General features: G+C 70.1%; 46 protein-coding genes, 4 pseudogenes and 1 riboswitch (1 of these 51 cut by a window edge). Of the genes and pseudogenes, 30 read left to right on the top strand and 20 right to left on the bottom strand.

The features are described 5' to 3' along the window. Both ACWGE1_RS07500 and ACWGE1_RS07495 read left to right on the top strand, forming a co-directional pair. Nucleotides 1-303, top strand: partial view of a hypothetical protein gene (locus ACWGE1_RS07500; RefSeq protein WP_453419611.1) — the 3' portion only. 135 nt of this gene lie to the left of the window's left edge; the window shows 303 of its 438 coding nt (coding positions 136-438); the start codon falls outside the window, past its left edge; it ends in the stop codon at nt 301-303. Nucleotides 304-411: 108 nt separating this feature from the next. Further along, on the top strand, nt 412-1965 hold the full coding sequence (locus tag ACWGE1_RS07495) for a carboxylesterase/lipase family protein (protein ID WP_453419610.1): 1554 nt from the start codon (nt 412-414) through the stop codon (nt 1963-1965). A 35-nt stretch (nt 1966-2000) separates the two neighbouring features. Here the strand turns inward: ACWGE1_RS07495 and ACWGE1_RS07490 are convergent, their stop codons facing one another. Both ACWGE1_RS07490 and ACWGE1_RS07485 read right to left on the bottom strand, forming a co-directional pair. After that, nucleotides 2001-2366, bottom strand: a complete 366-nt coding sequence (locus ACWGE1_RS07490) for a darcynin family protein (RefSeq protein WP_453419609.1) — start codon at nt 2364-2366, stop codon at nt 2001-2003. An 81-nt stretch (nt 2367-2447) separates the two neighbouring features. Then, nucleotides 2448-3339: pseudogene (locus ACWGE1_RS07485) on the bottom strand (NAD(P)H-binding protein). Nucleotides 3340-3446: 107 nt separating this feature from the next. On the opposite strand from ACWGE1_RS07485, the gene ACWGE1_RS07480 reads away from it, so the two are divergent. The 3 genes and pseudogenes from ACWGE1_RS07480 to ACWGE1_RS07470 all read left to right on the top strand — a co-directional run bounded on the left by ACWGE1_RS07480 (nt 3447) and on the right by ACWGE1_RS07470 (nt 5355). Further along, entirely contained in the window at nt 3447-4397 is a 951-nt protein-coding gene (locus ACWGE1_RS07480; RefSeq protein WP_453419608.1) for a LysR family transcriptional regulator, read from the top strand. A 56-nt stretch (nt 4398-4453) separates the two neighbouring features. Further along, nucleotides 4454-4902 (top strand): annotated as a pseudogene (locus ACWGE1_RS07475) (DUF6924 domain-containing protein). Between the two features lie 99 nt (nt 4903-5001). After that, nucleotides 5002-5355, top strand: a complete 354-nt coding sequence (locus tag ACWGE1_RS07470) for a VOC family protein (protein WP_453419607.1) — start codon at nt 5002-5004, stop codon at nt 5353-5355. Between the two features lie 85 nt (nt 5356-5440). Here ACWGE1_RS07470 and ACWGE1_RS07465 read toward each other — a convergent pair whose 3' ends face one another. From ACWGE1_RS07465 to ACWGE1_RS07450, 4 genes are all read right to left on the bottom strand, one after another. After that, complete coding sequence (locus tag ACWGE1_RS07465; RefSeq protein ID WP_453419606.1) at nt 5441-6076, bottom strand: carbonic anhydrase; 636 nt, start codon at nt 6074-6076, stop codon at nt 5441-5443. A 123-nt stretch (nt 6077-6199) separates the two neighbouring features. Then, nucleotides 6200-6844: an L-threonylcarbamoyladenylate synthase gene (locus tag ACWGE1_RS07460; RefSeq protein ID WP_453419605.1), complete on the bottom strand. Its 645-nt coding sequence runs from the start codon at nt 6842-6844 to the stop codon at nt 6200-6202. Between the two features lie 157 nt (nt 6845-7001). Beyond that, nucleotides 7002-7232 (bottom strand): DUF5133 domain-containing protein, encoded by a 231-nt coding sequence (locus ACWGE1_RS07455; RefSeq protein ID WP_453419604.1) that lies wholly within the window; start codon nt 7230-7232, stop codon nt 7002-7004. A gap of 379 nt (nt 7233-7611) precedes the next feature. Next, nucleotides 7612-8157 carry a hypothetical protein gene (locus ACWGE1_RS07450; RefSeq protein WP_453419603.1) on the bottom strand — a complete coding sequence of 182 codons (546 nt, stop codon included), beginning with the start codon at nt 8155-8157 and terminating at the stop codon, nt 7612-7614. 367 nt (nt 8158-8524) lie between these two features. Here ACWGE1_RS07450 and ACWGE1_RS07445 point away from each other — a divergent pair, with 367 nt between their 5' ends. Both ACWGE1_RS07445 and ACWGE1_RS07440 read left to right on the top strand, forming a co-directional pair. Then, entirely contained in the window at nt 8525-8896 is a 372-nt protein-coding gene (locus tag ACWGE1_RS07445) for a hypothetical protein (RefSeq protein WP_453419602.1), read from the top strand. A gap of 185 nt (nt 8897-9081) precedes the next feature. After that, on the top strand, nt 9082-10152 hold the full coding sequence (locus ACWGE1_RS07440) for a hypothetical protein (RefSeq protein ID WP_453419601.1): 1071 nt from the start codon (nt 9082-9084) through the stop codon (nt 10150-10152). 105 nt (nt 10153-10257) lie between these two features. On the opposite strand, the gene ACWGE1_RS07435 is transcribed toward ACWGE1_RS07440, so the two are convergent. Next, entirely contained in the window at nt 10258-11007 is a 750-nt protein-coding gene (locus ACWGE1_RS07435) for a hypothetical protein (protein ID WP_453419600.1), read from the bottom strand. 221 nt (nt 11008-11228) lie between these two features. Between ACWGE1_RS07435 and ACWGE1_RS07430 the strand changes: the two genes are divergently transcribed. Together ACWGE1_RS07430 and ACWGE1_RS07425 are read left to right on the top strand one after the other, a co-directional pair. Further along, nucleotides 11229-11471: a protealysin inhibitor emfourin gene (locus ACWGE1_RS07430; protein WP_453419599.1), complete on the top strand. Its 243-nt coding sequence runs from the start codon at nt 11229-11231 to the stop codon at nt 11469-11471. Nucleotides 11472-11659: 188 nt separating this feature from the next. Beyond that, nucleotides 11660-12028 (top strand): hypothetical protein, encoded by a 369-nt coding sequence (locus tag ACWGE1_RS07425; protein ID WP_453419598.1) that lies wholly within the window; start codon nt 11660-11662, stop codon nt 12026-12028. 140 nt (nt 12029-12168) lie between these two features. Here the strand turns inward: ACWGE1_RS07425 and ACWGE1_RS07420 are convergent, their stop codons facing one another. Beyond that, nucleotides 12169-13395 (bottom strand): DUF418 domain-containing protein, encoded by a 1227-nt coding sequence (locus ACWGE1_RS07420; RefSeq protein ID WP_453419597.1) that lies wholly within the window; start codon nt 13393-13395, stop codon nt 12169-12171. Nucleotides 13396-13635: 240 nt separating this feature from the next. On the opposite strand from ACWGE1_RS07420, the gene ACWGE1_RS07415 reads away from it, so the two are divergent. The 6 genes from ACWGE1_RS07415 to ACWGE1_RS07390 all read left to right on the top strand — a co-directional run bounded on the left by ACWGE1_RS07415 (nt 13636) and on the right by ACWGE1_RS07390 (nt 20382). After that, a complete protein-coding gene (locus ACWGE1_RS07415; protein WP_453419596.1) occupies nt 13636-13926 on the top strand; it encodes a hypothetical protein in 291 nt (96 codons plus the stop codon). A gap of 299 nt (nt 13927-14225) precedes the next feature. Continuing rightward, a complete protein-coding gene (locus ACWGE1_RS07410; RefSeq protein WP_453419595.1) occupies nt 14226-14606 on the top strand; it encodes a hypothetical protein in 381 nt (126 codons plus the stop codon). 197 nt (nt 14607-14803) lie between these two features. Next, nucleotides 14804-16636: a WG repeat-containing protein gene (locus tag ACWGE1_RS07405; RefSeq protein ID WP_453419594.1), complete on the top strand. Its 1833-nt coding sequence runs from the start codon at nt 14804-14806 to the stop codon at nt 16634-16636. Between the two features lie 108 nt (nt 16637-16744). Then, nucleotides 16745-16981 (top strand): hypothetical protein, encoded by a 237-nt coding sequence (locus ACWGE1_RS07400; RefSeq protein WP_453419593.1) that lies wholly within the window; start codon nt 16745-16747, stop codon nt 16979-16981. A gap of 508 nt (nt 16982-17489) precedes the next feature. Next, nucleotides 17490-19631 (top strand): tetratricopeptide repeat protein, encoded by a 2142-nt coding sequence (locus tag ACWGE1_RS07395; RefSeq protein ID WP_453419592.1) that lies wholly within the window; start codon nt 17490-17492, stop codon nt 19629-19631. Nucleotides 19632-19758: 127 nt separating this feature from the next. Next, nucleotides 19759-20382: a hypothetical protein gene (locus tag ACWGE1_RS07390; protein WP_453419591.1), complete on the top strand. Its 624-nt coding sequence runs from the start codon at nt 19759-19761 to the stop codon at nt 20380-20382. A gap of 300 nt (nt 20383-20682) precedes the next feature. Here the strand turns inward: ACWGE1_RS07390 and ACWGE1_RS07385 are convergent, their stop codons facing one another. The 3 genes from ACWGE1_RS07385 to ACWGE1_RS07375 all read right to left on the bottom strand — a co-directional run bounded on the left by ACWGE1_RS07385 (nt 20683) and on the right by ACWGE1_RS07375 (nt 22690). Continuing rightward, nucleotides 20683-21561, bottom strand: a complete 879-nt coding sequence (locus ACWGE1_RS07385) for an MBL fold metallo-hydrolase (RefSeq protein WP_453419590.1) — start codon at nt 21559-21561, stop codon at nt 20683-20685. Nucleotides 21562-21572: 11 nt separating this feature from the next. Continuing rightward, a riboswitch (guanidine-III (ykkC-III) riboswitch) is annotated at nt 21573-21640 on the bottom strand. 365 nt (nt 21641-22005) lie between these two features. Then, on the bottom strand, nt 22006-22209 hold the full coding sequence (locus tag ACWGE1_RS07380; protein WP_453419589.1) for a hypothetical protein: 204 nt from the start codon (nt 22207-22209) through the stop codon (nt 22006-22008). A gap of 214 nt (nt 22210-22423) precedes the next feature. Beyond that, on the bottom strand, nt 22424-22690 hold the full coding sequence (locus ACWGE1_RS07375) for a hypothetical protein (RefSeq protein WP_453419588.1): 267 nt from the start codon (nt 22688-22690) through the stop codon (nt 22424-22426). Between the two features lie 344 nt (nt 22691-23034). On the opposite strand from ACWGE1_RS07375, the gene ACWGE1_RS07370 reads away from it, so the two are divergent. Further along, nucleotides 23035-24519, top strand: coding sequence for a HEAT repeat domain-containing protein (locus ACWGE1_RS07370; protein ID WP_453419587.1), 1485 nt, complete (start codon nt 23035-23037; stop codon nt 24517-24519). A 140-nt stretch (nt 24520-24659) separates the two neighbouring features. Here ACWGE1_RS07370 and ACWGE1_RS07365 read toward each other — a convergent pair whose 3' ends face one another. From ACWGE1_RS07365 to ACWGE1_RS07355, 3 genes and pseudogenes are all read right to left on the bottom strand, one after another. Further along, on the bottom strand, nt 24660-26279 hold the full coding sequence (locus tag ACWGE1_RS07365; protein ID WP_453419586.1) for a hypothetical protein: 1620 nt from the start codon (nt 26277-26279) through the stop codon (nt 24660-24662). 262 nt (nt 26280-26541) lie between these two features. Further along, nucleotides 26542-27116, bottom strand: a pseudogene (locus tag ACWGE1_RS07360) (adenosylcobinamide amidohydrolase). An 81-nt stretch (nt 27117-27197) separates the two neighbouring features. Next, nucleotides 27198-27851 carry a TetR/AcrR family transcriptional regulator gene (locus ACWGE1_RS07355; RefSeq protein WP_453419585.1) on the bottom strand — a complete coding sequence of 218 codons (654 nt, stop codon included), beginning with the start codon at nt 27849-27851 and terminating at the stop codon, nt 27198-27200. 127 nt (nt 27852-27978) lie between these two features. Here ACWGE1_RS07355 and ACWGE1_RS07350 point away from each other — a divergent pair, with 127 nt between their 5' ends. The 6 genes and pseudogenes from ACWGE1_RS07350 (at nt 27979) to ACWGE1_RS07325 (ending at nt 36949) form a co-directional block, all read left to right on the top strand. Beyond that, entirely contained in the window at nt 27979-28935 is a 957-nt protein-coding gene (locus ACWGE1_RS07350; protein ID WP_453419584.1) for an oxidoreductase, read from the top strand. Continuing rightward, nucleotides 28913-29065 (top strand): hypothetical protein, encoded by a 153-nt coding sequence (locus ACWGE1_RS07345; RefSeq protein ID WP_453419583.1) that lies wholly within the window; start codon nt 28913-28915, stop codon nt 29063-29065. The genes ACWGE1_RS07350 and ACWGE1_RS07345 overlap by 23 nt, the downstream gene beginning before the upstream one ends. 670 nt (nt 29066-29735) lie before the next feature. Continuing rightward, complete coding sequence (locus ACWGE1_RS07340; RefSeq protein WP_453419582.1) at nt 29736-30077, top strand: CU044_2847 family protein; 342 nt, start codon at nt 29736-29738, stop codon at nt 30075-30077. A 12-nt stretch (nt 30078-30089) separates the two neighbouring features. After that, complete coding sequence (locus ACWGE1_RS07335) at nt 30090-34238, top strand: nSTAND1 domain-containing NTPase (RefSeq protein WP_453419581.1); 4149 nt, start codon at nt 30090-30092, stop codon at nt 34236-34238. Nucleotides 34239-34671: 433 nt separating this feature from the next. Beyond that, nucleotides 34672-36395, top strand: a pseudogene (locus ACWGE1_RS07330) (BCCT family transporter). 164 nt (nt 36396-36559) lie between these two features. Beyond that, nucleotides 36560-36949 carry a hypothetical protein gene (locus ACWGE1_RS07325; protein ID WP_453419580.1) on the top strand — a complete coding sequence of 130 codons (390 nt, stop codon included), beginning with the start codon at nt 36560-36562 and terminating at the stop codon, nt 36947-36949. Nucleotides 36950-37507: 558 nt separating this feature from the next. Here ACWGE1_RS07325 and ACWGE1_RS07320 read toward each other — a convergent pair. Continuing rightward, entirely contained in the window at nt 37508-38599 is a 1092-nt protein-coding gene (locus ACWGE1_RS07320) for a serine hydrolase domain-containing protein (protein ID WP_453419579.1), read from the bottom strand. A gap of 335 nt (nt 38600-38934) precedes the next feature. On the opposite strand from ACWGE1_RS07320, the gene ACWGE1_RS07315 reads away from it, so the two are divergent. Then, nucleotides 38935-40911: an eCIS core domain-containing protein gene (locus ACWGE1_RS07315; RefSeq protein WP_453419578.1), complete on the top strand. Its 1977-nt coding sequence runs from the start codon at nt 38935-38937 to the stop codon at nt 40909-40911. 111 nt (nt 40912-41022) lie between these two features. Here ACWGE1_RS07315 and ACWGE1_RS07310 read toward each other — a convergent pair whose 3' ends face one another. Continuing rightward, nucleotides 41023-42672 (bottom strand): purine-cytosine permease family protein, encoded by a 1650-nt coding sequence (locus ACWGE1_RS07310; RefSeq protein ID WP_453419577.1) that lies wholly within the window; start codon nt 42670-42672, stop codon nt 41023-41025. 331 nt (nt 42673-43003) lie between these two features. On the opposite strand from ACWGE1_RS07310, the gene ACWGE1_RS07305 reads away from it, so the two are divergent. After that, nucleotides 43004-44887: a hypothetical protein gene (locus tag ACWGE1_RS07305; RefSeq protein ID WP_453419576.1), complete on the top strand. Its 1884-nt coding sequence runs from the start codon at nt 43004-43006 to the stop codon at nt 44885-44887. A gap of 106 nt (nt 44888-44993) precedes the next feature. Here ACWGE1_RS07305 and ACWGE1_RS07300 read toward each other — a convergent pair whose 3' ends face one another. Continuing rightward, a complete protein-coding gene (locus ACWGE1_RS07300; RefSeq protein ID WP_453419575.1) occupies nt 44994-45428 on the bottom strand; it encodes a hypothetical protein in 435 nt (144 codons plus the stop codon). A gap of 319 nt (nt 45429-45747) precedes the next feature. After that, nucleotides 45748-46746, bottom strand: coding sequence for a phage baseplate protein (locus tag ACWGE1_RS07295; RefSeq protein WP_453419574.1), 999 nt, complete (start codon nt 46744-46746; stop codon nt 45748-45750). A gap of 233 nt (nt 46747-46979) precedes the next feature. On the opposite strand from ACWGE1_RS07295, the gene ACWGE1_RS07290 reads away from it, so the two are divergent. Next, on the top strand, nt 46980-47588 hold the full coding sequence (locus ACWGE1_RS07290) for a response regulator transcription factor (RefSeq protein ID WP_453419573.1): 609 nt from the start codon (nt 46980-46982) through the stop codon (nt 47586-47588). Nucleotides 47589-47595: 7 nt separating this feature from the next. Here ACWGE1_RS07290 and ACWGE1_RS07285 read toward each other — a convergent pair whose 3' ends face one another. After that, nucleotides 47596-49551, bottom strand: coding sequence for a sensor histidine kinase (locus ACWGE1_RS07285; RefSeq protein WP_453419572.1), 1956 nt, complete (start codon nt 49549-49551; stop codon nt 47596-47598). A gap of 115 nt (nt 49552-49666) precedes the next feature. On the opposite strand from ACWGE1_RS07285, the gene ACWGE1_RS07280 reads away from it, so the two are divergent. Further along, nucleotides 49667-51592, top strand: a complete 1926-nt coding sequence (locus tag ACWGE1_RS07280; protein ID WP_453419571.1) for a serine hydrolase domain-containing protein — start codon at nt 49667-49669, stop codon at nt 51590-51592. A gap of 152 nt (nt 51593-51744) precedes the next feature. Continuing rightward, complete coding sequence (locus ACWGE1_RS07275; RefSeq protein WP_453419570.1) at nt 51745-52647, top strand: hypothetical protein; 903 nt, start codon at nt 51745-51747, stop codon at nt 52645-52647. 55 nt (nt 52648-52702) lie between these two features. Here ACWGE1_RS07275 and ACWGE1_RS07270 read toward each other — a convergent pair whose 3' ends face one another. Continuing rightward, a complete protein-coding gene (locus tag ACWGE1_RS07270; RefSeq protein WP_453419569.1) occupies nt 52703-53194 on the bottom strand; it encodes a hypothetical protein in 492 nt (163 codons plus the stop codon). A gap of 287 nt (nt 53195-53481) precedes the next feature. Here ACWGE1_RS07270 and ACWGE1_RS07265 point away from each other — a divergent pair, with 287 nt between their 5' ends. From ACWGE1_RS07265 to gdhA, 3 genes are all read left to right on the top strand, one after another. Then, the gene (locus ACWGE1_RS07265) at nt 53482-54432 is read left to right on the top strand and encodes an RNA-binding protein (protein ID WP_453419568.1); all 951 of its coding nucleotides are present in this window, start codon (nt 53482-53484) and stop codon (nt 54430-54432) included. A 208-nt stretch (nt 54433-54640) separates the two neighbouring features. Next, nucleotides 54641-55102, top strand: coding sequence for an RICIN domain-containing protein (locus tag ACWGE1_RS07260; protein WP_453419567.1), 462 nt, complete (start codon nt 54641-54643; stop codon nt 55100-55102). Between the two features lie 450 nt (nt 55103-55552). Then, the gene (gene gdhA, locus ACWGE1_RS07255; protein ID WP_453419566.1) at nt 55553-56908 is read left to right on the top strand and encodes an NADP-specific glutamate dehydrogenase; all 1356 of its coding nucleotides are present in this window, start codon (nt 55553-55555) and stop codon (nt 56906-56908) included. The last annotated feature ends 75 nt before the right edge of the window (nt 56909-56983 follow it).

Raw genomic sequence — 56983 nt, 5'->3', positions numbered from 1 at the left:
GTGCTGCACCGAATCTGCCGCGGCTACGCCGTCTTCGGCGTCGCCGTACCCGTCTTCGGCGTCGCCACCGGCGCGCAGCTCGGGGTCCTGACCGATGCGTGGCTACTGGCCTCGATCGTGCTCACCGCCGCCGCGGCAGCCGTGCTGGCCCTGGCGATCCTCCCCGGACAGCAGCGGCTGATCGGCAGTCCGGAGAAGCCGGGGGCGGCCCGGCTGGCCATGGTCACCGGCGTGTTCAACCTGCTCTGGGCGATCGTCGTCGTGCTGATGATCGTCCGTCCCGGCTCCACCACGGGAGCGTGACCAGGCCGTCTCTCCCGGATCCTGCCGTGCCCTCCCTAAATGACTGGCACGCATCGTGCGGCAGCGGGATGATCCGGGAACGTCCAGGCCGCCCGAGGAAGAGCCGTGATGACCGTTACCGCGTCCGAGCCGTCCGAGCCGTCCGAATCCCAGCCCGAGGTCCGCGTGGCGGGTGGGGTGCTGCGCGGCAGCCGCGAGGAGGGTGTGGCGGTCTTCCGCGGCATCCCGTTCGCCGAGCCGCCGGTCGGCCCGCTGCGTTTCGCCGCACCGAGGCCCGTACGGGGATGGAACGGGCTGCGGCAGGCGGTGGCGTACGGCCCGCCGCCCCCTCAAGGCGGCCACTTCGGCATGGACGCGCTGGCGCGGGACGCGGCGGGCGACGACTGGCTGACGGTCAACGTCTGGTCGCCGGAACCGGGCCCGGGCCCGGGCGCAGCGCTGCCGGTGATGGTGTGGATCCAGGGCGGTGCCTACTCGATCGGCATGTCCGGTCTTCCCGAGTACGACGGCGGCCGCCTCGCGCGTGACGGCGGTGTCGTCGTGGTGACGTTCAACTACCGGGTGGGCCTGGAGGGTTTCGGGCAGATCGAGGGGGCGCCCGCCAACCGGGGCCTGCTGGACCAGGTCGCCGCCCTGGAATGGGTGCGCGACAACATTCGGGCCTTCGGCGGTGACCCGGACCGTGTCACGGTCTTCGGCCAGTCGGCGGGCGCCGGGTCGGTCGCCGCGCTGCTGGCGATGCCGCGCGCGGCCGGGCTCTTCGGCCGGGCCGTGGCACAGAGCGTGCAGGGCACGTTCTTCTCACCGGAGCTCGCCGCCGACATCGCCGCCGCCTGTGCCGCCGAGCTGGGGACGGGGCCCACGGTGGGCGACCTGTCCGCGGTCGACCCCGCCCGGCTGGCCGCCGCCGGTGACGCGGTCGGTGCCAAGATGGACCGGTGGGCGGACAGTTGGGGTCCGGTCGGGCACCGGGCGATCCCGTTCTCGCCGGTCGTCGACGGGGACGTCCTGCCGGTCACGCCCTGGCAGGCCCTGGCCGACGGCGCCGCCCGGGACGTCGAACTCCTCGTCGGCCACACCCGCGACGAAACGCGGCTGCTCGCCGCGCTCGACGGACTGCTCGGCCAGGTCACCCCGGAGCAGGCGGAGACCGCCCTGCGCGTCTTCGGCCCCGGCCGGGACGCCGCACACCGCTACCGCGACGCGTTTCCGACCGCGGGCCCGGACGAGCTGTACGAACTGGTCAACTCCGACTGGCTGTTCCGGATGCCGTCCCTCCACCTCGCGCGGGCCCAGACCGCCGCGGGCGGCCTCGCCCACGTCTACGAGCTGACCTGGTCCGCCCCGGGCATGGGCGGCGCCCTCGGCGCCTGCCACGGCCTCGACGTACCTCTCGTCTTCGGCAACCTGGACCGTGGCCAGCCCGCCGTGCTGATCGGCGAGAGCCCGACCCCGGAAGCGGAAGAGCTGTCCGCACGGATGCGGGCCGCCTGGACGGCGTTCGCCGCCCACGGCGACCCCGGCTGGCCCGCGTACGACACGGAGCAGCGTCTCGTACGGCTCTTCGACACCCGGCCGGCCCTCGCCGCCTACCCGGAGGAGGCCTCCCGCCTGATCTGGCAGGACCACATGTTCCCGGCCCTGCCGCTGCTCGGCAGGTAGCAGCTCGAAGGCGCGGTGGACCGCGGCGGCTTCCTTCAGGTGGTGATGGAGGCGACCGGTTCGAGGCCATAGGTGCGGGCGTAGCCGTTCTCGGTGCCGACGAGGAGGTCGACCACCTCGAAGTAGCCGTCCCAGAACGGGGTTTCGCGCAGTGCGTCGATAAGGAGCCGGTAGGCGTGGTGGTCCACGGCTTCCCACATCCAGACGTCGGTGACGCGCGCGGAGTAGAACTCCGTGTCGTAGAAGCGTGACCGGACGCCGGCGGTCCTGGCCTCGATCGCCGGCAGGACCCGGGTGGTGAAGGCCTCGACACGTTGCTGGACGGTCAGGGCGAGCCACTCGGGTGTGGTCTTGACGAGCATGAACGCCGTGACCGGCGGTTCGGTTTCCTCAGCGGGCATCAGTGCGCCTCCAAAGGCGTAGGTGGTCCTGGTGGGCCGGGCACCATGTGCTGCGGCGGCGGGTGGTGGACCGGTGGATCCTCAGGAGCGGATCGCGGGCTTCAGGGTCCGGGCGCACCACTGCTCGAAGCCGGTGGGGGACGCGGTGTCCGGGGTGCGGGCCACGCCGGCGTCCAGGCCCCGCTCCTTGGCGCGCTTCATGTCGACGACGCCCCGGACGAATGCCTCGTCGAGGCCGTGGCCGACGAGGGTGGTGTGCAGCTCGTCGAGCGCCTGGCGTTCGTAGCGGACGGGGCGGCCCAGCTGTGCGGTCATGATGCGGGCCAGGTCGTTGGGGGACAGGTCCTGCGGCCCGAGGACCGGGACGCTGTCGACGCCGGTCCATGAGCGGTCCAGCAGCAGGCCGGCGGCGACGGCCGCGATGTCGGCTGTCGCGACGAGGGGGGCCTTGCGGTCGGCGTCGGCGGTGTCGGTGAAGACGCCCTTGTCGCGGATCGAGTCGACCTCCTCCAGAAGGTTCTCGAAGAAGGACGGGTTGGCCAGGGCCCGGTAGGCGACGCCGCTGCCGGCGATGAGGTCGTCCATGGCGAGGGAGGCGGTGACGAGGCCGGCCCGGTCGGCGAGCGGGGTGCCGCGGCCGAGCGCGGAGACGCCGACGATGGCCGACGCCGTGGGTGGCGAGCGCTTTCACGGCGGGGCGGGTGAAACCGCTGAAGGCGTCCTGCGGGGGCAGGGAGGCGTCCGGGGGGACGAGCCAGAAGACGGCGTCCGCACCCTCGAAGGCAAGGTCGAGGACCTCGGCGTCCCCGTGCGAGCCGGTGATCACCTCGACGCGTCCGCGCGCCGCGTCCGGCAGCCGGGCGGGATCGCGCACGATCACGCGCAGTTCCTCGCCCGCGGCGGGGGCGGATTCCAGGAGCCGCGAGAGCAGGGGGCGGCCGATGTTCCCGGTGGGAGCGGTAATGACGATCATGAAAAACCTCGCTGGTCGTGCCGGTCGGTACGCCCCTCATCCTGCTGAGGACTCCAGTGCTGCCACAATGGGAACTTCGGCATGGAATCATTGACTGAAATGGAATAATGCTGGTGAACAGCCCGGATTCGGCCCTCGACGCCAATCTCGCCATCGCATTGGACGCCCTGCTGACCGAGCACAGCGTCACCCGGGCCGCCGCCCGCCTGCACACCTCGCCCGCCGCCATGAGCCGCACGCTCGCGCGCCTGCGCCGTACCCTGCAGGATCCGCTGCTGGTCCGGGCCGGCCAGGCGATGGTTCCCACTCCGCGCGCCCTGGCTCTGCGTGAGGAAGCCGCGGCCGTGGTGGAGCGCCTCGGGGCCCTGCTCAGCCCTGATACCGGCGTCGACCCCGCCACCCTGCGCAGCACCTTCACCCTGCAGACCGCCGACCTGGTCGGCGCGGCACTGGCCCCCGGACTGCTGCGCCTGGCCGAGCAGGAGGCGCCGGGGGTCTCGTTCCGGCTCCGCGCCGAGGAGTTGGAGGCCGGGCCCGCCCTGCGCGACGGCCGGATCGACCTGGAGGTCGGGTCCATCGACCACGTGGACCCCGAAACCAGGGTCGAGGAACTGGTCAGCCTCCGCATGGTGGCGGCCGTCCGGCCCGGTCACCCGCTGACCGAAGGACCCGTGACCGCGGCCCGGCTCGCGGCCGCCCAACACGTCGCGGTCAGCCGCCGAGGCCGGTTCACCGGCCCGCTCGACGCCGCCCTGGCCGAACAGAACCTCCAACGGCGGGTCGGCATCGTCCTCCCCAGCCACCTGGCCGCGATCACCCTCGCCGCTCGCAGCGACATCGTCTGCCTCGTACCCGCCGCACTCCCCGGCGCCGCCCCCTCACCCCTCACCGGCGACGCCATCGCCCTCGGACTGCACCTACTGGACATCCCCCTGGCCCTGCCGCCCGTCACCGTCGGCATGGCCTGGCACCCCCGCCACGCAGCCGACAGGGCCCACCACTGGCTCCGCAACGCCATCCGCCGGACCCTCTGTCCCCCCGAAATGCCCACCGCATGACGTGACCGTGGCACAGCAGGGAGACCATCCGGGCAGAGCCCCGGGACCGGGCCTCGATGTCGGTGCCGGGTGAGAGGATCACGTTCATGCCCCTGCACCCCGATGATCTGACTTCGCTGGTCCTGCGTACCCACTTCGGCGGCCAGGGAGCCTGGGATGCGGTTCGGACGGCACTCGATGCTGCCGACGAGTATTCCCATGCCACCTATGTCAGCGACCTGCGCTTCGCCGACGTGGATGTCCAGGCACTGCTGGACGAGGAAGCTGCCGCGGAGGAAGACGACCAGATCGTCCATGTGTTCCTGGCGGACGCGGCCACGATGGAGGATCCGGCCCACCCGTCATGGCCGTGGACCTCTCGGACGAACCCGGGCGAACGTTCAGGGTTCCGGCTCGCTGGTTTCCCGACGTGGCTGCCAACCTCAGCATCGCCAACATGGACTTTGCGGACTTCGCCGATGCCGCTGATGAATCAGGGACCTTCCGCGGCTTCGGCGGGAGCTGACGCCTCCCCGTCGAGTTGCGGCCGGGCCGGGCCGGTCCGGGCCATGGGTCGATGGTGTGGTGTCGGCCCGCCCGTTCGGCGTCCTGGCAAGCTGGGGGCATGGAACGTGTACGTGGAATCGGTGGACACTTCATGCGGGCCGCCAACCCCGCAGCGCTGAGCGCGTGGTACCGCGACTGCCTGGGACTGGACGCCGATGAAAACGGCCTCTGGCAGCAGGACGCCGGGCCGACGGTGTTCGCGGCGTTCGAGTCCGAGACCGACTACTTCGGGTCCCGCTCCCAGCAAACCATGCTGAACTTCCGGGTCCGCGACCTGGACGCGATGCTCGCGCAGCTGCGTGCCGAGGGAGCGGACGTGGCCGAAGAAACGCAGGACATGGAGGGCGTCGGCCGATTCGGCTGGGTCACCGACCCCGAGGGCAATCGGATCGAACTGTGGCAACCCGCCTGACCGCACGTCCCTCCACACGGCGTGACCTGCCCGGTGACTCACCGGACGGTCGAGACGGGAACCCGCGGTCGGTCCAGCCCGTACCTCACGCCACCGCATCCTCGGGCAGACCGCGGGCGGTGATGACCCGGGCGCTGCCGTCGGCCAGCCGGTAGGACAGACCGACCACGGCCGTCCTACCGGCGCCGATCTGGTCGGCGAGCACGCGGGAGCGGTCCAGCAGGAGGCCGACGGTGTGGCGTATGTGCTCGGCGATGATGTCGTCGTCCTCGCTGAGTCCGGCGGCTCGGGCGGCCAGGACACTGGGCGTGACGCGCTCGATGACGTCGCGTACGTACCCGGTGGCCATGACACCGTCGGCCAGGGCGGCGCGGGTGGCCGCGACCGCACCGCACGTGTCGTGGCCCAGGACCACGACCAGAGGACAGTCCAGCACGCTGACTGCGTATTCGATGCTGCCCAGCACCTCCGGACCGGCCACGTGACCTGCGGTGCGGACCACGAACAGGTCGCCCAGGCCGCGATCGAAGATGATCTCGGCGGCCAGTCGGGAGTCGGAGCAGCCGAACAGGACGGCGAACGGGCGCTGAGCGGGTGCGGTCTCGGTGCGCCGCGCCGCGTCCTGGTTCGGGTGCAGAGGCGCACCCGCGGTGAACCGCTGGTTGCCGGCCAGCAGCAGCTCGAAGGCTTCGGACGGAGTCAGGGAGGGTGCGTCACTCATGGCCGCAGGTTACGACTTCGCCCGGCTCGCCACAGTGCGGGGTCCGCCGAAGGAGCGCATGTACCGGCCGGGGCCGGGAACCTCCCACCGAGGCGGGCCGGGCCCTGCCTCCCGAGCCGGGGGTCACGCCTCCTGCAGGTCGGGTACGACCTTGCGCAGGCTCTCGGCGCTGATCGCGCCCGCACGCCGCAGGACCGGCACCGCAGTGGTGAGGTCCACGATCGACGAGGCGACGGCGGCTTCGGTGGGCCCGCCGTCGAGGTAGACGGCGACCGAGTCGCCGAGCATGCCCTGCGCGGCATCGCAGTCCTGTGGGGACGGGTGCCCGGTGAGGTTGGCGCTGGAGACCGCCATCGGTCCGGTCTCGGCGAGCAGCTCGAGCGCCACCGGATGGGACGGCATCCGGACCGCGACCGTGCCGCCGGTCTCCCCGAGATCCCAGGTCAGCGAGGTCCGGTGGCGGGCGATCACCGTCAGACCGCCCGGCCAGAACGCCTCCACCAGGGCCCAACCCCGATCGGGGAAGTCCGTGACCAGGTCGTGCAGGGCGTCCGGGGAGGCGACCAGTACCGGTGAGGGCATGGCCCGATCCCGGCCCTTGGCCCCCAGCAGCCTTTCCACCGCGTCGCCGTCGAAGGCGTCCGCGCCGATGCCGTAGACGGTGTCCGTCGGCAGCACCACCAGATCACCGCTGCGCACCGCCAGAGCGGCCGTGCGCAGCCCGTCGATCCGGCCCGACTCCGTCGAGCAGTCGAAACGAACGGCCATGGCCGCCCTCCATCCCCATAGACGCCCGGCCCGCACGGGCTGGTTCACCCCGGCAGGCTAGCGGAACGGCCACTCCGTCACCGTCCACGCGTACACGTCATCCCGGGGTGCCTGAGGCAACCGGCTGCGGCAACCGCCTGCGGCGCGACAGAGGACGTCAGCGGGAGGAGAGCACGGAGTCGTCGAATGTACGTGCCCCGGGCAGGCGGTAGCGGGCCGCGACCAGGGCGGCGTCCGGGTTTCCCGTTCCGGTGGCGGTGCACAGCAGGGAGCCGACCTCGTCCATGCGACGGCGTGTGGCCGGACTGCCGTCCCGTGCGTTGAGCAGGCGCAGGGTCTCGTACTCGCTTATGGCGGCGGGCAGCAGGGCGGGGTGAGCCATCAGCATGAAGTGGTCTCCTCTTCCTTGACGGTGTGTCTGCCGCGCCGCCTACCCGGCGCGACCTCGGCTACACGGCCCATCGAAAAGTTGTCTCCTCTTGTACAAACCGGTGAGCGCGAGGCCTGGGCCGTGCCTCTGTCCGAGGGGCGCGTGATCCGCTGACGCGAGCCGCTCCTGCGGCGCGGTGACGGGAACTTCGAACTGTTGCACCTCCAGCAGTGCGTCCACTACTACGGCCGGAGCCCCTTCAACGACCACTTCACCACGCGCCGCGACGGCTCCCGCGCACCAAGGCCCTTTCCCGGACCCGGCATACGACCCGACCCGACTCGAGTCGATCCCAATGCCCCCCGGCCCGGGACGGGGTGGGGGGCATTGGCGAGGATCAGCAGGGGCGGATGTGGAAGACAGGGGTCCAGGAGGCCGTGCCGGTGGACTTCGCCACGTTCGACCAGCGCTCGCTGCCGTTCGAGTTGTAGAAGCGGGCCCGGGTGCCCGACGTCTGGTTGTTGTTGAAGGTGCCGTCGCCGACGCCGTTGAAGTCGTAGTAGCCGCACCGGTAGTAGTCGTAGTTGTAGCCGCGCCCGTCCACGATGCACAGGTGACCGTGGCCGCAGGCCAGGGCCGTGTCCGGGGCGGCCAGGTCGCGGGTTTCGGCCCGGCCCGGGACGGCGAGGACCACGCTGCCGCCGGCGGTGGTGAGCTTGTTCGCGGAGACCTGGCGGGCCTGCGGGTCCGCGGCGAGGACGGCGTCGACCTCCCGCTGGAGTTGTCCTGCCTGGCGGTCTGTGAGTCCGGCGGCTCGCGCCTGCACGGTGTAGGCGCTCTGCCGGACGGTCGGGGTGGCGGTCGAGGCGTGGGCGGACAGGACGGGCCCCGCGATCAGGACCGCGGTTACGGCCGTGATCGCCAGGGTCTTACGCGCTGACATGGTGGTTCCCCTCTGCTTCGGCGACCGGAGGGCCGCCCGTTCGTGGCGGGCGACCGACTGTCGCGGCCCATCCTTTCGAAGGCTCCGCCGCCCATGAAGGGCGGAATCGGTCGCGATACTGCTTTGTTGTGCCTACCAACCATGCCGCCGGGCCTCATGCGCCTCAGGCGTCTCGCACGCACGTACGCGCATCTCGCTGTAAGGGGCAACGGTTCTTCGGGCCGTGGCGTGCGCGTTCACCGAGCCCCGATCCCGCCGTGGCGGCCGCCCCGGGCGGGTGGCGCGAAACGGGCAGCGCGAACCGCGTGCCGGGGTGTCCCCGTTCGCCCGAAGGAGGTACCCATCGACCATGGGGGATGATTCCCTCGTGGACAGAGTTGTCGATCTTGATGAGGCCGCTGTCGTTCTGGCGGAGCGCACCGTGGGCTGGACATCGGCCGGCCTTGACGTGGGCCGGGTGACGTGGAGGGATGCGGAGGCGTCCTGGCCTCAGCCGCTGGAGACCGACAGGGCGCGGGCTCATGATCCGGACTCGATCGGCGTGGTCGTATCCGGTCCGGGGGAGGCCGTACTGGAGGTCGTGCTGTTCCGTGGTGGCTGGGCCGATGTGGACTTCATCGCCGACCTTGACGACGCCGGTTGTCTGCCGGCCTCGGGGATCACCTCCGCGTCGGACTTCGCCACCCGGTTGGACGGGTGGGTCACTCGTGTCTTCGGGAGCCTTCGCGGCGGTCGATGAGGGCTGCTGCGCCGCCCCCGACCGACGGCCGCAGCCCTACCCGGCCATCTCCCGGACGGTGACCCGGGGTTCCACCCCCGATGCCCCGCGCCACCTGCGGAAACGTATTTGCGAGGGATCGAGCTCCCAGGACATACTCCCGTGGTCCCCACCGTCTCGATCACTCCTCATCGGGGGCTCCCACCTTGGAAGTTGCACGCATCGTCGTCATCGGGCTCGCCATCGCCGTGGCGGTCATCTACTACCGCCGCACCACCGCCGATGTCCCGGCCGGGGGTTCGTCCCGTGCCGCCCGGAAGGCCGGACTCCTTCCCCAGTCCAGGCAGAACACCGGGCGGGCGGCCGCCAACCCCGAGCTGGAGTCGGCGGCCGCCGCGGCCGCCCGGGGCAGCTGGGAGCAGGCCGCGCGGCTGATGGCCGAGACCAGGGAGAACCGCGACTGGGCACGCCGCTCCTCCTGCGCCGCCACCCTCGGCTCCCATCGAGCGGCCCTCCCCGACAGCTGGCTGCACGCGTGGGCGGCAGCTGTCGGGCCCGACGATGCCGACGTCGCACTGGTGCGGGCCAAGGCGATGGTCAACCTGGCCTGGCACCAGCGCGGCGGCGGCTGGGCGAAACACACCAGCCGTGAGCAGTTCGCCGGATTCCACGCCACCCTGGCCCGGGTACCGGAGGAGAACGCACGCGCGGCCGAGCTGAACCCGGACGACCCCACGCCCTACATCAACGAGATATGGGCGGCCCTGGGCCTCGGCTACTCCGAAGATGACATGCACCGGATCTGGAAGGAGATCGTCACCCGCGACCCGCACCACTACGACGCGCACTACGCGGCTCTCCAGTACTGGTGCGCGAAGTGGCGAGGCTCGGAAGAACGCGCCAAGTCCTTCGCCCAGCGGGCGGCCGCCGACGCACCGCTCGGCAGCCTGCTCACCGTCCTGCCGCTGATCGCTTGGTACGAGCACGGTGACACGGACGCGAGCAACGCCGACTTCCGGTCACCCCACCTGATCTCCCTGGTCGACGCCGCCCTGGCCGACGTTGCCGCCGCGCCCTCGAACCATCCGAACACCGCAGAAGTGCGCCACCTGCTGGCCTACTTCCTGACCCGCCAGAAGCGGTACGACGCGGCGCTGGCACAGTTCCGCCTGGTCGACGGCTACGTGGACGCCCTCCCGTGGAGGTACTGGACCGATCCGGCGGCGGCGTACTGCCACTGGCGCGACCGCGCGGCCCACCGAGCCCGCCGAAGCTGAGCCGGTCGCGCCGGCGGGGTGCTGACCGAACGCCGGGGCCGATCGGCTGCGTGGCCGGCCGGGCGCACCCGGGACCGCGTGGGTGGGCGCCCACGGGTCCGGGGGTCAGCGGACGCCGGCGCCCTGCAGGGCGGTGCCGGCGAACTCCTTGGTCCGTTCGACCGCCTGCTTCATGGAGAAGTGCCGGTCGCCGCCGGGCGGGAAGTAGTCGATCGCGCCCACCGCGCCGTAGTCGGCCCAGAAGCAACTGGCCATGGGGAAGCCGTCGGCGAGGTTGTGCCGGCAGGCGAGTGCCAGGGTTCCGGCGACCACCACGGTCGGCTCGCCCACTGTCTTCCGCTCTCCGCCGGGCGGTAGGGAAGCGGCCATTGCCTTCTGTACGGCGGCCATCGGGTCCGGCACGGCGTGGAACAGTTCCGTACGGGCGATGAGGTCCGGCGCGGTCACCGTCATACCGGACTTGGTCAGCCTGATGGGCGGGAAGCCGCGGCAGGTGGTCACGGTCTCGTTGGTGCCGCTCGAACGCGGGGACAGATCGTCCACCCCGGAGAGGCCAAGGTCCCAGCCGCTGCCGAAGCGGAAGGTGGAGCTTCCCTCTTCGCACTCCAGCTGTTCCATCACGGGAAGTCCGACGGTGGTGGGACGGGTGCCCGGATCCGGTGCGACCTTGCCGGCGGCCGGCCCGGGAGCCGCACTGCCCGGCTCGCCGACCCCGCCCGCCGCCCTCGCGGACGCGGATGAGGATGCGGCCGGTGTGCCCGGGGTGGCGGATGAGGCGGTGGGTGACGCCGTTCCGTCGGCCGTCGGCCCGCATCCTGCGCCGAGGATGCTCAGCACCCCGAGCGCCGCCGCCATACGCCTCGCGCCTTGCCTGCCCATGCCCCATGTCCCCCCGACACCGAAAACGATCAAGACAATCCTAGCCAGTGCCCGCCGACAGGCCATGCATCGGCGTTTTCCGGACGTTCGTACCGCCACAGCCCCGTTCTGCGACAGCGGGCCGGTGTCGCGGGCATTCGCAGGAGTGGCTGCAACGTGCAGACCGAGTGACACCGTGAGGACAGGGAGAAACAGCCATGCTGATTACGGTCACCCGCTCCGGAGGCTTCGCCGGTTCCGAGAAGCTCCGCGCACTCGACACCTCGGGCCGCGCGGACGCGGCGGAGCTCGAGGAACTCGCGCAACGGGCCGTCGCCCCCGTGGCCGACGGCTACCACTACCGGATCACCGTCGACGACGAGGTGCTCGATCTCCAGGACCCTTTCCTGTCCGACACCCAGCGGGCGCTGATCCGTACCGTCCTCGGCGAAGGCGCCTGACAGGCAACAGGCAACGGGCAACCGGCCACCGGGCAGCAGACACCTCCCACCGGCTCTAAAGTGCTGCAGGCTTATGCCCAAAAGGTGACTGTCTGCATACTGCACCGATCGGATAGCAATGAGGCGGCGCCTGGCACGGCCCGCCGACGGTCGGCGGCGAGCCCAGCGCGCCGAGGAAGGAACGTCTCGTGATCCGCACCCGATACGCCGCCGCTCTGGCCACCATGGCGGCCGTCACCGCCCTCGCAGTCACCACGAGCCCCGCGTCGGCGGCACCCGGCGACACGCTGACCATGTGCTCCAGCACGCTCACCCCGGACGGCTGGGTGGACACCCAGTGGTGGAACAGCGGCGGGTGCGGCTCCGGCTTCACGCCCAACACCAAGCAGATCAAGGACCTCAGAGGCTACCCGGTCGGTACCCAGGTCAACGCCTGCGCGTCGACCTGGCCGCCCGCAGGGTGGACCATCACCAACACCTACTACTCGAGCGGCTGTCGCTACTCCGCCGTCCCCAGCTTCAACCCCAACACCTGGACCCTGAAGCGCACTTCCTGACGCATGCGGGCGAATCCGCCCGCGGGAACGGACCCGACGCCCCCGGAGGCAGCACCTCCGGGGGCGTCGCGCCCTGCCTCCGGCCCCGGCCCGGATGCTTGCTCCGGATCACGTCGGCTCGAAGGGCGGCGAAGCGTGCGTCACCGTGTGGCCGCCGACCGGTCACGGTCGTGGTGCTGTGGGAGTCGTGCGAGGGTGACCGTGCGGAGCAGCCATTCCACCGGTCCGTACCGGAATCGCGTCATGAGCCATGTGCTGAGGGCGAGTTGACCGGCGTACAGCGCGAGGGCGCCGAGTACGACGACGGCCGGGCCGAGGCGGTCGTACTGGGCCAGGCCGTAGCCGGTGAAGAGGAGGGCCATGACCAGGGACTGGCTCAGGTAGTTCGTCAGGGCCATCCGGCCGGCAGGCGCGAAGAGCGCGGCGATCCGCGCGCCGTGGGCGGTCTTCATGAGCAGGAGCATCCCGCAGACGTATGCGGCGGTGAGGGCGGGGGCGGTGACGGCTCCGACCATCTGGCCGAAGGTCGACCACCGGGGACCGAGCGGGCCGCTGACGGCCAGGGCCATGAAGACACTGCCGGGCAGGCCCACGGCGGTACCGACCAGGATGATGCGGCGCATCCGTGCATGGTGGTTGCCCGTGTCGGTCAGCAGGCGCCGCTTGCCGCAGTGCAGTCCGATCAGGAAGGCCGCCATGACGAAGCCGCTCAGCAGCAGTGCGGCGAGGAGTTGATCGGGCAGCTGGCCGAGGTTGGCCTGCACGACGGACGAGGCGTCGCCGCGGTAGTCGGCGATCAGTGCGGCGAAACCGTCAGCGAGTTCGGCGTCCAGTTCGGCCGCCTCGGCGTTCGACATGAGCAGGGACGCCAGCCCGACGAGGAGCAGGAGGGCGCAGAGGCACCCGTACAGGATCCGGGCGGCGCTGAGTGCGGTGTCCGGTGTGCAGTTGCGTGCTGCGATCAGGATCAGGCCGAGCACCGCGTACGTCATGAGGATGTCGCCGGTGTAGAGGAGTACGGCGTGCAGGATTCCCAGGACGAGCAGGCCGAGCGAGCGGCGCAGCAGGCGGGGAACGGCGCTGGTGCCGTCGCGTTCGGCGGAGGCCAGCTGGAGGGTGAAGCTGTAGCCGAAGAGGAACGAGAACATCAGGTAGAACTTGCCGACCGCGAAGGTCTGGACGACACCCTCGACGGTCCGGTCGAGTACGGAGGCACCCGGGTCGGTGACGCTTCCGAGGCCGTATGGATCAGCCATCATCAACGCGTTGACCAGCAGGATTCCCATGAGTGCGAACCCGCGCAGAGCATCGACCTCCGGTATGCGCGCCAGCCGGTCTCCCCGTGTGTGCGCAGCTGTTTCGGGCACACCTTCCCCCTCAGTAGTCGTGTGTGTCGGCTCCTGCCCGTGCCGTACAGGCGGCCGGCATGGTCGAACCGTGCTCGGGCGGAACATGGCAGAACTGACGGGCGGAAGCATCGATCTTGATGCGGTGACGGTAGCCCAGCGCAATCACCGGGATGCCGAGGGGGCCACCCGGGGCCCGGACGGGGCGGTCGTCGCACGGCCGCACAGGGGGCTGCCACCTTTCATGAAAGGCCATCAGACATGAACAACCCATCCACCGCCGAGCACGCCAACGACACGCGGCAGAAGCCATCGTGGGGCTTGGCGGTGGTGCTCACCGGCCTGGTGTGCACCGTGCTCCGCTTCGGCGACGTCTGGTCCTGGTGGTTTCTGCTCTGGGCGCCGCTGCTCGCGGCCGCCGTCGGAGACATCGTTCACGAGTGGAGGGTGCTCATGCGCAATGACTGGCGCATGGGAATCATCGAATGGCTGATGCTCACCGTCGCCCACCTGGGCTTCGGCGCCGTGGCGGCGGTGATCTCCGGGCTGTAGCGGACAGGGCACCCGGCCTCCCGTGTCGGGGTCCGTTGCCCCGAGCCAAGGTGAGATCGTGCCGCACGGGCGGGAGCGAAGGCATGGCGTTGAGCGCTGTCCCGACCACCACCGGACGGAAATGTCGCCGAGCGCTCGGCAGCGCGCTTGCGGTGCTGCTGCCGGCCTGCGCACCTGGCCGCCTGCGGCAGTCCCTGCCTGTGCTGCAGCCGGGCGCCGAGGCAACAAAGAGGAGCACGGAGGGTGCGACCTCGACCGCGCCCCGGACCTCGCCCACGACCTCGACCTCGACTCCGGCGGTGCCGCTGGAACTGCGGCGCTACTACGAACAGTCGCCTGCGCCGACGGCCATCCGTAAGCCGGGGACGGAAACGGCAATCAGCGCGGTCGCGATGGATCCGCGCGGCATCGACGACAGCACCCCGGTGGACTGCGGCCCCGACTCCGCCCCTGCCGACGATCCTGCGGACATCGACGACAGCGCGGCGGCGTCCGGACGCGGCCCGGGACATGGACGTGCTGCCCGCTCCCGGCCCGCCGGCTTTCCTCCGGCCACCTGCTCACCGACGACAACACCATCCACATCGCCACCCTCGCCGACAGCCGCCTGCATCGACAGCGCAATCGACCGCCACCTGACCGGCGGTCGGCTCCCTCCTGCGCGCAAGGTCTGCACCTGACGGCGACGGTGCACCGGTGTGGTGGCGTCCTCCCGGACGGTGTGCGCCGGGCCCCGTCGCCGCCCGCCGCCCGCTGCCCACCCCGGCACCGGCGCGGGATCCACTGTCGGACGTGCCCTTTAGCATGAGCCACTCCTGATCATCCCCGGGCCGGGCAGTCGGTGACACTGCGTGGGCCCCGTGCGAGGAGCCGCACCATGCCGTCCAGCACCACCGCCACCGCCGAGCCGCCGTACGTCGTCCCCTGCGGGGGGCCGCCGAGCGGCCCCGGAGCGCGGTACGCCCTCGTCGGAGCCGACGGGCGACTGGTGCGGGCGCCGGAGCTGAGCGCGGTCGGGTCGTTCCACCCGGACGGACGGGGCGGGTTCGTCGCTCCCGCCGTCGACCAGGAGGGCCGGTGCGGCTACCTCGACCACCGCGGTGAGTGGCTGGCCGAACCGGCGCTGTCCTACACCGAGGGGTTCGAGGACGACGGACTCTCCCGGTTCCAGGCTAAGGACGGGCGGTGGGGCTACGCTGGGACGGACGGCCTACCCGTCATACCGGCGGCCCTGACCGAGGCCCACGTATTCCGCCAGGGCCTGGCCGCCGCCCGCACCGAGGACGGGGCGGGATACATCGACGCCACGGGCCGCTTCGTCATCCGCCCGCAGTACGCCGCGGCGGGCCGGTTCGCGCCGAACGGGTTCGCCGGAGTGCGGATGGCCGAGAGCGGGCGCTGCGGCTACATCGACCGTACGGGCCGCACGGTCATCGAGGCGCGGTTCGACGGCTTGCGCCCGTTCGGCCCCGACGGCGCGGCGCCCGTCCGGGTGGGTGACCTGTGGGGCCTGATCGACGAGAAGGGGGAGTGGGTCGTCGAGCCGTCCTTCCCGATGCTCAACGCCTTCCACGCGAACGGCCTCGCGTACGTCCTCGGCGGCAGCATCGGCAGCCACTTCCGGGGCTTCCTGAACGCCCGCGGCGAGGTGGTCATCAAGGCGGACAGCAACCGGCTGTCCGAGGACTTCCGGTGCGGTCTGGTCCGCTTCGACAACGGCTATGCGCACGGATACCTCGATGCCACCGGAGAGGAGGTCATCGAGCGGGAGTACGAGTGGGCGGAGGACTTCAACGACGCCGGGGCGGCAGTGGCCCACTACCTGGAACCGCTGGACGAGGAGGACTCCGACGAGGTCCGTGCCACCGCCACCGCCACCGCCACCGCCACCGCCACCGACGGCCGTCCCTCCGGGCGGGCGTGGGGCGTCCTGCGCTCCGACGGGCGGTTCATCCCCGTCCACCACCTGGAGCCCCTCACCGACGCCGGGGGCTGGGTTCTCGGATTCGGCTTCGGGACCGGACTCGCCGCGTTCGTCACCCGCGACGGCGGCGTGGCCCACGTGGACCGCGACGGCCTGGACGTCTGCCGGGTCGAGGCCACCGCGGACGGTGCGGCCCTGCGCCTGATGAACGGGGCCGGGACGACCCTGTGGGAGACCACCGCGGCCGAGGGCACCTTCGAACGCGTCGAGCCCGAGCACTGCCGCGAGGCGCACTCCTACCTGGTGTACCCGGGTGCCCCGGAGCGGGACATCGCCGACCTCGCGGACGAGCTGCTCGCCGCCGAGCCCCGCCGCTTCGAGCCCTGCTCGCTGATCTGCGATTCCAGGGAGGATCCGTACGAGCCCGCGGAGGAAGAGGACGACCCGGACGAGGACGGCACCTCGCTGGGAGCCATGAGCGTGGTCGCGGAGACCTTCCTCTACGCCGAGCACCAGCACGACTTCTCCTTCCTCGAGGACTGGGCGAACGAACGGTTCAGTGAGATAGGGGCCGACGCGATCGGTCGGCTCACCGCCCGCTTCGGCGAGCCGCTCCCGGGAGTCGAGCTGTGCCTGCGCTCCGGCGACGGCGAGTCGTCCACGGTGTGGCAGGTCGGTGAGCGGCAGCTCGTCCTGCAGTCCTACTGCCTGGTCGGCGACGGGGACATGGAGATCCAACTCTGGCTCGCCGCCGTCGCACCGTCCGACGAGGACGCCCAGCCGTAGCCTCCGACCGACGGCCTTCCAACACCCCCCTTCTCGTGAGGAGCGGACATCAACCCGTCTCAAGCCACCCCGAGTGACTTCCCGATCGAATCGTGGCTCAATTGCACGGTGTGCAACTCCGGCGAACTCACCTTTGTGATGCGTGTGGACTTGAATCGCCCTTACCTGGAGTGCGACGAATGTCTGTCCGGATTTGAAGACATTTCCATCGAAGGTGTGGGTGGCCATTTCTGGACCGATCTCACAGAATGGGAAGATCGTCCGGCGAGTCATTCCGATGTCGTAGGTGCCGGACTCGGCTGGAGCATCAGGAGCGAGAACCAGAGGATTCCCGATGACGCCTGATCCGCTTGACCGGATGGTCGAGTCCTGGTTGGCATTCGATGAAAGTCTGCGAATTCGGGATGGATTTGACGAAGAGGTTTACGCTTCTTTCAAGCAGTCTCTTCAAGCGTGCGCAGATGCGTGGGCGCGCCTCGACGCCATTCCTCGACTGGGGTGAATGTGCTCGTCGACGTCTTCGCTGCCACCGAAGCCAACGCCCATCTCCACGAGGGGGAGTCGGCTGATCGAATCATGGAGGCGGCGTATGAGCTGCACGATCTGATCGGCGAATGTGTTGCGCTCCGCCAGAGCCGAGCGAAGGCACGCCCGAGTCACGGCCTCTGAGCAGGCGGCGGTGGGGGAGTGGGGCCGTCGACGAGTATTCGCTCATCGCCCCGGGGTGCGCGGCGGAGGGCGAGGCGACGCACGGGCGGCCGCGACCGTGTGGTCCCTCGGCCGGAGTGTAATGACCATCGGCCAGAGGTAGGTATGGGGCCACGACGTCGTGGAGCACGGGGGGACTGCGAACGTGCGCAACCTTTGGTTTCGATGCGGCTTGTGGGTCAAGTTCACGATATTCGCGCTGATGGGAAGCGCGGCCGGGCTCATCGCGGGGTTGTGGTTACCGGCGACGCAAGCCGGGTTGGTGGGTGCCGCATTCCTTGCCGTGTGCAGTGGCGCAGCAGCCAGGAACGAGTCCGAGCTGAACGACAGGCGTCATGAGCGGGCTCGTGCGGCGACCAGTCTCCTGGCCAAGGACTCGCGCGGCGGCCTGCCACGTGTCCGGGAGATCAGGGATCCGGTTCTGGTCGGAATTCACCCGTACCAACATGACGCCGGAGACTACGCGGAAAGGCACTGGAGTACGCCGCCTTACATCCCTCGCGATATTGACGCGGACCTGCATGCGGCGATCCGCAGCGGAGGTTTCGTTCTTCTCCTGGGAGAATCGACGGCGGGGAAGACGCGATCCGCGTTTGAGGCCGCACGCCTGCTGACTCCGGATCACTTCTTGCTGAGCCCTCGGAATCGGGATGGCATTTCAAGTCTGATCGGTGCGTTGAACATGCGGAGGCGGTACCTGATCTGGCTTGATGATCTGGAGCGGTTCCTGGGTCCCGGAGGAATGACGTCTTCCTCCCTGAGTCGCATGCTGGAAAGCGGATCCACGATCGTCGCCACCATGCGAACCATTGAGTACGACCGATTCGGCGATCATGCCGAAGTGGTCATCGACAGCGCCGACTACGAAGTCTGGCGTGACGGTCGTGATGTGGTGCGTCAGGCGAAGAAGATCCGGATTCCGCGCCAGTGGTCGCCGGCCGAGCGCGAGAGGGCTCAGCTCTACAGAAAAGACCGTCGCATCAGCCGTGCGCTGAGCGCTTCGGAAGCATTCGGCGTGGCCGAGGTCCTGGCCGCCGGTCCGGAACTCCTCGAGGCGTGGAAGAACGCTTGGTCCCCTGGTGCCCATCCGCGAGGGGCTGCGCTCGTGCTGGCCGCAGTGGACGTGCGCCGAGCCGGCATGCACGAAGCCGTAGGGGTTTCCCTTCTGGAGCAGTTGCACGAGATCTACCTGAGGAACAGGGGAGGGGCACCGTTGCGGCCGGAAGCCATGGAGGCCGCGCTCGCGTGGACTCTGCGGCCGCTGGGGCACACCGGCGCCAGTATGCTCGTCGGCGAACCGAGCACCGGACTCAGGGCTTTCGACTATTTCCTGGACACCCTCAACCTCGAAGTGATTCCGGACGAATCGTGGGATCTGATCCTGGCGCACGCCAGACCTCGCGATGCGCTCGACATGGGCATGATGGCGCTGCTCGATGCCCGCCACGATCGAGCAGAAAGGGCGTTTGCGGTGGCGGCCCGGGCCGGACTGGCAGCAGCAGATGTCGCCAAAGCCGTCATCCTGGGGAAAACGGGCCACATCGATCAGGCGGTGACCGAGCTGCGGTCGATCTGGGAGTCCCGTACGCGGTCTCTGGGGAGGGAGAACAGAGACACCTTGGACGCCCACGCCAAGCTGGCGTACCTCACATTGAAACAAGGGCGTCCAGCCGAAGCCCTCGCCTTGATGCGCGATCTGCTGCCTCTCCGTGAATCGCACCTCGGGGCGGAACACCCCGACACTCTCGACACCCGTCTGCACATCGCCAACGCTGTCGGAAAGCTGGGACGTCCGGCCGACGCCGCGGCTCAGTGTCGCGCCCTACTGGAACGGTTTCAACGAGAGCTGGGGCCCGACCACATAGACACCCTGGATGTCGAAGCCAGAATAGCCATGTGGACGGGAAAATCCGGTGGATACCCCGAGGCGTTCGATCTCACCGAGGCGCTGGTGAGGAGGCGCACCCTCGTGCTGGGATCGGACCATGCCGATACCCTCTACGCTCGCGGGCGGGAGGTCACTTGGTTAGCGGCTATGGAGTTGCACGAAGAAGCTCTGGAGCGGGCACGGAAACTCCTCGACGACAGGAAAAGAGTACTCGGGGTCGACCACCTTCACACTCTCCATGCGCGTCGCCAAGTTGCGCGTCTGGTGGAGCGCGCGCAAGGTTCCGGCTCGGCGATACCCGTATGGCGTGAAACGCTGGATGAACACATTCGAGTTCTCGGACAGGGGCATCCACTGAGTCAGAAGGTCATCGCATTCTCTGGATTCAGAGTGGGTTGACCTCAATCTTTCGTGACGGCCGCCGGTTTCACTGGCGTGTCCCGCTGAGACCTGTCCCGTAACTGGGCGGCGCTCCCTTGTCGATACCGGATCGGACCGTGTCAGTGGCTGGTGACAGGATTGAGAAATGCTGATCAAGGGATATGACGCCGACGCGTTGGTGGCGGGCGAGCCACTGCTTGCCCGCCCGGGCTTCTGGTCGAACTACCTTCTGGCGATGTGCAGCGACGGCGGGTGTGCCGAGCGGCCGGTTCCTGAGTGGTTCGGCGACGACGGCGCCGATGCCGATGCCCTGTCCGAGGTCCTCTTCGATCCCGAGCGTTGGCCAGTGTTTCGGCTGCCGGCCGAAACCGGCCCTGGAGCCGTGGTGATCTACCGCAACCTGGACGGCGACTACGGCACCGACTATCTCCTCACCCATCCTGGCAGGAGCTACGTCCAGCAGATCGCGAGTTGGGACGGAGATTTCAGGGGTACTGGGCTGACGTGGCGCGAACTGGTCCGTACCGCTGACAGCCCCTCCTCCGGTGCCGAAGGTGTCCAGGACACGGCAGCCCGGCTCCTGCTGATTCTTCCGCTCCTCACCGACCCGGATGTGCCGGAAGAATCGTCGGCCAGGCTCACCTCCGCCCTGACGGTGGTCGGCGCGCCGCAAGACAGTGCCTCCAACACGGCGCAGCACCTGCTGGCCCACCTCACGAGAAGATCCCTGCACGACCCCACGTGGGAGTCTCCGCTCAGCGGAAGCTGAGAGGTGAGTCGAGCTGCTGGTCACCACATGAAATGACCTTGGTATGGCCGGTGTGACTACGGCATCGGAGTCTGAGCACTCAACAGGTGCAGCTCCGCGGCCGATATGGATCCCGAGCAGAGATGCACCCGAGGTTGACCTCGATTCGTCAGCGGGGTTCTTGCCTGCAATATCACCAGACCGTTCGGGGCAGGCTGCCCGCGTGACGCCGCGGGCACGCCGGGCTCCGCGGCCCGGAGTCCGGCTCGACGCAGGCCAGGCCGGCCGCTGTGACAACGCGGTCGGCTTGGTCAGCGCGGCTCAGTCGTCCGGGCAGATGACGAAGAGAGGGAAGGCGCGTCGGCGGGGCTGGTTGCCCATCTCGTTGAGTGCGGCGCGGATCTCGTGCAGGTGGCCGGTGGTCATCTGCAGTGGGGGTTCGTGGGGCTGGTAGGTGGTGCGGACCGGGTAGTCCACGCCCGGTTCGGTGGTCATCTCGATGTGACAGCCCATGACGTGGGTGACCGGTCTGTGTTCGCAGAATTCGATCAGGCGGTCGATGGTCCGGGCGAAGGCGTACCAGTCCTGGATGTAGAGGCGGCCTGGATAGACCGTGTCGCCGGTGAGCAGGAACCCGGTCCACGGGTCGTAGAACGTGACGGCTGCCTCGTGGTGACCGGGGGTGGCCAGGCACTCGAGCGTGCGGCCTCCCAGATCGACCCTCGCCGTGGCGGTGGGGTTCTGGTCGAACCCGAAGTACTTCCAGGCCGTGGGGAGTTCTGCTGCGACCACTGTGGTGTCGGGGCGGTCGGCGAACTGGCCGTCGCCCGCAATGTGGTCGCCGTGGGCGTGTGTGTGCAGTACCAGCAGGTGGTAATCCGGGCGGGGGTGGCGGGCGAGCCAGCTGTCGACGAGCTGGTCCACCACCGGACGCAAGGGAAAGAACTCACTCGACGCGGTGGCCCCGGTGTCGATCAGCACTGCCCGTTCGTTGCCGAACAGCAGAAACAGGAACGGCGCTTCGTAGTTGATCGCCATGTTCTGCCGCAGGATGACTGTGTGCTCGTCGTACTCATGGACCTGGATGTCCGGGTCGGTGTTGTGCTTGGACGAGGGTGAGCCGTGGATCCAGCGGACGTCCAACTCGCGAGGCCGAGCAGCCTGGCTGTCGAAATCGATGAAGGATGTTCCTGCGGCCATGACGCCTCCTGAGTGCGTCGTCTTGGCGGGCCGGGTACGGCGCACATCTCGTCCGGGGCGGGCACCTGTGAGCCTCCGCCGCGACGCTACCACGACGCGATGTCGGTCAACGTGCTCGTGCGCGCGCCGGCAAGCCTTGCCGTCGCCCTGACCGGTTCCGCCGCCTTCCTCCACCGGCGGAACTGGCAATCTCCTGAAAGGGCGGTCGTTCACCCCACGGCATGCGGGCGGCCGCGGGAGCCTCCGGTGTGATCGTCACACCCCGCTGGGGCGTATCGGCCAAGCCCAGGATCGGCGTGCAGGCCAAGGCGACCGGAGCGCCGCCCCGTGCCGTCCCGTACCCGGGCAGTAGCAGGCGGCGGGAGCCCCTGAGGGTGTGCGCGCGGACGCCGTTGCCTTGCGGCGCATGCGGGAGAGGCCGTACGGCCGCGGTGAGCGTGACGCTCAGGCGCGGCGGAACAGGTCGTCGGCATGCACCGGATGCCTGCCGTTCCACGTCCGGCCCGGGCGGCGGGGCACCTCCCGGCCCTGGGCGAGCCACTGCCGCTCGACGGCGTCGTAGATCGGGGCATCGGATGTCTGCGAGAGCTCCTGGGCGAGCCGGGTGAAGCCGGTCCACTGCGGAGGCGAAACGGTTTTCTGCTCCATACCCGGGCCAACGAATCCGATCGGCCGATGTGGCGGTGCGTGACCGTTCTGTCATGAAACGAAAGAGCGGACCGGGAGGTTGCGAGGTGACGACGGCCCCGCTGCCGAGCGCGGTAGCAGGGCCGCCACACGGACACCGACCCGGAGCTGACGGGGCGTGATGGCAGGGAAGGGCCGGTCCGTGGCGTGCGTGATCGGCCGGCCGAGCCGGTGCTCAGGACATTTCGTCACGGATCTCGTTGCGGTGCTCCTCATAGGCCAGTCGGGCGTCGTCGTTCGGGAGAGCCGGGGTCGTGAGGCCGCAGGCACAGGTCACCACCGTGAGGTCGGACAGAGCGCGCAGGGTGTGCCCCTCAGGGCTGGTCCGGGCCGCCTCCGCCGGCTTCTTGTATCGGAGGTTGTGCGGGTAGTGACGTGGGCGGACAGCGGCCGGGGCGTTGCTGGCGCTGGTGTTGTCGCGGGTGAAGCGGTGCTCGCTCATGGGTCCAGTGTCGTCTGCCGGACCCGCGTAACCTGCGCCCGCGCGGAGGAATGCGACGCAAACATCACCGAGCTGGCCGCGCGTCAGTGGTGACCCATCGCCGGGCCGTTCGGGCGCGGACTTCGGATCGGCGGCCACAGGGAGGGCGTATGAGGGACGGCGCGCGTGCCGTGAGGTCGGCCCCGTCCAGCTCCTGATGGTCGGCGCGTCGGCACGTCGGCGCGTCGGCGCGTCGCCACACCGGCTGGTTCGACTTGCTCGAGGTATTCGTTGCAGGCCAGACGTTCCTGCCTGTCAGGAACGGCTCGCCGCTCCCGGCGACCGGAGTCGGGGAAGATCAATCCATGACAGAGACAGATGATCAGCCGACTCAGGTGGCCTTCGGCGTGTCGGATGCGACGGACGAGGATCGCGACCGGGCCCTGCGGCTGCTCGAAGCCGACACCGCTCTGCATGCGAGCTGGATCGCGGGGCTCGTCACGAACCGGTCGGCGCCCGACGAGATAGTGCGGCGCGTATTCACGCTCGATCCTCTCCCGGACAGCGTTCGGCGCTGGCTCCGGTACAGCCACCTGCACCCCGCAGCGGTACAGATCGTCATCACCCATCCCGACCCGCAGGTCCGCAAGGACGTCACAGAGAACTACAGCCTGCCGGCGGACGCGCTCGCCGCTCTCACCGAGGACCCGGACCCGAAAGTCCGGTGGAGGGCTGTGATGATGGCGGGTGAGTACAACCACGCACTGCCGGTCGAGCTGACCGTACGACTCGCCACCAGCTCCGAGGCCAGGGTGCGGTACGCCGCCATCGGGCTTCCCGGGCTGCCGGACGGGACGAGGCTCGCACTGGCCGAGGATCCCGACCCGCGTCTGCGGGCCGTGGCCCTCGACTCCTGGAGCTGGCCCCGGCTGCGCCCCGAGGTCCGGGCCGCGGCCGAGGCCGACCCCGATCCCCGGGTACGTCAGGCGGCCGCGCGCGCCGCCCACATCGACGCGCCCCTGCCGACGATGCTCGCGGACTTCCTCGCAGAACCGGACGAACGACGCCGCGAGGACGCCGCATACGGCGCCCCCGTCGACGCGGAACTGGCCGCGCACCTCGTCGCCCACGACGACACTTCGCTGCGCCGTGGAGCCGTACGGAATCCACACGTACCCGCGGCGCTCGCCCTCACGCTGGCTGCCGACCCCGAGCCCTCCATACGGCTTTCCCTGTCCCTGCGCGCGGACATCACCGAGGAGCAGCGGTCCTCGATCGAATACACCCTGCCCACAGGCCGCCACCCGGTGCCGGCTTGGGTGGAGGAACGCTTCGGCGACCCGGACGTGCTGCGCGGGATCGCGGCCTCCAGTCATGTCCTGCTGCGCCGGTCCGTCACCTGTGCACCCGAGCTTCCCGCTGATGTGATCGAGCTGCTGGCTGCCGACGAGGACTACTTCGTCAGGCTGATGCTCTGCGAGAACGACCACGCCCCGCACGAACTGCTCGTCGAGATGTTCGCCGACTGGAAGGGGCTGAGCTGGGGGATGCTGGCCGGCCGCCGCAACTTCGCCCGGCCCGGCCTGGCCCGCTTCGCGGACGACCCCAACTACCGGCTGCGACTCGCGGCGCTGTCCGACCCGCAGGCCACGCCGGAACTCGTGGAGCGGCTCTCCCGCGACCCGGACGACATCGTGGGCGGCCGCGCGGCGGCCGACCCGCGCCTTCCCCACGCGCGGCTCGTCGAACTCCTGGGTACCAGTCACATGTCATACAGAGCAGCCGGCAATCCCGGCCTGCCCACCCCCCTCATGCACCGGCTGCTCGACATCGCAGGCGTCGAACGCTGAAGAAGAGCCAAGGAACGGGACCGGGCACTGCTCACCACGACGGAGCCCACCCACGCCCGGGCAAAAAGGAGGACGCGACGGCTGCCGCTGATCCTCCCCCGTGAACGGGCCGGCCCCGTGGCCAGCGTGTTCGCCAGGGGTTACAGCGACGTCAGACCGGCGACGGCGGCGATCAGCACGCTGACCGGCTGGACGATGTCGGCCGCGCCGGCCACCAGGGCGCGCAGCCGTTCGAGCCTGGTCGGTGTCCGAGCCTCGGGGTCGCCGGTGGTGAGGTCGTCCGCCACCAGGTGGACGAGGGTGGCGGCCTCCTGCCGGTCGGTATCGGCCAAGTCCCGGCTCGTCAGCACCAGCCGCAGCACCTGGACCAGCTCGGCAGCGCCGGGGCCGGTGCGGTGGTCGTTCTGGAAGTCGCTGATGACCGTGTCCACCGGTTGGTTGATGAACGTGGTCTGTCCGTGGAAGTGGAAGTTGTTCTGCGTCATTGCACGGGTCTCCTCGGCGGCGCCGGCGGCGATCTCGCCCAGCTCGTGGTTGATGTCGGGGGCGGCGGCAAGTACGCGGTCCAGGGCGGCGGCACCCTCCGGGGTGCCCTTCGGCAGGTTCCGCACCCGGTCGAGGGGGGAGCCCTGTTCGTCGTAGTGGTCCGACGGCCGCTTCAGGAGGGCGCGCCCCCGGTCGAGAGCAGCGGCGCGTTCGGGTGTCCCTTCGGGCAACCGCTCCGCAGCGCGGCAGGCCGCCTCCATCCGACGGAACGCTCTCTCGGCGCCCGTGGCGTCCTCCCCGGACGTCTCCCGGAATCCCGGAGTGGTGGGACGGATCGCGGTGTGCACCCGGGAGAAGAGGTGGCGCAGGTAGGCGGGGCTGGTCGAGGCCAGGGGGAACACCGCCTTGCGAGGATCACGCACGTCGTGGAACAGCACCAGGCACGGTAGTTGTGTGCTGGCCACGCCCAGCTCCCGTGCCAGATCGTAGACGCGGTGGCGCTCGTAGGGCTTCCAGCGCAGCCAGCGAAGGGCAGCGAACGTGCGGTACATCTCGCCGTCGAGGGTGTCACGCCAGTAGTGCTTCGCGGTACGCCAGGACGTGGGGCGCTCCACAACGAAGAGCCGCAGGTCCGGGCCTGACAGAGCGTTGAGTTCGTCGAAGTACTCCCGGACGTAGCGGGCGAGTCCGGTATCGGCATCGGTGTAGAGCAGGGCACCCCACAACCCGGGCCGTTCGTCGTTCGCCGCGGCGGCGGCCTGGAGGATCGCCAGCATCTCCTGCGGACGGGGCACCGGCGCGAGGGCGTATGAATGTCGTTGCTCGTGCAGGATGCACAGGACGACGATGTCGCCCGCTGTCAGTCCGGCCTCCTGGACCGTCTCCCGGGGGTCCAGCGCGTGGCCGGCGAACAGGTCGGCCATCCAGATGCGCTTGATGGTGCCGACGCACCGGTTTTCCGATACGAGGGTCAGCCCGCTCTCCCGGGCCGTTTGGAGTGCGCGGTCCAGCAATGCGGCGATGGTCAGGTCCGGCGCCGCGTCGAGGTCGACGTATTTCGCGAAGACCTGGTCGTGCACGCGTCCCCAGCGACCTGGTGCCTGAGCTGCCACGTCCGGCCGGGCCGGCAAGCCGATGCCGGCGAAGAAGAAGTGGTCAGGGCGCTTCTGTGTCACGTCCTGGTCGACGAGGGCACTCGCCAGGCCCGCGTTCAGGCCGCGTTCGGAGATGCCCGTGATCCCGTCGCCTTCCAGGACCGTCAGTAACAGGCGCATGGCCGTGACCCCTAACCCCTCAGTATCTCGAACCAGCCCTGAGGAAACGCCCGTGCGGGGTGCAGATCCCTCATCGATGCCCACCGGCGCTTCTTGTGCCCCGGCAGCCGATCCTCCCCGCCCGACGCCACCGCCGCAGCCCTATGAGCCGCGGACCACCCGCACGAGGGATGCGACACGAGATCATCAGTTCTTCGCCCGGTGGCTGGTGGCTGGTGGCTGGTGGCCACCCGCCGCTGGTTCGAGTCCGGTTCGGGGCGCCTCACCTCACCTCGGGCGCGGCGGCGCGTACAGCTGTGTGCACCGCCCGGGCCAGGCGCGCGCCCCACAGCGAGCGGGGGCCGGCGAAGGCGTGGACCTCCTGACCGGGGCGGGGGGACCGCGCGGCGACGCACACGGCGTCGGTGGGAGTGCCGGAGCAGTCGTATCCGCCGTCGAGCAGCGCCTGCACCTTGGCTTCGGTGGCGGTGGCCACCGCGTTGACCAGTGCCGCGTCGCTCAATGCCACCGGCAGGGCGACCACGATGTTGATCGTGCCCGGCTGAGGTGCGGCGGTGGTGCTCTCGGCCGGGGAAGCGGCCACCCCCGTACTCCCAGGCCCGCGGTGGCGACCGCCTCCACCCCGCCGTCCTGGGCGTGTCCGTACGCCCGGACGTCGGCGGCCGTCATCAGCCCGACGCCCGGCCCGTGGGCGTCGGCGTCATCGGCCAGGTCGGCGAGGTGCCGGTCCGGGTCGGTGCGCCGGTAGCCATGGCCGACCTGGGCGTTGAGGATCCACGCGGCGGCGGCCCCGGGCCGGAGCACCATGGTGGGACGTGCCCGAAAAGTGCGACCCATGGGGTTGTGCGCATGCCCCGTTCCGTCGCCGGATGGACGCCCGTGGGGCGGCGCCGTGCGCGGAGGCAGGCGCGCCGCCCTTCATGTCCGACCGGCCTCCGCTTCGGTCGCCTTGTCGGCCACGGCGGAGCGCCGTGCCAGGGCGCCGGCGCGGGCGGCGGCGAGCGTGATCCTTACGGCCTGTTCGGCGGTGCCCTCCTCGACCGGATCGGAGCTGACCAGCAGCCGGAAGTAGATCGGGGCGGCCAGCGTTTTGATCAGCTCGACCGGATCGGTGTCGGCCGGGAGTTCGCCCCGCTCGATGGCGCGCGCGATCACGGGCTCGGCCCGCCGGAACCGGTCGGCGAAGATCCGCCGCTTCGCCTCGGCGACCTCCGGCAGCCTGCCGGCGTCGGAGAACATCGCGGTCTGCACCGCCCTGCCCACCGGGCCGGTCATGCTCTGCACGAGCGCCCGCGCGAGGGCTTGCAGGTCGGTCTCGACGGCGCCGGTGTCCGGAGTGGGGATGTCGGTGGCGAAGTGCTCGGCCAGCGCGTCAACGACCAGGCTCTCGCGGTCCTTCCAGCGCCGGTAGAGCGTCGTCTTGTGCACCCCGGCCCGCTGCGCCACGCCCTCTACGGTCAGCTCCGCATAGCCCCGGTCGAGCAATTCGGCGAGCGTGGCGGCGCGCACCGCCGCCTGCGCCTTGCGGCCGCGCCCGACCGGACGGGCAGTTTCGGAGGAATCCGACTCCATTGCAACTCCCAGTTGCGTTAGGGGTAATCTGCGTGTCAGGATCCAGCGTATCGCAACTCGAAGTTGCATTGAGCGGGCTCCTCCCCGGCCGGGTGCCGGACGCCCTCAACCCAGGAGAAGGCAGGCCATGCCCAACGCCTCCCGTACGTGGACCCCCGACTCGATTCCCGACCAGTCCGGCCGCCTGGCGCTGGTGACCGGAGCCAACAGCGGCATCGGCCAGGTCACGGCGCAGACGCTCGCCCGCCGGGGCGCCCATGTCGTGCTGGCCTGCCGCAGCCCCCAGCGGGGGCCGGCCGCCCTGGACCGGCTGCTGGCCCACGCGCCCGGCGCCCGGGCCGAGGTGCGCCTCCTCGACCTGGCCGACCTTGCCTCCGTACGGGCCTTCGCCGACGGCTGGGACCACGGCCGGCTCGATCTGCTGGTCAACAACGCCGGCGTGGCGATGGTGCCCTTCGCCCGGACCACCGACGGCTTCGAGTCGCAGTTCGGGATCAACCACTTGGGCACCTTCGCCCTGACCGGGCTGATGCTGCCCCATCTCCTCGCCGCGCCAGATCCGCGGGTGGTCACCGTCAGCAGCGAAGGCCAGCGGTTCGCCCGCTTCGACCTGCACAACCTTGACGCCGAACGCCGCTATCAGGCGATGTTCACCTACCTGCAGTCCAAGCGCGCCAACCTCTACTTCGCCACCGAACTGCAACGCCGCGCCGACGCCGCCGGCCTGAGGCTGCGCAGCACGGCCGTCGCCCCCGGCCTCACCCGCAGCAACGTTCTCACCGGCGGCGCCAACGGCAACCGCGGTCGACTCCATGGAGCCTTGACCCGGCTGCTGCTCCGCGTCGCCTTCCGCCCCACCCCCGAAGGCGCCAAGACCTCCCTGTACGCCGCGACCGTGCCGGACCTGCCGGGCGGAGCGTATGTCGTGCCCGACGGGCCGCTGCAGCTACGCGGCGAGCCCGTCCTGCGCACCGGGGAGCGCGCCCTCCGTGACACCGACACCGCCCGCCTGCTGTGGGAGCTGTCCGAGAAGCTCACGGGCGTCCCTTTCCTCGCGCCCCATGGGCGACAGCCTGTCCTGTGAGGGCAAGGGCAAGGGCAAGGGCAAGGGCAAGGGCAAGGGCAAGGGCGAGGGCGATGTCCGATGTCCGATGTCCGGTCTCGAGTCGTCACCGCCCGGCGCGACCGCCCCGGAGGGCATTCCCGGTTGTTGACTGTTGCACTGCTGCTGGCGATGACGGTCACGGCGACCGCGATGGAATGCCGCTCCAGCCGACACCGGAGCATACGGGCCCCGAGATCATTGGCCCCTGCGTAGCCGGAGACGGCCACGGCCCCGACGACCGGCTGCAGGTCACGCTCTTCCACAAGCTGACCGAGGTACCTGGCTCCGAGGCCAAGAACCTCGTGCTGCAGGCGCGGGATGCATGTGCACCGAGTCCTCGGCCACTTCGATCGGATCTACGAGGCCTTGCAGGTCCGGCCGCGCGCTGATGCGGCCCGGGCATGGCCTCGCCACGGTCCGGGGCAAGTCCGGGACCTCGGTCCGTCACAGATTGACCGAGTCGTTGCCGGAGGACGAGACGGAAAGGGCCCTGGCACGCGCGGCCGTACCTCCCGAGGGAGGACCGGGGTGTGCAGCCCTGCCGACGCGGCGCGGCGCCCGCCCCTGTTGGCCCGCCACGCCTGAGTGGGCGAAGCCCGTCAGGGCGGTGAGCACTTCCTCTTCGCCGTCTGACCGTGCATCACGATCGCCGAGCACGGCTTGGAGCGGTCACCACCAAAAGGCTCCCGCAGCCCCGGGACGCGAGTCGCTCCGGGCGGTGTCATGCTGAGGAAGGGCACGGAGGCTGTGACACCGGCGAGCACACGCCTGGAGGAGCCTTGACGCATCTAGCTCGGATCCCGCTGGGAGACGGGGGCACCCTCCTGGTCGAGGCTGCGGCTGCGCAGGCCGGGCCGGTCAAGGCGGGGCGCGTCAGCGACGCCATTCATGACCTGCCGGGGAGTTTGCAAGAGGCATTGGAGCCGGTCACCGCAGCCGCGCGTGCCACGCTCGATCAATTGCGCAGGGCCGGCCCGGACGCGATCACCGTCGAGTTCGGTGTCGACCTCGCGGTCGAGGCGGGAGCCGTGATCACCAAGAGCAGCGCCAACTGTCACTTGAAGGTGACCATGATGTGGACAAAGAACAGTCCCGGCCGTCCTGGTGCGGACAAGCCCTGAAGAGCTGACACGATGGACGTCATCTCTGCCGTCGCCCAGATCCTCGGACCGGACGATCAGGTGGCCGGAGCCGGGTTCCTGGTCGCCGAGGACATTCTCGTCACCTGCGCACACGTCGTACGCGCTGCCGGAGCGGGGCCCGGTGAGGGAGTGCAGCTGGCTTTCCCGCACGTGGAAGGTGCACGGCGGGTCGAGGGACTCGTCCTGGAAGAGCCGTGGCGGGACCCCGAGGACGAAGACGTGGCGATCGTACGTCTGAGCGCACACTCCTTGGACCTGACGGCGTTGCCGTTGGGCTCCGCCGACGGCTCTCGGGGCCACCCGGTGCGATCGTTCGGGTTCCCGGCCCAGGCCGCGCCCGGCGGACACTTCGGCTACGGCGAGGCCGGCGACCTGCTCCCCGCGACCGAGGGCAGGGGCAGCCACCTCCAGCTGACCGCCTCCAACGACCTGACCACCGGTTTCAGCGGTGGGCCGGTTGTGGACGAGGTGACCGGTCTGGTGGTCGGCATGCTCACCGAGATCACTGCTCCCGACGACCACGAGAGAGGGCAGGGGATCGCGTATGCCACGCCCGTACAGGTACTGCGGGAGATCTGGCCCGAACTGGCCGTACGGGACGTGTGTCCGTACCGGGGTCTGGAGCCCTTCACCGCGGACCACGCGAACTGGTTCGAGGGCCGGAAGGACGCGGTGAGCCAAGTGCTGGCCAACTTGGCCGAGCAGCAGCGGGTCACGCTGCTGCTCGGGCCCTCGGGCTCGGGCAAGTCGTCGCTGGTCCAGGCCGGTGTGGTGCCGGCGCTGGCGGCGGGCAGGCTGGCGGGCAGCGACACGTGGCTGCCCGTGGTTGCCCGGCCCCGCCAGGACCTGCTGGCCGAAATCGAGCGTGCCGGGCTACCCGGGGCGGTGAGCGACGGAATCGTCGCAGCGGTCACTCGCCGACTCGCCGCCGAACCTGCTTGTCAGCGAGTCGTCCTGATCATCGACCAGTTCGAAGAGCTCCTCACCCAGACCTCCGCAGGCCAGGAGCAGGAACGGCGACTGGCTGCCACGGACCAGATCACCAAGGCCGTGAGATCGCACGCCCAACTCGACGTGATTCTGATCATGCGTGACGACTTCTACCCCCAACAGGCCGCCCTGGCACCCAAGCTGCTGGAAGCCGCCATGCCGGGACTCCTCAACATTCCCGGCACCCTGAGCGAGGACGACCTGCACGACATCATCGCCCTGCCCGCCCTGAACGCGGGTGCCCACCTCGAGCAGGGGCTGCCCGAGCGGATCATCAGAGACGTTCTGGCCACCACCCCGGAGGGGGCCATTGCCCGCCGGGCGCCTGTCACGGTGCTGCCGCTGCTGGAACTGGCACTCAGCCAGCTTTGGCACAGGCGCGACGAAGGACACCTCACCCACGATGCCTATCAGCGCATCGGCGGAGTCACCGGAAGCCTGACCACCTGGTGCGATACCGCACTCAACCAGCTGTCCCCCGATCACCAACCCATCGCACAGCGCATTCTGACCTCGCTGGTGCGCTCCGCCGACCCCGTCCACAACATCCCCGCGATTCGCGAGCAGGTTCCCCTGCAAGAACTGCGTGAGCTGGCAACCGACGTCAGTGCGGAGGCCGACAGCGGCGAGGACGTCGACCATGTCCTCGCCCACCTCACGCGCCACCGCATCATCACCACCCACACCCCCCTCGTCTCTCTGGTCCGCAACACTCCTCCCGCACCACCGGTGGCCGAACTGATCCATGATGCTCTCATCCGCGACTGGGGCACCCTGCGGGAATGGGTGGGTCAGGACCACCGCTTCCAGGAGTGGCTCGACCACACCCGAGCACGCCGAGCCCGATGGGCCGAAGGGAACCACCCCGGAGACCTTCTCGGGGGAACAGCGCTTGCGGAAGGCCTCGAATGGTCGCAGCAGCGTCGACTGCCGGCCGACATCGATGCCTTCCTCAAGTCCAGCAAGCAACGCCAACAGGCCGTCATACGGCGCAGCAGACGCCTCAATGCCGTCCTGGCCTCCTTGCTCGTCCTCGCACTCGTCGCGGCGGGAGGGGCCCTCTGGCAGTGGCAGACGGTCAACGCCGAGCGGCAGGAGGCCATTTCCCGTGAACTCGCCAACCAGTCCGGCACGCTCATTGACTCCAAACCCGATCTCGCCGCGCTCCTGGCAGTCCAGGCCTTCCGTACGAGCCACACGCCAGAATCTGTCGAGAGCCTGGAAAATGCGGCAGACCTCCCGCTGCAGCGGCCTTTGACCGACCACACCGACTCCGTACGGACGGTGGCGTTCAGCCCCGACGGACGCACCCTGGCCACCGGTGGCGCTGACGAGTCCGTGCGGCTGTGGGACGTGGCCACGGACAAGTCCCGCGCCATCCTGACCGGCCACACGGATTGGGTGAACGCGGTGGCGTTCAGTCCGGACGGGCGCACGCTCGCGACCGGTAGCGGCGATCGCACCGTACGGCTGTGGGACGCGGCCACGGGCAAGATCCGCACCACCCTGACCGGCCATACCGGGCCGGTGCCCTCGGTGGCGTTCAGTCCGGACGGGCGCACGCTCGCCACGGCCTGCGGAGACACCGCCGTGCGGTTGTGGGATGTACGCACCGGCAAGCTCCGCACGGCCCTGACCGGCCTTGGAGATGAGGTGTACCGGGTGGCGTTCAGTCCGGACGGGCGCACGCTCGCCACGGCCGGCGGTGACACCGCTGTGAGGTTGTGGGATGTACGCTCCGGCAAGCCCCGCGCCACCTTGACCGGGCATACGGGAATGGTGTATGCGGTGGCGTTCAGCCCCGACGGGCGCACCCTTGCCACCGGAAGCTACGACAACACCGCACGGTTGTGGGTCGTGACCACCGGTAAGTCCCGTGCCACCTTGGACTACCACAGCGACGCAGTGAATGCGTTGGGGTTCAGCCCAGACGGATCCACCCTCGCCACTGGTGGTGAGGACAACACGGTGGTGTTGTGGGATGTGGCCACGGGAACGGTCCACACTGCGCTGAACGGCCATACCGGGCCTCTGTATGGGGTGGCGTTCAGCCCTGATGGGCGCACCCTCGCGACCAGCAGCGCCGACAAGACCGTGCGGTTGTGGGTCGTGAGCACCGGCAAGTCCCGCACCACCCTGACCGGCCACACCCAACGGGTGAATGCGGTGGGGTTCAGCCCCGACGGACGCACCCTGGCCACCGGTAGCGGCGACGGTACCGTGCGACTGTGGGACGCGCGTACGGGCAAGGCCCGCACCATTCTCACCGGCCACACGGATTGGGTGAATGCGGTGGCGTTCAGTCCGGACGGACGCACCCTGGCCACCGGTAGCGGCGACGGTACCGTGCGACTGTGGGACGTGCGCACGGGCAAGGCCCTCACCTCCCTGACGCAGGACAGTACAGAGTCAACGGCGTTGGTGGCATCGGTGGCATCGGTGGCTTTCAGTCACGACGGTCGCACGCTCGCCGCCGGAAACGGGGACAACGCCGTGTGGCTGTGGGACGTGCGCGCGGGCAAGGCCCGCAGCTCCCTGACGCAGGACAGCACGGTGCCAACGGCGAGGGTGACATCGGTGGCATTCAGTCCCGATGGACGCACCCTCGCCACTGGCGACACGGACAACACCGTGTGGTTGTGGGACGTGCGCACGGGCAAGGCTCGCACCGTTCTCACCGGCCACACGGATTGGGTGAATGCGGTGGCGTTCAGTCCGGACGGGCGCACGCTCGCCAGCGGCAGTGCCGACCGCACTGTGTGGCTGTGGGATGTGGCCGCCGGAACAAGCCGCACCACTCTGACCGGCCATACCGGACCGGTGTACGCGATAGCGTTCAGCCCCGATGGACGCACGCTCGCCACCGGGAGCGAAGACAACACCCTGCGACTCTGGAACGTGGCCACTGGCAAGACCCGCTCGACCATGCCCCAGACCGACTACGTCTGGGCGGTGGCGTTCAGTCCCGATGGACACACCCTTGCCACCGGCAGCGAAGACAATACTGCGCGGTTGTGGGACGCTGACCCATTGCCCCCGGAGGCAGCGATCGAAAAGATCTGCCAGGGCATCGAGCGCGATCTCACTGATCAGGAACGATCCGCCTACCTGAAGGGCCAATCAGTGGGCCAAGTGTGTCCCACCATCTGAAGACCCCTCGAACGGCGAGAGGGTCGCGCAAGGTCACCCTGCGAGTCTCCGTCGGCGCCCCCTCCGCACGGGCCCTCGACGTGCCCAGCACGGCTTCGCAGCGTTCTTCGCACGGTGGGCCTCGAGGGGAGGTCACGGCACCGTCCACCACGGGCGCGGGGGAGCAGTGACCACCATGGCCCGCCCCGGTTTTGTAGCGCCCCGGTTTGCCGTCGGCGACAGCTGCCGGGGCCGGGTCGCAGTGAGCTTGCGCGCCGCTCCTCCGCGACACCCGTGCGGCCTATCACCTCACAGATGCCCCCGGCCGACGCCTGTTGATGCCGGGGCAGGTGCGGGCGTCGTGGTACGGGATATCAGGACCCAAATCGGGCCGTGATCGCGAAAGGCGCCGCCTGTGTCTCAGGAGCAACGAAAGCGGCGGCAAAGGCTGCGGCTGCCCGTGAAGGCGGCCCTGCCCGGCCGTCACCCGCAGGAGGACAAGGCGCCCGTCACCGACCGGGTGGTCTTCGGTGTGACGGCTGTACTGACCCTGGGCTTCGTGATCTGGGGTGCCACCGCCACCAGCTCGCTGGAGAGCGTCTCCGACACGATGCTGGACGGCCTGATGCACAACGGCGGCTGGGCGTTCGTCCTGGCCGCCTCGGGGTTCGTCGTCTTCGCGCTCTGGCTCGCCATCGACCGGTACGGACGGATCGAGCTGGGCCAGGAGCACGAGAAGCCGGAGTTCAGCACCGTCTCCTGGGTCGCCATGATGTTCAGCGCCGGCATGGGCATCGGCCTGATGTTCTACGGCGTCAGCGAACCCCTCGCGCACTTCACCACTCCGCCGCCGGGTACCGACCCCGCCGACCCGGCGGACGCCATGCAGACGGCGCTCGCCACCACGCTTTCCACTGGACGCTGCATCCGTGGGCCATCTACGCGGTGGTCGGCCTGGCCGTCGCGTACAGCACCTTCCGGCGCCGCAGGCGGCAGACGATCAGCGCCGTCTTCGTCCCGCTCCTGGGGAAGGAGCGCGCCGAGGGCGTCCCCGGCCGGGTGATCGACATCCTGGCGATCTTCGCCACGCTGTTCGGCTCCGCCACGTCCCTGGGACTGGGAGCGCTCCAGATCGGCAGCGGCATGCACGAGCTGGGCTGGCTGAGCAAGGCCGGGACGGGACTGCTCGTCGCCATCATCGCCGTGCTGACCGTCTGCTTCGTCTTCTCCGCCGTCTCCGGTGTGGAGAAGGGCATCCAGTGGCTCTCCAACATCAACATGGTGCTGGCCGTCATCCTCGCGGCATTCGTCTTCATCGTCGGTCCCACCATCCTGGTCCTCGACCTGATCCCCACCTCCCTCGCCGCGTACTTCGACGAGCTGCCCCAGCTGATCGGCCGCACCGAGGCATCCACCGGCGGCGGCGAGGTCGCCGACTGGCTGAGCAGCTGGACGGTCTTCTACTGGGCCTGGTGGATCTCCTGGACGCCGTTCGTCGGCATGTTCATCGCCCGCATCAGCCGCGGCCGCACGATCCGTCAGTTCGTCGGCGGCGTCATCCTGGTGCCCAGCACCGTGAGCCTCGTCTGGTTCGCCATTTTCGGCGGTACGGCCATGCACCTGCAGGAGCAGGGAAAGCTCGGCGACGCGACCACGCCCGAGGCGCAGCTCTTCGGTGTCCTCCAGGAGTTCCCGATCGCCGGCGTGATGAGCCTGCTCGTGATGGTCCTGGTCGGCATCTTCTTCGTCTCCGGCGCCGACGCGGCGTCGATCGTGATGGGCACCCTCTCGCAGAAGGGCACCTTCGAACCCGCCCGGATCATCGTCGTCTTCTGGGGCGTGGTGACCGGTGGCGTGGCGGCCGTGATGCTGCTCGTGGGCGAGGGCAAGGGCGACGCCCTCGCGGGCCTGCAACACCTGACGATCCTCGTCGCGGCCCCGTTCGTCCTGGTGATGATCGGCATGTGCTGGGCGCTCCTGCGGGACCTGCGCCGGGACCCGCTGATCGTCCGCGGCGAACTCGCGGAAGAGGCGATGGAGGAAGCCGTGATCGCGGGGCACGAGAAGTACGCGGGGGAGTTCGAGATCCGTATCGGCCCGGCGAAGGACGAGACGCCCGGGGGAACGAAGGGGGACCACGACCGCAAAGACCCGGGCGCCCCGCCCTCGGCCTCCTGACCCCAGCGCCGCGGCAAGTGACCCGTCCGGCTGACCACGCCGTCCGTCCTCCGGGGAACTGCGGGTTCCCCTGCCCACCGAACAGGGAGGGGGCTGTGCGGCGCTGCGGTCCGTCGCCGTCCGTAGCAGCTGCGGATGGCCGCTCGAGTGACACAATGGGACTCGTGACCAAATCGCATGCGTGGGCGAACCCGTCGTGCCGGGACGACAAGTCCTACCTCTCCCTGTGGTCCAAGGACTCGATCCTGTCGATCGGGTCGGTGGGTTCGGTGTTGTCGATCGGCTCGGTCGGCTCGGTGCTGTCGGTCGGCTCGGTGGGCTCCGCGCTCTCCGCCGCATCCATCGGGTCCTCCCTCTCGCTGATCTCCGCCGGCTCCTGGCTCAGCACGGGGTCGCTGCTGTCCGCACGGTCCCGCTGGTCGGTGCTCTCCTGGCGCTCTCGCGACGGATTCATGACGGCGGGGATCGTCGCCGTGGCCACCGCCGCCCTCGCCCTGCACGCCACGCAGCGCCGCGGCCGGGCCGGTGTCGCCGTCGGCAGGGCGGTCTGCTGACCTGCAGTGGCGAAGTTCGGTCAATTGCAGGGGAGTTGGGCTCGTGACCTTTCGCCGCGCGCTGGCTCGTACCCGCGTGAAGACGGCGCCCATCAGGGGACGCCGTCACCGCGCCCGAAGGCTTCGCCGCGGGCCACCACGGCCGACGGCACGGTCTCGTCAGGATCCTGATCACCGTCAGAGCCTGGACGGTGTGCGGTGCTGCGGGCCCAGCCCCAGCCGTCACCATCCGCCGTTTCCGGCGGCCGTCTTGGGAGCACGGGCGATCACCCCGAGTGACCTCGTCGGATCCCCACTGCGTGAGTGCTTCATCGAGCTTGGTGGTGAGGAACTCCTTCCGGGCGGCGAACGTGTCCTTGCCCTCACTGTGCTGGCCGTTGGTCACGTCCAGTACCGCTGCCAGAAGTCGCTGACCGCGAGCTCCGCATGGGTTGCCATCCGGGAGGAGGCGACGGCGGCGGCAAAGGCCGGTCGGCCCTCCGCCCGGGCGGGGAGGGTGAGCAGGCTTGAGCCGGCCTCCAGCGCAGCTGTGCAGCGGACACCGCCGTGTACGGGCCGTCAGCCAGCGGTCTGGTTGACGAGGGCCGCCTGGACCACGGCTTCGACACGATCGCGCTGCTTCACGCGATCGGTGGCCAGGGCGCCGGGCCGCAGGGTGTAGACCGTGCGGCGGTGCTGTTCGGTGCTTGCGAAGACGCCGCTGGTCCAGCCGCTCATGGAGCCCGTCTTCCCCCAGATCTTGGTTCCGTCGAGTTCGATTCCCATCAGTCCACCCGCGCTGAAGCAGGCCGTCGGCAGGGGACAGCTGGTGTTCTCCGGGGCGCTGGGCACCGCGGGGACTTCGAAGAGGTGGCGTTGCTGGGCGGCGGGCAGCAGTCGTCCGTCCAGCAGGGCGCGCCAGAACGTGTCGAGGTCGGCCGCGGTGGACGTCAGGCCGCCCTCCGCCCAGGCCCGGGCGATCGCCGGGTCCTGGGAAAGCCCGGTGTCGTGCAGGGCCAGCGGGCGCAGGATCCTCCGGTCGAGCTCACGGGTGTACGGGCGGCCGGTGACCTGTTCCACGAGCAGCCCGGCGACGAAGCTGTTCAGCCCGTTGTACTGCTGGACGGTTCCGGGGGCCGGGACGCGGCCGGGGCGGGCCGCATCATCCGCTGCGAAGGAGGCGGTGACCATGGCGTGCGGGTCGAGCGGGCCCTGGGCGGGGCGGGGCAGATCGCTGGTGTGGTCCAGGAGCTGTCGTACCGTCACGCCGTCATAGGCGGCGGGGATGAGTGCGGGAAGGTGGGGGCGGACGGGTTCGTCCATGCCGAGTCGGCGCTCGGCGACCAGCTGGAGCACCACGGCGTCGGTGAAGACCTTGGTGACGCTGCCCACGGGGAAGCGCGCATCCGCCTCCACCGCCCCGGCCGTCCCGGTGTACGGGAGGCGCATGCCTCGGCCTGCCACCCGAACCAGCGCCGCGTCCGTCACCGGGTCGGGAAGGCCGGCCAGCAGCGCTCTCACCGCGGTCGTGTCGCGCGGGCCGACGGAGGCGGTCGGCCGGGGCGCGGCGGTGGCCGCGGGGACTGCGATCAGACCGGTGGTGAGGGCAGCCAGGGCCATCCCGGTGACGGTGACGGTGAGGCGGCGGCCGGCGGAAGAAGGAGGGGTCATCGATGGCTCCTGGGAAGAAGGTTCCTGCTCGGATCAGCGCGGCTTGCGCTGGATCAACCCTCGCCCCGCACTCCCTGGTGATCATCGGAGATCACCCTGAACCGTCCCCGGTACGCACCCCCATGCCCCTCAGGGTGCAAGGGGCGGCGCGGTCCCCGCACCATGGCCACCACGATGCCCGGCATCGGCAGACCGTGCGGCTGCCCCGGACGTCCCGACGGCACCGCCGCTGACCATGAGGTTTGCCCTGCTTACTGTCCCCGGATTCCTTGCCGCCGCTGCGCTGCGTGGCTCACCCTGGCCACGCCGCTACGGGCCAGGTGAAGGGGAAGACAGTGCCGCAGAAGAACCGTGAGCGCCGGGAGTCGGACGTGTCCGGGCCCGGCCCGAGCGCTGCGAGGACGCGCCGGGCCGACCTCAGCGCTGCCCTCACGGCCGCCGTGGGCGGCAGTGGCCCCCTCCCGCCGGACACCGTCCTGCGCCTGCAACGGACCGTGGGCAACGCCGCCGTGGCCCGGATGCTCGCCGAGCGGGCCCGGCACGCCGCCTCCGAGGGCGCAGCGGCGCCCGCCGCCCAGGATGCGGTCGTGCAGCGTTCCGCGGTGCACCAGGTGCTGCGGTCGCCGGGGCGGCCCCTCGACCGGTCCCTGCGCCAGGAGATGGAAGCCCGGCTGGGCGCGGACTTCTCCAACGTACGTCTGCACAACGACAGCACCGCCCAGCGCTCCGCCGCCGAGATCGGCGCCAGCGCCTACACCTCGGGGCACCACATCGTCGCGGGCACGCCCAGCCTCGACCAGCACACCCTGGCCCACGAGCTGACGCACGTCATCCAGCAGCGCCGAGGGGCCGTCGCGGGCACGGACAACGGTGCGGGCCTGTCCGTCTCCCACCCGGACGACCGCTTCGAACGGGAGGCGGAGGCGAACGCCACACGGGTCATGTCCGCCCCGCGGCCCGTCGAGGCGGGCTTCCCCGCCGACGCCGGGGCGTCGCACGAAGGGCACGCGCATACGCGTACACATACGGATACGCACACGCACGAGCACCCCCGTACGTCCGCCGTCCAGCGCCGCACCGCCACCCCCCTCGCCGAGCAACTCGGCGCAGCCGAGGTCGCGGACGACGTGAGGAAGGAGATCGAGACGTACGACGGCCTGAAGGACTCCCAGCTCACCCTTCAGCAGAGGACTCTGGAGACGATCCAGCAGCTGCTGCCGGCCGGCGCGGGCCCGGTCCGTGAGCTCGTGAGCAAGGAACTCGCCCACGTCGGAGCAGAGCTGGACTTCCTCCGGCAGGCCTCGACGACGGACGAAGGACCGTACGAGCTCATGACCCGCCAGGGCCTGCTCTGGTCGGAGGAGAGCTTCCCGATGAACACGGGCGCCGTCGGCAAGACGGGCAAGGCGTACTTCGACGAGCTCTCCACGCTGAACCTCGAAGGGCTGCAGAAGGAGAACGCGGAGCTCGCCGACCCGTGGTACGAATCGATGCGCGGGGACCTGGAGCAGACCCTGCGCCGCTTCGTGGTGCGGCACTACACGCCGAAGGAGCGGGTGGAGTCGATGATCGGCGAAGGGATGAAGTCGAAGGCGAGGATCGAGGCCGACTCCGGCGGCGAGCACAACACCCAGCCCTACGACGACCACGTGCTGGCCAACACGGGCTTCGTCTTCTTCTACCTGGAGGCGCCCGGGGACGGCTTCCGCGAATCGCGGTTCGGCAACGCCCGGATCACCCTCGGGCTGGAGGAGTCCGGTCTGCTCTCCAAGGGCTGGGTGATGCTCACCGACTTCTACACCCGGGACTTCCCGCACCTGATGGTCAAGCGGACCGACCCCACCGACGTCACCTCGTTCACCAAGAGCAAGCGCGAGTTCCTGAAGGACAAGCCCGAGTTCAAGGACCAGCTGCGTACCTTCAAACGCGACTCCGGCGTCGTTCCGGAAACCTCCGAACGCGCCGCGGAGATGAGCATGGAACGCCGGACCCAGCTGGCCCACGCCCGGCAGCAGGTGCAGGACGAGCGCAATGCCAGGCAGGAGTACCGCAGGGGCCCGAACCGCGCCGAACGCCCGGAGCTGCTCCAGCAGAACGTGCTGGTCGGTGGGGACATCGTCCCCGGTCTGGTCGAGAGGGCCCTGGCTGAGGTGGCCCGCATCAGCGAGGTCGATCCCAAGACCGGGGAGTTCCTGCGCGCCAAGAACGCCGAGGGGCTGTTGCGGTTCGTGCTCAAGGACGTCATCCGCCCGCAGGCCATGGTGCCGAACTCCGTACGCATCGCGGAGGAGCACGTCCAGTACAAGAACTGACCCACGCGGGCCCGGCCGCTGCCCGAGGCGTACGACACGCCGAGCCGCACAGGGCAGCGGAGGTGCCCCCAGGCAGGTACCGGCGCCCCTTGACCGGACGAAGAGGGCGTCCTACACGGTGGCGGGCAGGACGTGGTCGCCGACCTTGTCGGTGCTCAGGCACAGCGAGCAGACGACCGCGTCGTGGGTGACACAGGCGGTGAGGTCGGGGCGCTCGTAGGACTGGCGGCAGACGTGGCAGTCGAAGGTGGCCGCGCTCGGGTTGCCGTCGGTGTCCAGCAGGGGCTCGGCGATGCCGTCGTCGGTGCGGCGCAAGTAGTAGCGGCCCCTCGTGGCCACGGCCATCAGCGGGGTGATGACGAAGGCGATGACGGCTGCGGCCACGGGCGAGTACGGCTGGAGGGTGTCGCCGAGGAGGTGGAAGTACATGGCGATCGACAGGCCGGAGGCGGCGACGAAGGCCACGACGCCGACCGGATTGACCGCGTGGAGCATGCCCCGCCGGAACTCCGGCAGGAGCGGGGAGAGTTTGAGAACGTACTTGTTGATGCCGATGTCGGTGGCCACGGTCACCACCCAGGCGATCGCGCAGTTCGAGTAGAAGCCCAGGATGCTGCCCAGGAAACTGAACATGTCGGCTTCCATCAGAGCGAGCGCGAAGGCCAGGTTGACCAGGACGAAGACCATACGGCCGGGGTAGCTCTTGGTGACGCGGGTGAAGGAGTTCGTCCAGGCGAGTGAGCCGGAGTACGCGTTCGTCACGTTGATCTTGATCTGGCTGATGACCACCAGGACCACGGCCAGCGGGATCACCATCCAGGACGGCATCATCGCTTCGAACGCGCCGCGGAACTGCTGGATGGGCTCCGGCGCTGCGACCGGTCCGACCTCGGCGATGATGTAGACGGCGAGGAAGACGCCGATGGCCTGCTTGAGCGCACCGAGCACGACCCACCCGGGACCGGCCATGACCACGGCGGTCCACCAGGCGCGCTTGTTCGCCTCGGTCCTGGGCGGCATGAAGCGCAGGTAGTCGATCTGCTCGCCGATCTGCGCGATCAAGGACAGGCACACCCCCGCTCCGAGCATCACGGAGGCGGTGTTGACGGCGCCGTCGCCGTTCGTGCCCGGGTAGGCCAGGAAGCGGTCGACCGTGCCGGGATCGTTGACGATCAGGTGGACCAGAGGGCCGACCATGAGCAGCAGCCAGATAGGGGTGGTCCAGACCTGGAGCTTGCTGAGCGCCTTCATGCCGTAGACCACCAGCGGGATCACCAGGAGCGTGGAGACGGCGTAGCCCAGCCACAGCGGCAGTCCGAGGCCGATCTTGAGGCCCTGAGCCATGATCGAGCCCTCGAGGGCGAAGAAGATGAAGGTGAAGCTGGCGAAGATGATGCTGGTGAGGACCGAGCCGTAGTAGCCGAAGCCGGAGCCGCGGGTGATCAGGTCGAGGTCGATGTTGTAGCGCGCGCCGTAGTAGGCCAGCGGGAAGCCGGTGATGAAGATGACGGCGGCGGCGACGGTGATGGCCACGAGCGCGTTGCTGGTGCCGTGGGCCAGGCCGATGCCGGCGCCGATGGAGAAGTCGGCCATGTAGGCGATGCCGCCGAGGGCCGTGGTGGCCACGACCATGGGGGTCCAGCGGCGGTAACTGCGGGGTGCGAAACGGAGGGTGTAGTCCTCCAGCGTCTCCTTGACCGCCTGGTCGGCAGCGGTCTTCGACGTGTCCGTCGTGGTCCGTTGTGACTCGGTGGTGCTCATGCCACGCCTCCCGGTGGGGCTGGGTGCAGGTGCAGGTGTGGTTGTAGGTGCTGCGATGCGGTGCGGTGTGGTGCGTCGCCACGTGCGGCGCCGTTGGCGCGACGGGGAGTGATGGACCGTCATGAGCCTTTTCCGGCGGTCCTGTTCACGGCTGATCCCACGGTCGGTCACGCTAGGGAGCGGTTGTTACCCCGGGTGCGCGATGTGGTGAACACCATGTTGCTGCATGCAACGTGTCTCCGTAGGTACGCCGCGCTCGCGCCGTCCCTACCGCGTCGCGTCGCGGAAAGCCGCAGGTGGCAGGGGTGAGAGGCGAGCTAGAGTGCACCTCATGGCGAACGATTTCCTCCTGCCCACCGAGCACCTCAGCGGGGGTGAGCGGCTCCTGTACGGCAAGGCCGTTTCCTCGGCGGTGGCACCCGGCCGGGCGGAGGACTGGGTACGGCTCGACACGGATGTCTTCTACGGGACCCTGAGCCGCGTCGCCGGATGGAACGCCTCGTCGAGGCTTCTGATCGGCGGCCATTGGTTCGACAGGCGTGAGATCGCGGACTGGGACACCGCCCCGTACTGGCACGGGGCGGGCGACCGCACCGGGGCGGGTCCGTCCTGGGGACGGACCCCCACCGCGTCCGAGCTCGCGCTGTGCCTGTGCCACGCTGACGCACGGGTCCGGGCCGCGGCGCTCGACACGGGCGGCGCGGCGGCGCCGCTGCCGCTTCTCCTCCTGCGCTGCGCGGACGGCGACGAGAGCGTACGAGAACGGGCCCGCTGCGCCTTTGCCCAAGCCCTCGCCTCGGCCGACGACGGCTCCGCGCGCTCCCTTGCCGCGCTGGCACTGACCGTCGGCGTCCGCAGGCACGGCCGCTGGGCGCGCGACGCGGTGCTCGCACGGACCGGCGGCATCAAGGAACAGGACGTGAGGGAGCTGATGGCGAGCGAGGGATGGCGTGGAGCCGAGGCCCGGACGGCGGGCATCCGGGCCGGAGCGGAGGCCGGGCTGCTGGACCCGGACGCTCTGTACCGGATCGCCCTGACGACCACCTGGGAGAACGGTGAGCGTCTCGAGGCGGTCCGCGCCGCGTTCGCGACCGACCGGGACGCGGCAGCACGGAAGCGCTTCGTCGAATTCCTGGACGTGTGCGAGGACTCCCAGGTGCGGGTCCCGGCGCTACGGTACGCCCTCGCGGCCCGGCTCCCGTCCCTCGGTGACCTGGCCGACCTGGCCGTCGACCACCGTGACCGGCACGTCCGGCGGCTCGCCACCCGGGCGCTCCTGGACCTGCCCGGTGCGGACGCCGTCCTGGACCGGCTGCTCGCCGCGCCCGACAGCGTCGTCCGCGGTTCGGCCGTCGTGCGGCTGCGGGCCGCCGCCCGGCCCGGGGACCTCGTGCCCCACCTCACCGACCCGTCCCCCTGGGTGCGCGGCCTCGCCGGCCGGGAACTGCGCGCTGCCGGCGGGGATCCGCACGCCCGGTACCGCGCGCTGTGCGCCGACCCGGAGGCTGTGACGCCTCCCGCGGTAAGCGGCCTTACGGAGCTTCGCGACCCCCGAGACGCACCACTGCTCCACACACTCACCCGGCACACCGACGGTGCCGTACGTGCCCGGGCGCTCGGCGGACTGCGACGGCTGGGCCTCCTCGGCGGCGACGACCTGGTCCAGTACGCCGACGATCCCGACCCGCGTGTCGGAGCGGTTGTCCTACGAGGCCTGCGCGACGACCCCGCGGCCATGCGTGCGCTGCTCGCCCACCCGCACGCACGTGTACGGGCCAGGGCCCTGGTCCACCTCGCGCACAGGCACGGCATCGGCTGGGACGAGGCCATGCCGTTCCTGTCCGACCCGTCGAATGCGGTGTCGCGGGCTGCGCGCGACGCTCTGTGGGCTGCGCGCAGCGACGTCAGCCTGGCACGGCTCATCGCTCTGACGGCACCGGGCGAGTTGCCGCAGGGGCGAGCACTGGCGATGCACCTGCTGGACCACTCCTTCGAACCGGAGGCCCTGCTCACCGCCCTGCGCCTGCTGGACGACCCCGACCCGACCGTGCGCGCCGCCGCCCGCGTCCAGGCACGGAGGGTCCTGTGGGACAGCAAGGCGGCCCAAGGCCCGCACGCGGACGAGATCCGCGCCCTCGCGGAAATGCATCAGGAACGCCTCACCGCCTGGCATGCCGAAGAGAGGAGACGCCGCCGCGCCCTGAGGAACCGCTGAACGTCCCGCACGCCCCACACCGTCGCCGCTCCGGGACGACGAGGGGCCCCGGTCACCCCGGTCGATCACCGTGAGGGGAAGACCTACCGTGCCGGGTGGGGGAGGGTCAGCCGAGAGCAGGGCTCGCAAGGTCAAGCATCAGCCGGTTCCCCCAGTCGTTGATCAAGACGGCACTCGTGTCTTCGTAGCTCACCTTGACGAACGGGTTGGAGCGGAACATCACGGCGACCCACCGCAAAGATCTGTCGGCGTCGAGGCGGGCGAGGTAGCCGATGTTGCCCATCCCGCCGCCCCCGCCGTACATCCACCCGGATCCGTCCGGTAGCGGGCTCTCGACGTAGGTGTCCACCTCCTCGATGCCGTGCTCCTCAATGGCCCGAGCCACGTCCAGCGGCCCTCCGATACGGAAGGGGATCGGCTGCCCGGCATCCGGGTGGTATGCCCCCGGACCGTCGACATGCAATTCCGAGCCAGTGTCGTCCGGACGGTACAGCCCGTCACAGAACGGCATCTCTCCCGCCTGCCAGAGTTCCTCGACCATCCCCATAGCCCATCCCACCGTCGACCACCAGAACGAGTTGGATCCGAAGTCCGGCCGCACGCAAGGACAGGGAGCGTCCGAGATCCAGTTGTGGCGACCGATCCGAACCCCTCTTGACCGCACTGTACGTGAGGCTCGACAACGAGAACGGGCGATGCGTTGGCCAACTCCTTGGCCGAGTCCGGCTCCGGAGCCGGCCCGCCGTTTCGGCAGGGCCGACTGCCGGCGCCGCAGCGTCTTCGAACGCTGCTTCCACCGCCTCGAGCGATGAAGCAGTGGACAGACGGCCCTGCGGTGCCCGATCCCTTTCGGGCACCGCCTACACGAACTCGCTCTTGTAGAAGACGCTCGCGTGGCGGGCTCCCGACGTGTTCGAGTGGAAGCCGAAGGCGAGCCGCGGGCCGCCCGGGGACTGCCAGATCGCCATGCCCTGCGGTTCGCGGCCGGGCAGTGACTCGCCGGCCGTCGTCGCGAACCGGTCCACCACCGTGGAGTTGCCGACGTCGTTCAGGTCGACCGTGGTGATGTACGAGGGGTTTCCCACGGGGCCTTCCAGCAGGTACGCGTACCGGCCGTAGGCGGCGAAGCCCTGGAACGGGTTGGCCTTGCCCCAGTCGCCGCGGGCCGGCAGGGCCCTCTCCACCAGCCGGTATGCGCTGGTGAGCCGCCCGGCGCGGGCATCGCTCAGTGAGAAGGCGACGATGCGGCGCTGGTCGGTTCCGACGTTGTAGCGCACGAGCAGCCTGTCCGTGGACGGGTCGATCACGGGCTGCGGGTTGATCATCGTGTCGCCGATGGAGGGCGTACGGTCCTGGACCGAAGGGTCGTCCTGCTCCAGCACGGCCCCGTTGACGAACGGGAACCGGCCGATCCGCGTACCGAATCCGCTGGTGCTGGTCTTCCACTCGGTCCACAGGTAGACCTTGCCGCCGTACGGCTCCACCGCGATCGAGACACCGTGGCCGAAGCCGTGGAGGGCCATGGACCCCAGCTGGTTGCCCGCCGTGTCGGTCTGGGTGACCCACAGGTCGCCGTTCGTGCTCCCGGTCTTCGTCTGCAGGAAGTACACGTGCTGGTGGACGTTGTCGTATCCGAAGGACTGCATCACCCAGTTGGCGTGGAGCGACTTCTTCCATATCGGATTGCCGCCGGCCCCGTCGAGCTTGAACTGCGGCGAGTCGGGCACGGCCGCGCTCGCGGGGAAAGCCGTGAGCAGGGGCAGTGCGCCGCCGCCCACCAAGGCGGCGGCGACGCCTCCGCCCGCCTTGAGGAACCCGCGCCGGCCGGTGGCGCGCTTCGCTGATCCGTCGGTGTTCATGAAGAACTTCCCCACGTTGAACCACTCGCACTCGCACTCGCACTCGCATGCGGACGTGAGACTGACAAGCCATCAACGATCTTTCATGCATGGGCATTTGTGCAACCTCTGACTCCCCGATGCACGACCCCCGAATCCGGCGTTCGGCTCCGGTGGACGCCCCGTTTGAGGCAGTTGACCTCTGCGGGCCGAGTCCTTCCGCCGCCGGCCGTTACGATCCTCCGGGAGGGACTGTGATTCGCATTCTGCTGGCCGAGGACATGCACATGATCCGTGGGGCGCTGGCCGCCCTGCTGGGCCTGGAGCCGGACATGGAGGTCGTGGCCGAGGTGGCCCGCGGGGACGCCGTCGTCCCCGCTGCCCTCACCCACCACCCCACCGTCGCGGTGCTCGACCTGGACATGCCCGGCGCCGACGGGCTTTCCGCCGCCCGCGACCTCGGAGCCGCACTTCCCGGCTGCCGGATCCTGATCCTCACTGCACTGGCCCGACCCGAGGCGCTGAGATCGGCACTCGCCGCCCGGGTGGGCGGGTTCATGCTCAAGGACGCCCAGCCGGATCGGCTTGCCGCAGCGATCCGCAGCGTGGCGGCCGGGGAGCACGTCATCGACCCCAAACTGGCTGCTGCGGCGCTCACCGCCAAGGGGAGCCCGCTCACCCCACGCGAAACCGATGTGCTGCGACTGGCTGCCGCAGGCGCCGAACTCGACGAGATCGCCCGCGATCTGCACCTCACGCAGGGCACCGTACGGAACTACCTCGGTGCGGCCGTCACCAAGCTCGATGCCCGCAACCGGCTCGACGCGGTGCGGATCGCCCGCGAGCACGGCTGGCTGGACTGACACACACTCATCCGGCGGCGGAGACAGGAGCGGATTCCAGACGGACGGTCAGGACGAAGCCGCGGCCGTGCGGGGCCGGCCCGGCCTCCAGGACCCCGCCGAGTGCGGCCGCGCGCTCACGCAGATTCCTCAGCCCGTTGCCGCCGGTACCCGCTCGGCCTCCTTGCTCCCCCGGCGGCTGGGGAACCACACGGCCGTCGTCGGCCACCCGCAGCCGGCCGGGGCCGAAATCCACCTCGCACCGGCGAGCTCCCACCGCGTGGCGCAGTACGTTCGTGACCGCCTCGCGCAACACCGTGGCGAACAGTGCCTCCGACCTTCCGTCCACTTCGTCCGACTCGCCCCGTATCCGTACGGCGACGCCCGCGGCGGCCAGTACCTCCCGGGCGGAGGCCACTTCCTCGGTCAGCGTGATCTTCGGGCCTTCCCCCGGGATCGCCCGGAGGTCCGCCAGAGCCCGGTCAGCCAGCGCCGCCGCATCGGCCAGATGACGGTCCGCCCGCTCCCGGTCGGGGTCGCGGACCGCCAGTTCGCCCTTCAGGGCAATGGCCGACAGCCCGTAGCCCAGCAGGTCGTGGACGTCCCGGGCGATGCGCCGGCGCTCTCGCGCCACGGCCAGTACTGCCAGTGCTCCGCGGGCCTCCCGCACCTGGTGGACAAGGCCGGTGAGCAGGGCGAGGCTGTAGAAGACCAGGGCGATCACCGCGATGTCCAGCAGGAGGAGCGCGGTGCCCCGAACCCCGGGCCCGTCCGTCCGCAGCAGCATCACGATCGCCGCCACCGCCGTCAGCGCCCCGGCCGCCGGCCAGGCGGTGCGGCCGGGAAGGACGATCAGCACCGAGGCCGCCGCGAAACCCACCAGCTGAGGGTACGGCCCGTCCGGAGCGGCCAGCACGCCCAGGGAGAGGGTGAGCTGCACGCCCAGTGTCCACGCGACGTACGGGGGACGCCCGCCCGGCGGACGTGGCCGGGAGTGGTACGCCTGCAGTCCGACCACGGCCGCCAGCGCGGCCGCGTACGCGAAAAACTGCCCACCCCACACGCCGGCACCGAGCAGGAACGCCGTGCCCACGATCAGGTACTCGACGTGGGTGGCGACCACGATGGGCCACACCAGCCGGGGCGCCAGGGCACCCGACGGGAGGTCCGCCCCGTCGGCCGATTGTGCGGGAGACGTGGCCCGTACGCGCTCCGTCGCCGCCCGCGCGACCCTCACGAGCTTTTCCGCCGCCCGCGTACCCTGCCCGGCCAGCCGGGTGATCTCCGCCAGGGCCGCACCCAGCACCGCGTCCAGGTGGCGCCCGGCGCGCTCCCGTTCGGCCGTGACCAGGGCTTCCGCCAGTTCGCCACGCGTGGTGCGGAGTTCGGCGTAGAGGTCGGTGAGCCGGGTCAGGGCGTAGATGATCAATCCGTGGGCGAGGGCGTTACCGATGCCGTTGAGGACGGAATGGACACTTCCGTCGCCGTGCGCGAGCGGCCCGGCCGCCAGCACGACGACCGTGAACAGAGGCCATCGGACGGGCCGTTCGACGACCAGCAGCACGGAGGCGGCCAGGAAACCGGGTAGCCCGGACCAGGGCGCGAGCAGGACCTGCGCGGCGAGGGTCCAGGCCCCGCGCAGCCGCCGGGTCGATGGCAGGCAGGTGGCCAGCTGGAGCAGCACCATCGGCACGGCGGCCGGGCGCGGAAGGACGACACCGGGTTCGAAGGAGAATCCGAGAATGACGACGACGAGGATCACCGAGACGACCGTCGGCGTCGGACCCGAGTCGGAGTCGGTGTCCGCAGCAGCATCGGCATCCGCATCGGCATCCGCATCCGTGAAGGGGCCGGATCCCGGGCGGTGGTCCTTCGGGGCCGGGCCGTCGGCCGGCTCGCCCGTCGAGCCCGTGGACTCCCCACCTCCCGGCTCGGTGCCCCTGGGCCCCCGCCCGCGCCGTAATGCCCAGCTCCACCCGGTCATGGGGTCACGTTAGACGTACGCCCGCACACCGCGCGCGCCCCACCCATGTGAAATACACATCGGCCGATGTGCCTCGCACTGCCGCCGACCGGTCCCCGAACGAGATCGTCCACGTATGCGCACGACGTCGACACGGACCCTGACCACGATGGCCGCCACGATCACGATCACCTCTGCCGCGCTGCTCTCCGCCGCGGCCCCCGCGCACGCGGCGGCTCCGCCCCGTCTGGATTCCCTCATCGACGCGGCCGTCGCCGGCTACCTGGAGGACGACCGCATCCCCGGTGCGGCCGTCACCGTCGTGGTCGACGGCCGGACCGTCGTGGCCAAGGGCTACGGTGTCGCCGACGTCCGCACCCGAACCCCGGTGGACCCGCACCGGACCGGCTTCTTCCTCGGCTCGCTCGCCAAGCTGTTCACGGCACAGGCCGCCTCCCAGCTCGTCGCCAAGGGGGAGATCGACCCGAAGGCGGACGTGAACGACCACCTCCGTGCGCTCGCCGTCCCCGACACGTACCCCGGACGCCCCGTCACCCTGGACCACATCCTCACCCATACCGCGGGTTTCGACAGTGACCTCGTAGGCCGCAACAGAGCCGCTGCGAACGACGTCGAACCTCTCGCCGAAAGCGTCGTGACACGTCGTCCGCCGCGGGTCCGCGCCCCGGGCACGACCGCCGCCTACGACAACTACGGCTACGCGCTCGCGGGCCAACTCGTCGCCGACGTCTCCGGCCGGACCTTCCCCGACTACGTCGCCGAGCACATCCTGGGCCCCCTGGGCATGACTCGTTCCACCTTCGCCCAGCCTCAGCCGGCAGCGATCGCTGCCGACCTCGCCCGCGGCTACCGCCCCAGCGGCAAGTCCGGCTGGACGCAGGACGAGGGCCAGTACGGCGCGTGGAGCCCGGCCGGGCCCGGTGCGGTCAGCACCGCCGCCGACATGGGCCGCTGGATGACCGGGCAGCTCACCGACGACTCAGCGGAGAACCGCCTCATGCAGCGGGTGCACCACCGGCAGGATCCCCGCATGCCCGGCCTGGGCTACGGATTCGAGGAGTGGCGGCGCGGTGGGCACACCGGTTGGTTCAAGGACGGCGACATCCCCGGCTTCCACTCCAACCTGCTCCTCATCCCCGGCCACGACACGGGTGTGTTCGTCGTCTTCAACGGTGACGGCACGGACGGACGAGCCTCCTGGGACGGCAAGGACCTGATCAACCGGATCGTGGACGCCCTCGTTCCGGACGACGAACCCGCATCCGAAGCCCCGGCCGCCGCGACCGATCCGTCCCTCGACTCCTACACCGGCACCTACCGCCCGGCGCGGGTCAGCCGCACCAGCCTCATGGCGGTGGAGGGCCTGGTCACGAGCGTCACCGTTCGGAAGGACGGCAGGAACGGGCTGCGCACCACCGGGCTCTCCCTCGACCCCGGCCGGACCGAACAGAGCTGGCTCGCGCTCGGCGACGGCCTGTTCCGAGAGCGCGGCGGGAACCGCGCAACGCTGGCCTTCGCCCACGGCGGCGTGCTCGTCTCGTCGGCGGTGCCGTCGACCGCGTACGAGAAGCTGACATGGCGCCAGTCCCCGGCCCTGCATCTGGGAACGCTCGCCATCAGTACGGGCGCTCTGACCCTCGCCGCGATCGCCGTTCCCGTGACTGCCCTGGTACGGCGGCTTCGGGGCCGGCCCGTGCACCCTCCCGCGGCGCGAGCCGCACGTGCCACGGCCTCGGCGACCGGGCTGATCGCGGCCGCGTTCACGACCGCACTCGCCGCGGTCGTCTCGGACGGCAACGCGATGATGGAAACGGTGCCACTGGGATCGCCGCTGCTGTCCACCGTGACGATGCTGGGCTCGGCGCTCGTGGCGTTGACGCCGGCCGTGGTGGCGGGGGCGATCGCGGCCTGGCTCCGCAGTTGGTGGGGCGTCACCGGCCGCATCCTGTTCACCGTCACGGCGGCGGCCGCGGTCACGATGGCGAGCATGCTGCTCCAGTACCACCTGGTGAGCCACCCGTTCGCCTGGCCGGTCCAGTGAACTCCCGGCGCACCGCAGCACGGTTCACGCGGCGTCCCCGCCCGCCCACGCCCGGCCGGTCGCCACCCCGGAGCGGTCAGCGCTCAGCGGTCAGCGCCAACCCGTACGAGGCACACGACCATCCGACGCCACAGCAAGCAGAGGAGCAGATCATGAGGACGTGGACCAGGCGCGGTCTTCTGACCGCAGGCACGGCGGCGGGAGTTGTCGTGCTCACAGGCGCAGGGTCGCCGGCGCGGCGGCGCGAGCCGCTCGACATCGTGACCGGCGAGGACGGGTTCAGCTCGCCGCCAACCGCGACCGCCGGCGCGGTGACCTTCCGGGTACGGACGACCAGTACCCGTACCGGCAACGTCGGCATCGCCCGACTCCGCCGTGGCGTCGGTGAGGCCGCCTTCCGCAGGCACCTGCGCGACGTCTTCGAGAAGGACAGTCCGGAGCAGGTCATTCAGGCGTCCAAGGATCTGATGGCCGACGCCGAGCTGTTCGGTGGCGCCATGGCGGTTCGCGGTTCGCACTCGTCCTTCACCGCGTGGCTGCCGCCCGGCCCGTACCTCGTCCTGGAGTACAAGGACTTCGAGGGGCCGTACATCGGACGCAACCCGCTCCCCGGCGCGGAGTACGTCCGCCCGCTCCTCCTCCACGCGGCGGACGACGCCGGAGCCGGGCGCCCGCGTCCCTCCGCCACCGTCACCGCCGTCGACACGGAGCGGGGCCCGCGCTTCGTCCTGGAGGGACGCATGCGCCGGGACCGGCCCTTGCGCTACGTGAACGCGATGCGCGGGCAGGTCGACGAGCTCGCGGTGTACCCCCTCACGGACGAATCCGTCACCGAGGCAGACATCCAGAGGTACTTCCAGGACATCCGGAAGACGCCCGAGCCCTTCGACCTGGCCGCCCAGCTGGGCACGCCACCGCTCTCCCCGGGCCGGAGCGCGGTCATCGGGATACCCCTCGAGCGCGGCCGCTACGCCCTCACCAGCTGGGTCACCAGCATGAAGGACGCACAACACCTGTCCGCGCACGGCCAGGTGCTCATCGTCACCGTTCCCTGACCTGCCCCGCTCGTGCCCTGCGTCTGCTTCGAGGCTGCTGACTGACGTCGGACGGTCAGGCCCTCCCCAACAACGCCGAATAGGCCCGCTCGATGCCCTGCTCGTAGCCGTTCCCCAACTCGACGTAGACGTGCCCGCCGGCCGTACACGCTTCGCGCAGGGCAGCGCTCCGCTCCCTGACCCACGCGGCGATCTCCCGGTAGGTGGTGTCATCGGACCCCTCGAGCCAGTCCGGGGCGGCCCGCAGATGTTCGGGGGTCAGCTCGGTGTTTCCGAGGAAGACAGAGGTCAGTGGTATCCCGAGACCGGCGGCGGCCGTCGCCGCCGGTGTGACGATGTCGCCCTCGACCACATAACCGTCCTCGGGATCGGAGTCGTCGAGAGCCTCCGCAGCTGCACGGATGAACTCGATGAGGAACGGCTGGGCGAGCGCTGCCTTGTCCGGATGCGTACCGTGCCGCACGCCGTGCTCGGGGGCAGCGCGTTGCAGCATCGACACCAGGGCGTCGGTCGGGCACCCCGGGAGGCCCTCTCGCTCGAGCAGCATCCACGCCAGGGTACTTTTGCCCACCCGGGGCGGGCCGCCGATCAGATAGATCACATGAAGACCGTACCTTGGGGCCGGACTACGGGCCGGGGGAGTGGTCGGGCGGGCCGATCTGGGATGGTGTGGCGGGTCTCCGCTTTCCGCTCCGCCGATGCGGGGCCATGCCTCGTCGCCCCGAACGCACCGGCCGGGCCGAAGACGGTGCAGGTCGCGTTCTGCTGTTGGACCGTCTGCTTCCGCGGCGGGACCGGGAGCTACGCTGGCCCTTTGAGCGTCCAGGGAGCACCATGCCGCCGGCCTTCGTCCACCGGATCACCAAGTACGACCCGGCCGACCGCGACGAACACGGGTACTACAACGGCGCAGAGGACTCGGTCAGTGACCGGGGGCCGGTCGAAGCGGCGTACCTGGCGGCGATCGCCGCCTTCGCGGAGGCCTCGGGCATCGACAGGCTGGAGATCCGCGAGCCCGCGGTCACCGGCTTCGTCCACTTCGGGGCGGAGCCGCCGGTCGAGGGACACGGCCTCGGCGAGCTCTTCCCGCCCGACCTCACCGGCTACCACGACGGGGCCGAGGTTTCCCTTCCGGTCGCCCTGGAGCTGGTCCGGGCCATGCTCCGAGACCAGGGCGCCTGGTGCCGGCTGGAAGTGGGGGACGTGTTCACCGTGCACGTCGGGTGGGACCAGTACGTATATGTGGGCAGCGACCGGCCCTGCGCGGACGCCGTGGCCCGTACGCACCAACTCGGCCTCTTCCCGGAACCCCTGACGGGCTCCCCCTACGCAGCGGAACTTGATGAACCGGAAGTGACCGAGGCCGCCGACGAGGACTTCTGGGCGCGTATGCGCACGGCGCTGGCCTCACGGCGGACGGCGCTCCTGGAGGAGGGCCACGTCCGCAACGCCACGCGCTGGCACCGCCTCACGGCGGAGAACCTCGACGCGGTGCGCGCCGGTCTCGGCCCGCGTGCCGTGCTGACCGTCTGGCCCGACCTGACCCCCGATGTCGGGGCGGTTCTCGCCGCGCTGCCCGAGGAGGGATCCGTGGAGTTCGTCTGGGAGGCGCAGGACGGGACGATCAGCGCGGCGCTCGTTGACGACACCGAGTACGAGCAGCTCGCTGCCCTGGTGGCCGACGCGCGTGCGGCCTGCGCCCTGCCCGGGTACCACGACGAACGCCACCCGCTGCTCTGTGCCGTGCTGCCCGACAGGGACGGTGTGCTGCGCGCTCGGTGGTGACCCGGTTGGTGACGGGCGAGCGGGGCGGCCGGTGCCGTGCGTTGAGGCTGTTCACGCAGGCCGCGCGCCGTGCCCAGCCACAGCTTTGCGTCGGTGCATGTCCTTTGATCTTGAACATTCGGGCGAGGCCGAAACGGATCGACGTCGGTGGGCCCGGGGACTGAGACTCCGGGATGTCCATGCACCTGCGAGAACAAGCGAGCGATACATGATCAAGCGGGAACTCGGCCGAGCGTCGATGCGATGGGCCGTCGCGGCTTCGGCAGTCGCCCTCACCACCGCCGCGGCGGTGACACCGACCCAGGCAGCACCGCAGGCCGCGACTTCCGGCTCCGTGATCCACAGCCAGTCCGGCAAGTGCCTGGACGGCAGCCTCAGTCAGGGCGTACGCCTCGTCACCTGCGACGGTGGTATCTACCAGAGGTGGACCTACAGCGGGTACTCCCTGCTGCACGCCCAGTCCGGCAAGTGCCTGGACGGCAGCCTCAGCCAGGGCGTACGCCTCGTCACCTGCGACGGCGGCTCCTACCAGAAGTGGGACTCCGCCCTCGACGGCGAACTGCGGCATCACCAGTCCGGCAGGTGCCTCGACGGCAGCGTCACCCAAGGCATCCGCATCCTGACCTGCAACGGCGGCTCCTACCAGGGCTGGTACGGCGAGGTGAGCTGATCGACGGACGGCGAGTGGCGGCGAACGCCGCCTCGGCAATGAGGGACTTCCCCGCCTCCGCGGCCCGCTCGGACGCACAGAAGACCGCCACCGGAGCGACCGGCGCCGACGGGTCCCCGGCTTCCGCACCGCCGGTCCGAGTGAGGCGGGCCTTGTACTGTCCCCGCCGTTTGCATCTGCTGCCGCGTGGGATTTCGCGAAGATGCGCGCTGCTCGCGGCAGCCCGCCACACACCGGCGTTCGGGTCGCTTTTTTGTCCGCGGGACAGAAGCTTTTCCCAGAGCAGCGCCGTGCGCGGTAGCCTCCGCAAAGGGGCTGCCCTCCGGAAAAGGTTTTCCGAAAATGCGTGTTCGGAGCGCGCTGCACTCGGAATCCACCGGTACTCGCGGCCCCGCCGAGACCATGCACCTGCCGTTGTCTACGCACCGCGCACTCCCTGGAGGGACACACGTGAAGGACTCGAAGGACCGGCTGGAAGCACTGCGGGCCGAGATCGAACGTCGCAACCCCGCGCAGCCCGAGTTCCACCAGGCGGTACGGGAGGTCCTGGAGACCTTGGCTCCCGTCTTCACCGTCCGGCCCGAGTACGCCGACCCGGCCGTGGCCCTGGTGGAGCGGCTCACCGAGCCCGAGCGGCAGATCCTCTTCCGCGTCCCGTGGCAGGACGACCGGGGCCGGGTCCAGGTCAACCGCGGCTACCGCGTCGAGTTCAACAGTGCGCTCGGCCCGTACAAGGGCGGCCTGCGCTTCCACCCGTCGGTGGACATCGGTGTGGTGAAGTTCCTCGGCTTCGAGCAGATCTTCAAGAACGCCCTGACCGGCCTCGGGATCGGCGGCGGCAAGGGCGGCAGCGACTTCGACCCGCACGGCAAGTCCGACGCCGAGGTCATGCGGTTCTGCCAGTCCTTCATGACCGAGCTGCACCGGCACATCGGAGAGCACACCGACGTGCCCGCCGGGGACATCGGCGTCGGCGGCCGTGAGATCGGCTACCTCTTCGGCCAGTACCGCCGCATCACCAACCGCTGGGAGGCCGGCGTCCTGACCGGCAAGGGGCAGGGCTGGGGCGGCTCCGCGATCCGGCCGCAGGCGACCGGCTACGGCAGTGTGCTGTTCGCCGCCGAGATGCTGAAGGTCCGGGGCGAGTCGCTGGACGGGCTGACCGCGGTGGTCTCCGGCTCCGGCAACGTCGCGCTGTACACGATCGAGAAGCTCCAGCAGCTCGGCGCGAACCCGCTGACCTGCTCGGACTCCCAGGGCTACGTCATCGACGACAAGGGCATCGACCTCGGGCTGCTCAAGCAGGTCAAGGAGGTCGAGCGCGGTCGCGTGAGCGACTACGCGGAGCGGCGCGGATCGTCGGCGCGGTTCGTGCCCGGTGGTCGGGTCTGGGAGGTGCCGGCGGACATCGCCTTCCCCTCCGCCACGCAGAACGAACTGGACGTGCATGACGCCCGTACGCTCGTCGCGGGCGGGGTCAAGGCGGTCTCCGAGGGCGCCAACATGCCGACCACTCCCGAGGCCGTACGGATCCTGCAGGAGGCCGGGGTCGCGTTCGGGCCCGGCAAGGCCGCCAACGCGGGCGGGGTCGCGGTCAGCGCCCTCGAGATGAGCCAGAACGCCGGCCGGGTGGCCTGGAGCGCGCAGCGGGTGGAGGACGAGCTCGCCGCCATCATGCGCTCGATCCACGCCGTCGCGCACGAGACCGCCGAGCGGTACGGCGCCCCGGGCGACTACGTCACGGGCGCGAACATCGCCGGCTTCGAGCGGGTCGCGGACGCGATGCTGGCGCAGGGCGTCATCTGATCCGAGGATCACGCCGCGCTCGCATGAGCCGAGCGAGCCTGCTGCGCCCGTGATGCGGGGGAGCGGTCCGGGGCC

It is taken from the genome of Streptomyces sp. NPDC054932 (assembly GCF_053610205.1).
The sequence above is the reverse complement of the archived record's forward strand: the minus strand, read 5'-3'. Positions and strand labels throughout refer to the sequence as shown.

What these genes read in the sequence shown, in the direction of transcription:
- ACWGE1_RS07335 (WP_453419581.1), top strand. Translation starts at nt 30,090, where the DNA reads ATGGACGTCATCTCTGCCGTCGCCCAGATCCTCGGACCGGACGATCAG.
- ACWGE1_RS07300 (WP_453419575.1), bottom strand. Translation starts at nt 45,428, where the DNA reads ATGGTCGAGGAACTCTGGCAGGCGGGAGAGATGCCGTTCTGTGACGGG.
- ACWGE1_RS07460 (WP_453419605.1), bottom strand. Translation starts at nt 6,844, where the DNA reads ATGGCCGTTCGTTTCGACTGCTCGACGGAGTCGGGCCGGATCGACGGG.
- ACWGE1_RS07390 (WP_453419591.1), top strand. Translation starts at nt 19,759, where the DNA reads ATGCTGATCAAGGGATATGACGCCGACGCGTTGGTGGCGGGCGAGCCA.
- ACWGE1_RS07480 (WP_453419608.1), top strand. Translation starts at nt 3,447, where the DNA reads ATGCTGGTGAACAGCCCGGATTCGGCCCTCGACGCCAATCTCGCCATC.
- ACWGE1_RS07430 (WP_453419599.1), top strand. Translation starts at nt 11,229, where the DNA reads ATGCTGATTACGGTCACCCGCTCCGGAGGCTTCGCCGGTTCCGAGAAG.
- ACWGE1_RS07380 (WP_453419589.1), bottom strand. Translation starts at nt 22,209, where the DNA reads ATGGAGCAGAAAACCGTTTCGCCTCCGCAGTGGACCGGCTTCACCCGG.
- ACWGE1_RS07345 (WP_453419583.1), top strand. Translation starts at nt 28,913, where the DNA reads ATGGGCGACAGCCTGTCCTGTGAGGGCAAGGGCAAGGGCAAGGGCAAG.
- ACWGE1_RS07490 (WP_453419609.1), bottom strand. Translation starts at nt 2,366, where the DNA reads ATGCCCGCTGAGGAAACCGAACCGCCGGTCACGGCGTTCATGCTCGTC.
- ACWGE1_RS07435 (WP_453419600.1), bottom strand. Translation starts at nt 11,007, where the DNA reads ATGGCGGCGGCGCTCGGGGTGCTGAGCATCCTCGGCGCAGGATGCGGG.
- ACWGE1_RS07495 (WP_453419610.1), top strand. Translation starts at nt 412, where the DNA reads ATGACCGTTACCGCGTCCGAGCCGTCCGAGCCGTCCGAATCCCAGCCC.
- ACWGE1_RS07260 (WP_453419567.1), top strand. Translation starts at nt 54,641, where the DNA reads ATGATCAAGCGGGAACTCGGCCGAGCGTCGATGCGATGGGCCGTCGCG.
- ACWGE1_RS07450 (WP_453419603.1), bottom strand. Translation starts at nt 8,157, where the DNA reads ATGTCAGCGCGTAAGACCCTGGCGATCACGGCCGTAACCGCGGTCCTG.
- ACWGE1_RS07365 (WP_453419586.1), bottom strand. Translation starts at nt 26,279, where the DNA reads ATGCGCCTGTTACTGACGGTCCTGGAAGGCGACGGGATCACGGGCATC.
- ACWGE1_RS07280 (WP_453419571.1), top strand. Translation starts at nt 49,667, where the DNA reads ATGCGCACGACGTCGACACGGACCCTGACCACGATGGCCGCCACGATC.
- ACWGE1_RS07285 (WP_453419572.1), bottom strand. Translation starts at nt 49,551, where the DNA reads ATGACCGGGTGGAGCTGGGCATTACGGCGCGGGCGGGGGCCCAGGGGC.
- ACWGE1_RS07350 (WP_453419584.1), top strand. Translation starts at nt 27,979, where the DNA reads ATGCCCAACGCCTCCCGTACGTGGACCCCCGACTCGATTCCCGACCAG.
- ACWGE1_RS07370 (WP_453419587.1), top strand. Translation starts at nt 23,035, where the DNA reads ATGACAGAGACAGATGATCAGCCGACTCAGGTGGCCTTCGGCGTGTCG.
- ACWGE1_RS07355 (WP_453419585.1), bottom strand. Translation starts at nt 27,851, where the DNA reads ATGGAGTCGGATTCCTCCGAAACTGCCCGTCCGGTCGGGCGCGGCCGC.
- ACWGE1_RS07470 (WP_453419607.1), top strand. Translation starts at nt 5,002, where the DNA reads ATGGAACGTGTACGTGGAATCGGTGGACACTTCATGCGGGCCGCCAAC.
- ACWGE1_RS07455 (WP_453419604.1), bottom strand. Translation starts at nt 7,232, where the DNA reads ATGCTGATGGCTCACCCCGCCCTGCTGCCCGCCGCCATAAGCGAGTAC.
- ACWGE1_RS07310 (WP_453419577.1), bottom strand. Translation starts at nt 42,672, where the DNA reads ATGAGCACCACCGAGTCACAACGGACCACGACGGACACGTCGAAGACC.
- ACWGE1_RS07405 (WP_453419594.1), top strand. Translation starts at nt 14,804, where the DNA reads ATGCCGTCCAGCACCACCGCCACCGCCGAGCCGCCGTACGTCGTCCCC.
- ACWGE1_RS07385 (WP_453419590.1), bottom strand. Translation starts at nt 21,561, where the DNA reads ATGGCCGCAGGAACATCCTTCATCGATTTCGACAGCCAGGCTGCTCGG.
- ACWGE1_RS07305 (WP_453419576.1), top strand. Translation starts at nt 43,004, where the DNA reads ATGGCGAACGATTTCCTCCTGCCCACCGAGCACCTCAGCGGGGGTGAG.
- ACWGE1_RS07375 (WP_453419588.1), bottom strand. Translation starts at nt 22,690, where the DNA reads ATGAGCGAGCACCGCTTCACCCGCGACAACACCAGCGCCAGCAACGCC.
- ACWGE1_RS07275 (WP_453419570.1), top strand. Translation starts at nt 51,745, where the DNA reads ATGAGGACGTGGACCAGGCGCGGTCTTCTGACCGCAGGCACGGCGGCG.
- ACWGE1_RS07415 (WP_453419596.1), top strand. Translation starts at nt 13,636, where the DNA reads ATGAACAACCCATCCACCGCCGAGCACGCCAACGACACGCGGCAGAAG.
- ACWGE1_RS07465 (WP_453419606.1), bottom strand. Translation starts at nt 6,076, where the DNA reads ATGAGTGACGCACCCTCCCTGACTCCGTCCGAAGCCTTCGAGCTGCTG.
- ACWGE1_RS07320 (WP_453419579.1), bottom strand. Translation starts at nt 38,599, where the DNA reads ATGACCCCTCCTTCTTCCGCCGGCCGCCGCCTCACCGTCACCGTCACC.
- ACWGE1_RS07265 (WP_453419568.1), top strand. Translation starts at nt 53,482, where the DNA reads ATGCCGCCGGCCTTCGTCCACCGGATCACCAAGTACGACCCGGCCGAC.
- ACWGE1_RS07295 (WP_453419574.1), bottom strand. Translation starts at nt 46,746, where the DNA reads ATGAACACCGACGGATCAGCGAAGCGCGCCACCGGCCGGCGCGGGTTC.
- ACWGE1_RS07270 (WP_453419569.1), bottom strand. Translation starts at nt 53,194, where the DNA reads ATGCTGCTCGAGCGAGAGGGCCTCCCGGGGTGCCCGACCGACGCCCTG.